The organism is Clostridium sp. JNZ X4-2, from assembly GCF_054889485.1.
On sequence record NZ_CM142685.1, the window covers coordinates 2,074,812 to 2,132,482 of the forward strand.

Sequence of the window (57,671 nt, forward strand, 5' to 3'; positions counted from 1 at the left end):
GAAACTCTATTGCCCTGGCATCCAGTCTGGCCAGTTTCAATATGCTTTTAATAAGCCAGTTCATCCTGTAGAGCTGGTTTTTACTATTTATCAAAAAGGTTCTGGATTGTTCTTTTGAGACCTGTTTATTCAGCAGAATATCATTGTAGACTATCATTGAGGAAAGAGGTGTTTTCAGTTGATGTGATATATCAGACAACAGCTCTACCAGAAACCCCTTTTCACTTTCCAGTTCATTTAAATTATTTCTTATTATCTCCTTCATTGAATTAAATGAAGCTGATAATTTTGAAAAATCCCCCTCTTTGTCCTCTCTTATGGATATATCATAATCACCCTCCACTATTTTTTTTGCACCAAAATTCAGCCTTCTTATCCTTTCATAAAAATATCCGTACTGAATATAGTTCATCAGGAAAAACAAGGCTGCCATACTGATAAATATTAGAATTACATTTAAATTTTCTTTCTGTGCAGATTTGTTTATGTATGGAAAAAGTTCATCTTCCAATTTTCCACTTAATCCATACTGCTTTAATATGTACTCTCCTTTTTCAGCCTCTTTCTCGTTTGCTTCAGCTGTAATGGCAGGTATTATTTCCCTGGCAGTTTCAGGATCATATCTGTATATTCTTTCAGTTACAGCTCCAAAAGTCCGCACATAATCCTGCTTTAAACTATCATGATACATTTTCAAAGTTAAAAGTGTACCCATCATAAATATAATATTTAGACATAAAAGAACTGCTGAACTTTTTTTAAGCTCTGGATTGATAAAATATCTTTTCATATTCACTTCTCCTTGTTCACATCTTTGTTCCACGTATATCCCAGTCCCCTCTGTGTCACTATATACTCTGGTTTTTTAGGATCATCCTCTATCTTTTCCCTCATTCTCCTAATATAAACGGACAGGGTATTTTCATCAAAAAATGATTTTTCACCTTCAATAAGCCTGTTTAATATCTCATCTCTCCTCATAAGAACCTTAGGGCTGCTTAAAAATATCAGCAGCAGTTTATACTCCTGTGCTGTAAGCGTCACTTTTTTATCACTCTTTTTCACCAGGGCACTGGAGGTATCCACCACTATATTCCCGCTCTGAAACCTGCCGCCTGCAGATTCCTTTTTATAATTTCTTCTTATTACAGCCTTTATCCTTGACAAAAATTCCCTCACCCCAAAAGGTTTGGTTATATAATCGTCTCCTCCTATTTCAAGGCCGAGCACAATATTTACCTCCTCATCCAGGGCAGTTAAAAACACTATGGGCACATCACTTTTGTCTCTTATATACCTGCACAGATCATAACCGTTTCCGTCAGGCAGATTTATATCCAGAATCACAAGATGAAAATTCCTGTTTTCCATTACTTTTTTTGTGTCCTTAACCGTTGAAACTGTAAAAACTTCATACCCTTCATCTTTTAAAGTAAACTCTATACCTGCCGCAAGGGCACTGTCATCTTCCACCAACAACAATTTGTACATTGATTCCACCTCACTGTAAATATGCTGCATCCATAAATTATAATGTACTTTTATAAGAAATTAAAAAGATAGGTTAAGTTAATTCCTCCTATCTCATGTTTCTATAATCTATAAAAATAAATTTCTTCCATTTTCCCAGTACATAAAATAAATATACTGCGTATTAAATTATATCTCTAATATTTGCTGTAAATTGGAACTTATAAAACCAATCTCATGTATATAACATCATCCATTGGATTATCGTAATATGCTGGTATTTCTTCAAAACCGTATTTCTTATATAAATGAATAGCACTCTTTAACGGCTTTATTGTATCTAACACCATTTCTTCAAAACCATCTTTTGATGCTAATTCAATTATATCTTTTATTAGTTTATAACCAATTTTTAATTTTCTATAATGTGGTTTTACATACAATCTTTTCATCTCACAGCGTTTATCAGTATGCTTATAAAAGGCAACACAACCAACTACATTTCCTTCATCAGAAATAGCTGCCAAAATTTCTCCATTAGGCTTTGTATATTTGGTTTCCAAATCATTTAATTCTTCTGTCAGATGCTGAAAAGTCAAATCTCGATTAAGTGATTTTGTATATTCAACAATTAAATCTTTGATTTCCGGCAAATATCTGCTTCCATTGACTATTTCCATATTCTTCTTCCTTTCAACTTCCTAATTAATATTTATTGATATTTTATACAAATAATTTTTCCTTAGCTTTAATTTACTTCTACCAATTTATTCTATGAAAATTATATCATATATTTACTATAGTCTCCAATACTTATACAGATGATTTCTTAATTTTACATATAATTTAAAAATACTGTCCCTGTTTTCTGTCACACTACACCCCTGTGCAATTCCACAATATTTTTAACTATGGCAAGTCCTAATCCTGAATTATTTTTTTAAAACATTGAAAAAGCTTCTTTAACAAAAACATCACTTCCTTCATCTACTTTAAGAATACAGAATGTTGACCTATTTAGAAGTTTGCCAAATACTAATTAATTATTTCTTACCGATATTATTAGTTCCCATTATTTTAATCAAATAATTTAGAATTAAATCTATTATAAATTTTAATTATTATCCATACAGACAAAAGAGTTCCTCCTATAATTATAAAATAAATTGAATTTTTATAATTGAAACTAGCAGTACTGTAATCCAAATTAGAATACACTATTCTACTGGAATAATTTTCAACATACCTATAAATCGACTTTTTGTATTCATATTGAACAATCCAATCTCCATTTGTTGCTACTACTGTTGAACGATCATAAGCATATGGTGAATTTGTTAATGGTTTTATATTACTAGGATATACTATCCTAGCACTTTTTATATTAAATGGATATCTATAAGTTCCATATATATTCATTCTGTCGTCTTTTTTTATTTCTTTCTTAAATTCAGAATTATCACTAACTTTAAATAAAGCAATGTAGTTGATATAATCATATTTTTTAACCAGATTTTGTATTTGAATTTTTATATTATTTGTAACATTATTTTCATTACCAATGCTATCTAGAACTCCCTCTGTTAATATCTTCTGTTCATTTTGAAATTTTAAATCTTTTTGAGACATAAACATATATGAAATAACTCCAATTGATAAAAACACTATAGCAGAAATTAAAATGATTCCAATAAATTTTTTTTGTCTGTTAAACAGTTTAAATAATCCGTTATTAATTATTTTTCTTTCTCCAAAACGCTCATATGCGATTTTAAGACTCTCTTCTTCTGTTTTACCTTCACTTTTTAATTCATTAACAGTTTCAACAAGGTGCGATTTCATTTCTTCTTTAAAATCTTTAATTTCTTTTTCGCTTCCACTAATCCCCTTATATAGTGAGTCAACAAATTCATCAATATTCATCATATTTCTAAATTCCCCCTAAAAATTTATTCATTATACTATTTAAAAATATCCATTCTTTTTTTTTCTTCTGTACATATCTCCTACCAATAGTCGTTATTTTATAATACTTACGCCTTCCACCACCACTTTTCCCTTTACCCCAATAAGATTCTATTATCTCATTTTTTTCAAGCCTTTTTAACGCTAAATATAAAGTACCCTCTTTTAATTCAAATGTTTCTTCACTAACCTCTCTTACTTTCTTTACCAATGCATACCCATACATATCATTATCATTAAGTAAACAAATTAACATGGTATCTATACAACCTTTTAACACTTCTTTATCAATATCCATAATTCCACCTCGCAATATACACTATAACATTAATTACTATATAATACAATGTAATTTTATGAAAAATTAAAGAGATAGGCTAAGTAAATTCCTCCTATCTCATATTTCTACAATCTGTAAGCCACCCCATTCACAAGGGTACTAGGTTTTACGGGCTAAATTATAAAACCAATCTCATTTCGCAGCGTTTATCAGTATGCTTGTAAAATGCAACACAATCAACTACATTTCCTTCATCAGAAATAGCTGCCAAAATTTCTCCATTAGGCTTTGTATATTTGGCTTCCAAATCATTTAATTCTTCTGTCAGATTTAGCTTTAATTTACTTCTACGAATTTATTCTTCTGAAAGTGGTTCACTTCTTCCTTGTGATTTTAACCATTCTTTAGCATTTAATTTTATTTCTGTTTCCAATCCTAAGTCACGCCCTGTATCTTTCATGGCTTCCGCTGCATATTTATTTGGAAACATCTTTTTTATAGATGGTCCGCATTCATCTCCATCTTTAGGTTGTTCAAATTTAACAACAGTAAATTTATCCTTGTCTTTTTTTAACACAATAAGTGCAGGATTTGATCCTCCACAGGAAAGTCCAAATTTTCCGTCAGCAAATGCATATCCTTCAAATAAGGTATAAATATAAACATTTATCAATCCATTTTTCTGTTCCATTGTATATACCTTATGGGCTTCAAAGACCTTATCGGCATTAGTTAATATATGCGAATAGTAATCAACGATATAATTTGATATTGCCTTATTTATTACCTTTTCAGATCCGGTTCCGATATTGCCATTATTAGCTACTTTTGCATTGCTGCACCCAACACCAATAATAAGTATTAAGGAAAAAATTATTAGAATAAAACTCTTAAAACATTTTTTCAATTTTATATCATCCTCCAATTTTCTGTGTAGTCAAAGTATAACTTAGTGGTACATTTGTCATTTTCATTAGGAAAAATTTATCTTTTTATTGATTGTGGATAATTTTATTGGCTTTTTCTATTTCTCTGGGCTGAATATATATTTCATAATATTCATTTCCACCTTTATTCATAGTTACAAAACTTCTGACTCCATTATGTCTTATTATTTTAGTTTTCACCTTAATTCCTCTACTGATAAGTTCATATTTTATCTTACAGTATTCCTCTACTTTCTCAGTGAAAAAGACCATTTCCCAATTGCTTTTTTTAAAACGTTGAAAAAGTTTCTTTAACAAAAACACCACTTCCTATATTTACTTTAAGAACCCATAATTTAGATCCAAATTATAAAATGCTTTGCGTGAACTTACTGCTGCATTGTACTTGAGGATTGAGAAACAGAATTAATCTGTGTTTTAAAACCTCATATATACCCATTAATTAATAGGCTCGGCTTTTAATCCCTGATGTAAATTAGGCAAATACCAAATATTATATCTTTTATTTTTTAAAATTCTATCATACTTATATGTAAAATCAATCTCTATAATGCTATTATCCTGCAAATTTCTAACAACAATGTATTGTGAATGATGGTCTGATCTTGAAGATGCTTTAGTGGACTTTTCAACTTCACAAGAGATTTTTATATAGTTCTTATTTATAATATTGGGCAAATCAAGTGATGAAATGTATAAGTCCTTAAATAATATACTGCCAAGACCTATTATTATTGCCACCGCTATTGACAGATAAATTATATACATAAACATAAATCCTCCGAGTTTTAATCTTAAAAGCTATGATACTATCAGCATTAAAATATTAATATAAATAGGCTCTGACATTTTATCTAATGATAGAAAGATAAAAATTCCACCACCTACTTTATACAATAAGCTAACCATCTAAAAAATCTTCCTACATTTTTAAAAGAAACTATACTGCACAATAATTCTGTCAGCTTTCCAAACTTCCTATATTAATGATGAGTATAACTTTGTACCAGGATATGGGGTAAGGATATGTGATGTTACCGTTTCTATCTTATTTTTAACTATCCACTCTAATGTATTCCTAAATACAGAGACATCATCTTCATCTAATCCGAAAACAAAACTTGCATTTATCATTATTCCCCTTTTATGAATTTCATCTACAAGTTTCTCATATCTCTTTACACTATTCTGCACCTTGTGGACACTATCTATTGACTTACTATTTATACTTTCAAAACCTATAAATAGACTTTGACAGCCAGCCGCCTCCATTTTATCTAATAATTCAGGCATATCCACTATATTGGAAGTAACCGCTGCATTCCACTTTAGTTTAAGAGGTTTTATTTTCTCTAATAATTTTTCTGTCCATTTGGGATTTCCAATAAAATTATCATCAATAAACATTATATGCCTTGTTTTTAATGCATTTATATCTTTAATCACGTCGTCTATGGATCTATAGCATCTTGTAAAAGCCTTTGAAGAACAGCAGAAAAGACTCCAACCACAAGAAGATGTTCTTACTGGCGGCAGCAGCATTCAGGAGTTGATAGAATAAATTATTATGCTGAAAAATCAGATTTTGAAGAAGTTAACCAGGCATTAAAAAATAACTCTGACAAAATGATGCATATAAGAAAGATATGAAGTATTATACCGGAATATCCTCTTCGAGAACATCAAGTATTCTATCTGCAGCCTTACGATATTTCTTTATTCTTTTATAGTCATTTTTCGAAGAATTTTTTAAGTAATCCAGTGAAATATCACCAATTGATGAGGTCGTGTTATTTTCCACAACACTTTTTATATTTTTTTCCGCTTCCACAAGGACATGGATCATTTCTGCCAATTTTAGGTTCTTTTCTTACATAAGGTTCCTGGTATTCATTATCATCGTACCAGTTTTCAAACTCTTCATATTCATCCTCATCCTCTTCAATATCAAAAATATCACCCATCACGTTTTTATATTTATTCAACTTTTTTCTATAATCCAATTTCAATTTTTTTCTTTCAGTGCTGCTTATTGCCTTATTAAAAAAATCTTCCCTAACAATATATAACTCAGGATAGTCCTTTTTTAGCTTTTGAATAGAGGATTCATAATTTGAATAGTTTTCCAATATTTCATATTCATAAAAATAAGTCATTACTTCCTTTCTATCATCTTCAATACCTAATATGATATTAGGCATAATTTTAAAAGCAACCAGTCCAGCGACTTGATCTTTTATCTTATCATCCATGTCTAGTTCACTGAATATATCTTTATATTTCTTAAAATTATCAATATCTATTTTTGTGCACTCTATATCTTTGTCCTTTGGTAAAATTTCTACAGCTCTGTCTATTATACTTTTTGCTTCTTCTAAATTGTCTACACACATTAAATACTTTGCTATATGAGATAACGACCATGCTACATTGTCCTTTATTTCATTATTATTTAGGGCAATTTCCGTAAGTTTATCTAAATATTTATACATTGAAGACATACTTTCGGATTCTATATCAAGCATTATTAATTTAAAATAAATTATAGTGTTATCACTTATATCTCCAACCACATCTAAAGCTTTTTCCAAAACACGCTTTGCTTCCAAATACTCCTCATTTTTTATATGTGCATCACCTAGCCCCATCCAAAGTGAAATATTGTCACTGTCAAGTTCTATTGCCCTATTATAGGCAACGATAGCTTTCTTTTGCCAGCCTCTCATAAGATATGCATTAGCGAGATAACCTGCAAAGGCTGCATTTTTCGGTTCTTCCGAGGTTAATTTTTTGTACATTTCAAGAGCTTTGCCACTGTTTCTGTTTTTTAAATAGGCTTCGGCTAAAAGTGACTTAACTATAAGAATACCTGGATCTGATTCTAATATTTTTTCAAGAATTCTTATTGCTCCAGTTAAATCTCCTTCTTTCAGAAGAGTACTTGCAGAATTATATTCATCTTTTATATCAGTAGATAGATAATTTACTAAATCGTACTGTTTACGGGTTTTTTCGTTGCTTAAAGTTTCATAGGCCTTTCTAATATCCATAAATTGTGTTTCATACCTATCTGGAGGATATTTCCTCACGAGCTTGAAATAGGCTTTCTTTATATCTTCCTTTGAAGCTTCTGTATTTAATCCTAATATCTCATAATAATCTTCCATAATATATCACCTTTTTTATATTTTACTCAGAATTTTTTAAAATTTTCCCTAAGATATTATAAAGAAACTTATATTTTCTTTTTTGATCACAGCTATTAATTATATAGTTCAATGTATCTTCATTTTCTTTGTTAATAAGCAAAGATTGTTTCCATAATATCATAGCTTTGTTTTTTTTATCTAATGCCAGATTACAGAGACCCTTGAAATTTATGAATGGGATTATTTTACAATTATTAAATTCAATTTTTTCCATGATTTCATCTGCCTTTTTAAAGTTCCCATTTCTGGCATACTTAAGAGATTTATCATACAAGTTACAAAGTACAATAAATTCATTTTCTTGAAGGCTCTTAATATAGTAATACGCCCTGTTATTTTCTTTGGAGTTTAAGCCAATACTATTTTTCCACAGTTTCCCGGCTTTTTCAAAGTGTCCTGAAGTATACAAACACAAACCATACAAATTTACAGCTTGCCAGTTTTTATTATCCATAACTATGGCTTTTTGGAAATTGTCTTCTGCTGTATTCAGCTTTTTCTGTTGTAAATTTCTAAATCCTTCCTCCATATATATTTTTGATAACTCTGAAATCACTATTCTTCCTCCAGTTCATACATCATATCTGTAATATTCTGGTCAAGTACTTCAGCTAATTCACTATCACCAGCAATTATAGCTTTTTTTAGATCTTTTAATAATGATTCCAGTTCATAACTGTCTGCATCGTGGTGTTCACTTATATATTTTTCAGCCTTTTTAATGAACCTGCGGTATTTTCTTGATCCTTTCACATTTTCCCAAGACTCAAGTTCAACCTCTTTATCCATTTCAACACCAGTTGTTTCGATTGTAATACCAGCATTTTTACCTGTACTTAATATAATTGCTTCCACCTGAAGAATACCATTGACATCATATGTGAATTTGACTTTTACCCTCTGTTCTCCAGCAGGTGCAGGTGGAATGTCGGAGAGTATAAACTTCCCGAGAAAGTTATTTGAAGATGCCTTTTTATAGTCCCCCTGATATATCTTTATTTCCACTTTTGTCTGTCTATCTGAGGCTGTATAATATACTCCTTCCTTTACAACCGGTATAGTCGTATTCCTATTTATAAGAACGCTGTAACCGTCCGGTATAGGTATTCCATTGAATACCTCCAGCACTTCAATTCCAAGTGTATACGGACAGACATCAGTAATAAGTATATCTGTTTCTGATGAAAGATCCTGGTTAAGTATAGCACTTTGAATGGCCGCGCCCATGACAACGGCAAGATCCGGATCCACAAAGGACTCGGGTTCCCTGTTAAAAATTCTTTGTAAAAAATTTTTAACAAGAGGTACTCTTGTAGATCCTCCAACTAACAGTATAGTATTAATTTTTTCTTTGGCAACCAATGAATCTGCTAATACAACATCGATTTGTGCTTTAGTAGATTCTACAAGATCCTCTATAAGTTCTTCAAAAATTTCTCTTGTTACAGTCATATCTATGGATAGAGGTTCATTGTCACTATAGGCTATAAATGGCAGTACTATTCTGTACTCTCCTAAACTGCTCAATTTTACTTTACAAGCCTCTGCAGCTTCTTTAATCCTTACCATTGCTTTTATATCATTTCTCAGATCAATTCCATATTTTTCATAAAAATTGTCAACCACGTAAGTTATTATTCTGTCGTCAAAATCTTTTCCTCCCAACTGATTGTTGCCGCTGCTGGCTTTTACTTCGAGCACTCCGTCAAACATCTCAAGTAGTGTTACATCCAATGTTCCTCCGCCAAGATCATAGACTAGTACGTATTCATTATTCTCCATGCGATCTATTCCATAAGTCAGTGCAGCAGCAGTAGGCTCATTTATTATTCTCTCAACCTTAAATCCCGCTAATTTACCTGCTTCTACTGTAGCCCTCCTCTGTTCATCAGTAAAATATGCAGGAACGGTTATTACCGCCCTCTCTACCTTTTCTTCTAAATATTCCTCTGCACACTCTTTCAAGTAACTTAGAATAAAGGAAGATATCTCCTCCGGTCTATATTGCTTATCACCCATTTGTACCTTTTTTTCTGAACCCATAAGTCTTTTGATTTCCATTACAGTTTTATCCGGTCTCAATATAAGCTGAGCCCTGGCATCATTACCTACAACCAGTTCATTATTTTCAGAAATTCCTACCACGGAAGGGGTTATGTATTCTTCATCCTTATTTTTTATTACTTTTGATTTTCCGTTTTCAAATACAGCAATTTCCGAAGTAGAAGTTCCCAAATCAATTCCTACTATTTTACTTTTCATTCTGAATTTCCTCCTTTAACTGATACTATACTTGTTTACTACAATATCTGCCTTACGCAGGATTTTTCCTTTGTACATATATCCTTTCCTTACAATTTGCAAAATCACCCCTTCTGGTTTTTCCCTGCAGCATTTTACAGCTACAGGGTTGTGTAATTTCACATCAAACTTTGTATTTTCCCTGTCTAAAATCGTAATTGAGCTTTGAGATAACTTCTCTGTCAATTGTTCTTTAACAAGTTCAAACTGATCTTGTAAATTTTTATCTCGGCCTTGCAAGGCGAAGGTATTTATATAATCAAATATATCCAGAATATTCATAATTAAGCTTAGAATTGTGCTTATTTCATTATTTCTGTCCTTTTCTCTTTCTTTCAATTCTTTAAAAACATCTTGTTTTTCTTCAAGAATATCCAATATTTCCTCTATTCCATTTGCTGCTTTGTATTGTTCTTTTCCTATCTTTTTATAATCTTTTGTAAATATATTTAAAATATTTTCCAATACTTCATAATTCTTTTCCTCTTCTTCCAATACATTTCCAAATTCTGTAAACTTATAATTTTTTAATTCTTCATTAATATCCAACATCTGTTTTTTACCTCTTAATCCAACTAAGTCATATTTTTTCTTATTATATCGATATTATACTTAGTACTATTTTACACGAAATTACTTATCTATACATAATTCTATCACATTTTATTTTACTAAACTTTAGTTTCGCAAAATAAAGTGGTACCAGAAGGAGATAATTGAATTCACCCACCTTATGTGTCAGGAATTCATGAAGGCAAGATTTTTGAGAGGTACGCTGGATGATAAAGGGCCAACAATTGCAGTTCTTTACAATCATGTTTTTCCATAAAACTGCACAATATGTTAGAAATAATACGGATGAAGTTTGCCCTGCCAAAATGACATGCCAGCTCTCAGATTTGAAAAGCTGCTATAACACATAATTGTGATGCAGCAGCTTTTCCTTACAGAATTTCCACATATCCTTCTTTCCCGTTTAGTCTTATTCTCTGTCCGTCTTTAATCAATTTTGTAGCATTTTCAACACTTACCACTGCAGGCAGGCCATATTCCCTTGCAACAACAGCCCCATGGGTCATCATTCCGCCTACCTCGGTAACCAAACCTTTAATTGATACAAACAGCGGAGTCCAGCTGGGATCAGTAAATGTTGTGACTAAAATATCCCCTTCTTCTATATTGGCATCCTCCATTTTTAAAACAACCCTCGCACGGCCCTCAACAACCCCTGATGAAACAGGTACTCCTGCCAGGGCACCTTCGGGTATTTTATCTGTATTGTACTCACCTGCTATAATCTCGCCCTGGGAGGTTATAACACGGGGAGGTGTAAGCTTTTCGAAAGTGTCGTAGTCCTCTTTTCTCTTAGTTATGATTTTGTAATCTATCACATTTGTCTTAATAACATTCCTAAGTTCATCAAAAGTCAGGTAATATATATCCTCCCTGTTTTGTATTATACTCTTATGGACCAAAGTATCTGCTTCTTTCATAAATGCCTGCTTGATGATCCAGTCATACCACACTAAAATGTACTTATTGAATTCACGATAACCGGCATAATTACGCAGAACACTGACTGCTTTCTCGGTTTTCCTGGCTTTTCTTTTTCCGCCAGGCAATTTTTCAAGACGGCTTATGAGTTCCTGCTTTTTTTGCTTTGCTTCCAGCAGCCCCTGTTCAAATTTCATACTGTGTGCATTTGGTCCGAAGGCCTTGATATTATTGAGAATAGCGGGAATAAGTATAGTAGGCCTTTCATTCCATCGAGTCCTGGTTATATCAATCTCGGCTGAGCAGCGCATTCCATATTTTTTGAGAAACTCTTTAATTGAATTGCTGACAGTTAACCCTCCCTTAAGTTTGAGCAAATCTTCAAAAAAAGTTTCTTCCCTAGGATGATGAAGATATTCAATTACATCTGGATACTGCCTTACTACATCAGCCACATCCAAAAGTTCAAACCCCATTTCAGATGTAATATTATTGGATACAGATTGAACAAGAGTATCAGCTGTATTTTTTTCACCCAGCCATTTCTCAATATTTTTATTTATCCAGTAAGAGGCATAGGCCCCTGCAAAAACCACTCCATAGCTGTTAAAAATGGTACTTTTTATCTGCCCCATACTCTCCATAATAAAGTCAAACAATTTTTCACCGGAAAATTTGATAATACTTTGCTCCAGTTCAACCATCAGAGCCTTATTATTGTTCATCAGCCTTTCTACTATACCCGGGTCGTTTGCTCTATAATCTTTTATGGTAAGGATTATCCATTTCAACCACATTGATTTTGAAGCCATGGCTGTCTTTTTTTTATATAGTGTTCTGATAAAATCTTTTCGTTTTGTAAGATTAATAAGGGCGTTCTTCATCAGTACATCAACTGTATCCATGCTTTTGATAAAAGACATCCTGCCAAAGGATGAAGAAAGTTCACGGGATACATCAATATACAACCTTCCACCCATCTCGCTCATGGGAGTCCCAACCATCTGTTTGAATAAGGTTTGAAAGAGTGACATTCCCAATGGCTTCATGGCTTCAGTCATCATCTGTCTGTGCCCGAATGAAATATACACATGATTCTTTCCATCCCTAGTTTCAGGTGGTACAGGATACAATGTAGTAATAGGTCTGCTTTGAACAATGTAGAACTTGCCTTCATAAAGACACCACTCTATGTCCTGTGGATAACCAAAATGAGCCTGGATCTTTCTGCCCATACCCCCCAGCTGTAAAATCTGATTGTCCGAAAGTGTCTGCGTATTCTGCTTTGCGGCCTCAATCTCTTGTTCTTTTGTGCCCCCCGACTCCAGTGCATAGATGGCCAGTTTCTTTGTGGATATTTTTTTGTCCAATATTTTTCCTTCCCGTACTTTATAGATATCTGGATTAACCAGACCGGATACAAGAGCTTCGCCAAGGCCAAAACTTGCATCGATGGATGTAACCTTTCTGTTGGAAGTGACAGGATCTGCAGTAAACATTATTCCCGAAGCCTGTGGAAAAACCATTTTTTGTATTACAACACACAAATAGACCTTGCGGTGATCAAAGTTATTTTGCATGCGGTAAATTACTGCTCTGTATGTATACAGTGATGCCCAGCACTTTTTAACATACTTCACTATGTTATCCTTTCCCCTGATGTTCAGATAGGTATCTTGCTGGCCTGCAAAGGAAGTCAGAGGCAAATCCTCTGCTGTGGCACTGGAACGTACCGCATAGGAATCTTTTTCACCAAGTTTTGAAACATATTGTGATACCTGTTCCACAATATCCCTTGAAATGGATATGCCTTCTATAACCCCACGAATTTTTTTGCTAAGCTGGCCGATTTTTCCCCTGTCATCTACCTTTAAAAGGGACAATTCATCAATCAGCACATTAAATTCCGGATTGTTATCAACAATTCTTCTATAAGCTTCAGTAGTTATACAAAAGCCCTCTGGAACGTGTATTTCCTTAATTTTAGACAGTTCTCCTAAATTAGCACCTTTACCACCTGCCATAGGCAGATTCGATTTATCAATATCTTGAAAACTCAGCACATAGGAATTCATACATATTCCTCCTTGTAAAAATTGTTCCTAAGTAAATCCATACACTCCTCAAATTCTTTGAAAAAAGCTTCGTAATCAACTCCTGTTTTACTTGATAATTGACTTATATACCCATCAGTAAGCCAGCCCAGCATTTTCATAACAAGCTTGGGATCAATATCTTCCTTAAATTTTGAACAGTCCATGCCATCAAAAGCAATTTTGTTTCTAAAGCCTTCACCTTTTGCTAAAATGGCTTTTATATCTTCTTTTACTTCCTCATCATTTTCAAAATACATGCTCGTTAAAAAGGACGGAATTGCAGGGTGTTTCTTCATAACCGAAATTTCAATACTAGATGAAAGTTTAATCCTGTCAAAGAAATCAGTAACCCTATAATCAAACTTTTCATCAACTTCTTTCACAATAATATTGCCGCATAGCTCAATTAAATAAAGGTATAAACTTTTTTTTGTACCAAAATAATGAAATACCATTGATTTTGAAATTCCTGCTGCGGCAGCAATGTCCCTTATGGATGTTTTCTTATAACCATTTTTATAAAAGGATTTAAGTGCAGCATCTATAATTATATTTTGCTTTTCTATGGGCAGATTAAAAAACTTTTTCAAAAACTCACCTCCAAAAATCTATAAACCGAATCGGTTTATAACAATATTATTATACTGCTATAAACCGATTCAGTCAAAAGTATCTTGAAAGAAAAAAACACTGCCATTTTCTACATCTTTAAATATTAATCGAAGCAAAATTATGGCAATATTGATGATACACATAAAAAGTTGCAAAAATAAATAGCCCCTCACAAGAGCTATTTATTAAAATATAATATACAGTAAAAATTATTGTTCATTTTTCAATTCAATTGTTTGTATTTTCCCGTCAAGATTTATAGTGACTTTTATCACTTCATCCTTATCCTCTATTACTCCATCTGTACTACTTGATGACATAGTATAAGTTTTTTCTTTTGGAGAAGCATCACTATAGTTTTCCGTTATTTTTTCACCTCCAGCACTGCTCTTATACGATATTTCCAGGTGTTTTACCGAAGATAATTCGGATATGTTTTTCTTACATGTTACTGTTAGTGTGCTGTTAGAATTACCTTCATAATGTAGTTTATCATTTTTCTTAGTGAATGTACCTGTAGCATTCACCTTATACTGGGCAGCCCAAAATTCATTTTCTCCTTTATAAGTATAGCTGTGCTTAATTACGTCGTTATTTGAACAACCCGTAATCATAAACAACATTATAGCAGCTAAAATGATAGTTACTTTTCTCATACCATACTCCCCCACTCTTTTTTATAATAATTTACAATACTTTATAATTACAGATTAAATAGTAAGCAAAATTTACGCAGTTCAAGATAAAATTTCACGTAAAACTAGAATAACTTTTTAATAGGTTTTACTAATATTCATACTTTTTCTATTATCATATACATTAATAACTGAAAGTTCATTTACAATTCTTTTACTATCCTCAGAATGAACTTCCATAGCTTCAAATAAAATCCACTTATTAGTATATACTTTTCTTGCTCCGTTCCATTTCACAAAAATTCCCCCTAATTATTAATGTTGCTTATCCTTTATTCCTTAATCTTAAATCATGTCAAACCCGAATTCTGTATCTCATATTTTTAATTCTACTTTATTATCACGATTATTTTCAGCTGCTTCAATCATTTTCGTATAATTTAAAATCTTTATTGCTGGATAACTTTACTAATATATTTCCTGTACCACACCGAATTTTGCACTTTCTTTTATCTAAAAAAGATACATATCATTGCAATGGCAATATATAGATGAAGTTCTGATTTAATAGCCAGGGTATCACTAGAACAAATGTGGACTACTGTTTTATTAGGAAGTTTATAGAAAACCTTTCTCACAATATTGAAAATTACCCAGCCGCAGATAGTCCCTACAACATTCATTATCAAATCATTGATATCAGTTTCACGCATTCTTACAAACAATTGGCTAATTTCAATGGTAAATGAGAAAAATAGTCCATAAAAAAAGGTTGACCATAGGTTGTTACGGTATTTTTCCCATAGAGTTGGCAGGAGAAATCCAAAAGGCATAAATAATATAATATTATATATATATGTAATATCAAATCCATCTTTAAAAAAAGGCACTAAATTTATATGAGGATTAAATATTGGTTCATTTAATTTTGAAAGCAGTTCCCATTCCCACAAGGAAGGAAACCCCACTAATTCTAAAGTAATTATAAGATACAATATGAAAAAATACCCGAATAAGTAATGCTGCCATAATATTTTCTTCCCAAGCTGCTTACTATTTTTCTTTAATATAATATTCAATATAGCTACTAAAAAAAATGATATTAGTAGCATTAGGAGACTTCTCATACTTTTCCCCCTCTTTTCTTTTTTAATCTTAATATTTTCACTTTTCTTTACATATTGAACTTGCAGCACAATTAATTAATTTTAAGCATAATTCTAAGTTATCTGCTTTTCCAGCGCCAAAACCACAAGCGGTGCACAATCCTCCATAAATTGTGGATTGTACACTGTAATTTGTGAACTGTGAATTGTGAATTGCTAATAGTCTTCCCTGATTACATCAATTAAATTTTCCCTGTTTATTCTGGAAAGGGGCGAAAGTACTGAAAAATATCCTATTGTAACAGCAGCAGCTGCTGCAATTAACATTCCACTCCAGGGAATCGGCCAGCTGAATTCCCTTACCCCGTTTATTCCTTTATACATCATATAAGATAATCCGCAGGATATTATGGAACCGTATATTGTTCCAACAACTGCATATAACAGACCTTCCAAAACTATCATTTTTTTCAGTCCCTTTTGAGTGAGGCCTACAGCCTTTAGGGTGGCAAATTCTTTTCTCCTCAGTATTATATTTGTGGTCAATGTATTTATAATATTGACACTTCCAATTAAGGACACCACTACTACAAATCCATATATCAGTATTTTTATCATCAAAATTGCTGATTTTGCTGTCCTGTTTTGATCAAGATGATTTATCATGCTGAGTGCAGGATCTGATTTTATAATACCTTCTATCTGATTTTTTACATTATTTTCGTTTTTGATATCTTTAATGGTAATATTCAATCCCACTGGTTTAATATCATTTATTCCCGTCAGTTTCTGTGCTACTTCCCTGCTGGTTATAAGCTTGGGTCCTGTCTGCAATGCAAAATTAAAAGGCTCATCCTTCAGTACTGCCATTACCTTTACCCTTTTAACAGTACCTTTATTTTCAGCCGGCTTTCTATTTACAACTGCATTTTCACTGTTTATTAAACTGGTGCCTGTTTCTCCGGCGTACTGCAGTTCTATTTCATCTCCTGCTTTTATATGAGCTGCAGGACCCACATAGCTTTTCTTGGCCTCTTTATTGTAAATTATATTTTTATTTATTAAAATAACACCATTTTCATCATTCAATTTATCTATATCTATATTGCCGGATTGTACATATTTCTTTGATACCTGCAGTGCATTTTTATCATATATGCCAATGGCTCCATCCATGGGTATTTTTTCTTTTCCATCAATAGCTGTACCTTTGCCATATATGCCCTTTATGTTCTTCACCTCTCCTATTTCCTTATTTTTATCTATAAATTGGGTAAAATTATACTCATTATATACTTTATACATTTTATCCACAGAATCTAATTCACCTATATCCTTTATAACCTGATCATCTACAAAACTATTTTCTCCATTGGATTGAACTGAAAAATGTATATTGTCGGATTCGCTAAGACCTTCTGATACATTCAAGGACATATCCATAAAGGATTTAAAGGTAATGAACAACACCACACTTATTACTATGGAAAAAACAGTTATCCTGTATCTTTTCCTGTTTCTCTTTATGTTTTTATAGGCTAACTCCCCTTCAAATTTAAATAACTTGCTTATAATTATATTTTTTCTCCGTTTTATTTTCTCCTTTGTTATAGACGTTCTTCCGCTTATAGCAGCAAGGGGGGATGTTCTTCCGGCAAACAGTGCAGGCAGCAGTGCAGATACATATATGGCCGCTATGGAAACTGCAGCACTTATAAGCATGACTTCAGGTGATATGGATACTTTCATTATGGAAACCATGTCCCCTCCAATTATTTTAAATCCAAGCCCTATAGCCCAAATTGCTATAATACCGCATATAAGTCCCAATGGTATACCTATAATCGAAAGAGCAGATGCTTCCCTAAGTACTATTTTTCTGATCTGCAGCGGTGTTGCTCCAATTGCCCTCAAAAGCCCAAACTGCTTCATCCGCTCCACTACACTGATTTGAAATGAATTATATATTACTGCAATGGCTGCAACCAGCACTATTCCTATTATAACTGCCACTGTACCATATAAGCTTGTCAATCCTGATTCATTACTTTTTCCCCCTCCTTCCATATCTATAAGAGGAGAATTATTTACAACAGAAGGCGTAATTTTACCATTGATTTTTATTGTTTTATACTTTGGCAGGCCATCCAGTTCCGAAACCGCCCTTCTCAAATTTGTCTTTGAACTTATCTCTGCAAGCAGTACGGATTTTTGTCTGTCAATACTGTTGTTTTTGGATAAAAAGATGCCTTTTTTTTCTATCTGACTGGATACACTATCCTGAAGTATTCCCGTAAGAGTGTATTCCCTGTTATTGAGCTTTATTTTATCTCCTAACTTGATATCCTTTTTCATATACCTGAGAACCCAATTTTCTACAGCTGCCTCATGGGCATTTTTAGGAAACCTTCCCGTCTTGATTTTATATGGCAGAAGTTCCAGTGCACTGTCTGTAGCAGTAATTGGACTTACACTCACATCTCCATTTATTTTTATATCCTTATCCATTTGATAAAGACCGCTTCTTAAAATCTTAGGATTGCCGGTTACCTTTGCAGTTAGATCCTTGTCTGGAGCAGAATACATCACATGCCAGGATCCATAATCACTTTTTACTCTTTCAATTTCAGCATCCTTCATTCCTATCATAAAAAATCCTATAGTTGTTATAAGTGCAACAGACAGCACTATTCCTATAATTGTGAGTATGCTTCTCTTTTTATTTGACTTGAGGTACCTTCCTGTAAGCTTTTTGTAACTTGTAATCATATTAAATCACCTCCTCTCTTTATCTAGTTGTTTTGAAGATACTTATCTGAAATTATCTGCCCGTCTTCAATTGTAATCACTCTGTCCGCCAAAGATGCTATATTTATATCATGGGTAATGAGTACAAGGGTCTGGCTGTATTTCTTAGCTGTAAATTTCAGAAGTTCAATAACTTCCTTTGAATTTTTACTGTCCAGATTTCCAGTAGGTTCATCTGCAAATATTATGGAGGGTTTATTTAAAAGTGCCCTTCCAATGGACACCCTCTGCTGCTGCCCTCCTGAAAGTTCTGAAGGAAGATGTTTTCTTCTATCCTCTAGGCCAAGCAATTTTATAATTTCATTCAAATATTTCCCATCCACCTTATCATTGTCCAAAAGAGCGGGAAGCGCTATATTCTCTTCCACATCCAAAACCGGTATCAGATTAAAAAACTGAAATACAAATCCTATTTTTCTCCTTCTGAATACAGCCAGCCTATCTTCTTTATAATCATAGATATTTTCTCCGTCTATTATCACCTTTCCCCCTGTAGGTCTGTCAAGGCCTCCCAAAAGATGCAAAAGTGTACTTTTACCGGAGCCGGATGCCCCTACGATTGCCGCAAATTCCCCTTTATTCAAGGATAAATTTATATTTTTTAATGCCTCTACCTTATTTTCTCCTTTTCCATATATCTTAGTTAAATTTTCAACTTTTAATATTTCCATTTTATTTTCCCTCCCATGTCTAAAGTATAACCAAAGTACTGTTTTCACTCCATATCTATTGGCTTACAAAGTTAAAGTGTTGTCTTACAATTTTGTAATTTTGGCAATAAAAAAGCTGCAGCAATTATTTTTTTCATTGGCTGCAGCTCCTATTACTAATCAGCTCTATTTATTCATAAAAGTGTAAGTTAAAATGGCATCTCTTAAAAATTCTGCCATACCAGGCTGATTTTTATCATAATAAGCTGTAAATCTCTTGTCCTCTACATACATCTGTGCAAGACCGGCATGTGCTTTTTTTGAATAACTGTCCCAGTAATAGCAAAGCCATTTCTTATGCATATCTGCTGCTTTTTGTGCCAGTTCTCCTGCAGGATCTCCTGTCTTAAAGGCAGCTGCCAGTGTTTCCATCATATGATTTTCAAGTTCTATAACCTCTTCATACTGCTTTTTAGTCATATCTTCAACTTTTTTATTGGACTTTTCAACAGTATAATTTCCATATTTTTCTCTAATCTCCCTGCCATATTTCTTCTCATTCTCATCTATGATTTTTTGCTTGAAGCCTTGAAATTTCTCACTATCTGTCATTGTAATCCTTCCTTCCGTTAATGCAATGGTTTTTTCAACATTTGCGATTAACAAATCCAATTTTTGTTTTTTCCCAAGAAGTTCTTGGCGGTGCTCTTTCAGTGCTTTTACAGCATCAAAATCAGTAGAGGTTATAATATTTTTTATACTCTCCAGACTAACGCCCAATTCTCTGTAAAAAAGAATTTGCTGGAGTCTATCCACTTCTTTTCGTCCATAAATACGATACCCTGATGAATTGATTCTGGCCGGCTTTAGTATTCCAATTTCATCATAGTAACGAATTGCCCTTTTGCTGATTCCCGATAACTCACTGAGTTTTTGCACTGTATATTCCATATTTTCATCTCCCTGCAAATTAAATATAAACCTTCACACAGCGTTAATGTCAATGGGAAAACTAAATATTTCACAAAAAGGGATTGGTAACACGGGAACGGTCAGCAGAAGATGGCAGAAGATGAATGAAAAAAATATATGATTTTTTACTTGCTATTGTTAAAGATTAGTGTTATAATTTTAAAAATTAATATTATAAAAACCATGAAAAGAAATAGTAGATATTTTGGATTTTCAGAGAAAAGTTGGTTGGTGTGAGACTTTAATGAAAAAATATTGAACCAGTCTTGGAGTTATGGATCGAACGATTATTCAAGTAGACTTCATCGGAAATTCCACCGCTATCAGGAAAACAGTATCAAGAATTATCTTCGTACTGATTGAGTGCAGTTCATACTGAATTTAGGTGGTAACACGGAAAGCATTTTCGCCCTGAGTTGATTTTAATCAACTTAGGGCTTTTTTATTATCTAAAACAAGTTCTTAAATTGAAAATAACTGCTTATTATAAAAACCACAATATAGAAAGGATTGAAGCATTATGGATCTTATTAAAAATCGTATAGTAATTAAAATCGGTACATCCTCCCTCACAAATGAAAAAGGCAAAATCAATTTACGTTCTATTGACAGACTGACACGGGTCCTGTCAGGTATTCAAAATTCAGGATATGAAATCATTCTTGTTTCATCAGGTGCCATTGCAGTGGGAACAAATAAAATGGGAATGTCCGAACGCCCCAAAGAGCTTAGAATAAAGCAGGCTGCAGCTGCTGTAGGCCAATGTGAACTCATGCATATCTATGATAAATTTTTCAGCGAGTATGATAAGATTGTCGCTCAGATACTTCTCAGCGGTGAAGACGTGGAGCAAGGCCGAAAAAAACGAAATCTAATAAACACATTTAACTCTCTTCTGGAGAGGGACATTATCCCCATCGTAAACGAAAATGATTCTGTGAGTTATACGAAAATTGAATCCGAGCAAAAAATATTTGGTGACAATGATACACTTTCAGCAGTAGTATCTGTGCTGTGCAGAGCAAAAAAACTGGTTCTTATGTCGGACATAGACGGTCTTTACGAAAGTGACCCAAGAGAAAATCCTAATGCACAGCTTATCCATCGTGTTGATGATATTGACAGAAATATCCGTACATTGGCAAAAGGTTCCGGTTCAAATCGCGGTACCGGCGGAATGATTACAAAACTTGATGCCGCCCAAATTGCCACTTCACATGGTATCGACATGGTTATAACCCATGGCCAAAGGCCAGAGGATTTATACAGTATTATAGATGGCAAACAGGTAGGCACGCTGTTCGTTGGTAAAAAATACAGCTGTTCTTTAGCATAAAATGCTTTAACAGCTTCAATCATAGAATTTAAGATCTTCATAATTTCAGGATAAGAATAAACAGCATAACAGTTGCAGCAAATATAAAATATATGCTGCAGCTGTTATGCCGCTATTATATCCAGATCTACAATTAAATCCACATAACTACTTCCTGGTCATATTCCTCTTCAATTCATTTAATGCCTCAAAATACCTGTTTGATTTAATATCAGGAAATGCCCTTATAATTCTTCTATGAAGATGGTTTCTCCTGCCTGTAAGTTTTTTATAGCTTTCCTTCAACTCGCTTATTTCCCTTTCATATCCCTTTCTGATTTCAGCCAGACCATTTTCATATTTTCTCTTAATTTCCATTAGATCATTTTTATATTTTTCCTTAAGCTCAATAGCATCTTCAGACAAATTATCATATTTTTTTCTAATCTCAACTGCCTGATATTCATACTCTCTTTTAAGTTCGATTGTATCTCTGGATATGCCTTCTCCAAGTATATTTGATTTTTCTTTGATTTTACCGGATATTTCATGAATTCTTTTCAATCTGAAGTTAAGTTTCATTACTGTATCAACTGTAGATACAAGGTCAATAATAAATACAACTGTCAATGATAATAATAGAATGTTGCCTAAAAACATTGGAATCAGTTTGACAAACTCCACAATTGCAGGATGTATAATCTTCATAATCAGGATACATCCTATACCCCATGCCAGTGAAAATTTAAGACAAATATAGCCCCTTATATTAAAAGGATATTGAGAATAATCCCACCACTTGTCATTGAAAAGTTTCTCAAGAGCTAAACCAGTAACATATTCAAGAAGAGAAGTAATGAAAACAGAAGTAATGAACAATAAAATCAAATTGTCCTTAAATGGCATGAGAAAGTCTATGACTATTACCCCCCCAACACCATATATAGGACACACAGGTCCATTTAAAAATCCCCTGTTCACAAAAGATCCCGTATTTACTGCAGCATAAACAACTTCAAGACACCAGCCTAAAAATGCATAGACAGCAAAATAAAATAATACTTCATATAATGAAAATCCTAAGATGCTTATATTTTCCATATGCCCTCCTTTATAGTATTTTTTTAAGTTTTACAAATGCACCTTTTCCTAACAATATATATCAATTTTTTCTTATAACTACCAAAGGCAGGCTTATCAAAAAAGTTATGAGAGAAAATATCACTGCCACAACTAAAAAACTTGTTATTAAAATATTATATTTTATCAAATTAAAAGCCTGTATATATTTTGACAATCCAAAAATATTCAATATAAACAATATGAAAAATATAACTGTAAGACCAATTGAAGCTCCCTTTATATCAGCCAAACTAAGTGATATATGGGAAGATATGCATATGGATATAAATAGGAATATATAAAAATGTGGATTTTCAAAGTTTCCAATTGAAAAAATACTTTTTACAAGTCCCAAATAAGAATACAGTATTCCCATAATTGTAGAATTATCTATTACTTCCACATGTATATTTTTCATTAAAATATCTGCAAAATTATTATAGGTTTCAGGAATAGTCACATGCATCAGTGCAACCATACAGGCAATACCCCCAAAAATAGGAGCTATACCTATAAAAAAATTTCCTACCTGCTGGTAAATACTGTTTTGATTATAGCTGTGTTCTACATATCCCATTACACCATTGGCATCCGGTTTTTGAAGCAGCTTCATGGCAGTAATTCTGTGTTTAAAAAGCAGTGCAGCAATAGCGTGACTGAGTTCATGTACCGGCACTCCTATAAATCCAGTTATCATCACTGCCCTACTACCAAAACTTCTCTGAAAATTTCTTACTGAATAATTTCTAAGCAGCCCCAGAAGGAAACCTATCAATATGAGCATACCTGTTAAATTAACCGTTTCTATACAGGCTTTAGTAAATACTTGTATTAAAAATTTCATGTATATCATCTTTTCCTCTATTTATTCATTCCAGTTTATTCATTCCAGTATAAATCAAAATAGCTTTTTTAAAAATTCTGCTGTGACCCTGGGTTCTTCTAGGATCAGCTTACTATTTTATCCAGCAGCTTTCTTAAAAGCGGTGTTTTTACTTCAATTGCTTCTTTAGGACACATTTCCTGACAACAATAACATCGAATACATTTATCATAATTATATTCAGGAGCAGTACCTTTATCTTTATCCAGTCTAATGGCCTTTCCTTCCACAGGACAACTGTTTACACATATACCGCAGCGAATACATTTCTCCTTTATTACATAAGGCCTTTGCCTTACAAGTTTCATCAACCATTCCACTCTATGAAACCCTGCTTTTTTTATATCACCCCGGTAAACATCAAAATTTTCATTGCCGTATTGTTGAACAATTTCATCTATGGATTTTTCACCCTGAGGAGTTAAAATTTCAATATGAGCATCATGCCAATTTCCAAGTCCCCAGGCTTCACCATTTACATTGGTAGGCACTGATGCCGGATCCAAATGAATGAGCCTGCAAAAAACGCTGTCAAGAGCCACAGGATCTTCTGACATCAGAATAACATTCATCTGTACAGGAGTTCCCGATGCAGGTCCGTTTCCCTCCATGGCAACAATTCCATCCATAATATGAAGTCTTGGTTTTATCATAACATGCAGGTCTGCCAGCATTTTTGCAAATCTATCTGAGCTTTGATATTTTGCATGACTCAACCCTTTGTTAAAGCCATAAATACATCCAAATATGTTTTTCATTGCTCCTGTAATCCGCTCCAGAGCATGAGTCTTCATTTTACAAATATTTATAATGCCATCAGCATCCAAAACTCCCTGGCTTATTACAAACTCTTTTGCAACTTTTCCCTGGGGAAACTCCACCATTTTACCCTGTCTGAAATTTGCCTCTTCAATTCCCAGTTCCTCTGCCACTTCCTTAATGCCGGCAGAACTTGATATCTTTGTAGGATTTCCATTGCCGGGAGAATCCCCATAGAAAACATGTGTATATCCTCTTTCCTTTAAAAGTTTTGCTACAGCCCGAAATACAGTTGGATGGGTTGTTATAGCCCTATCCGGTGTTGATTTTTTCAAAAGGTTTGGCTTTAAAAGCACCTTTTCTTCCCTGGTTACAAACTTTTCTATACCTCCCAGAAGTTCAAGTCCACTTTTAATGGCTTCATACACCTTATCTTCCAGGTATTCATTACATTCAATCAATACAACCTTGCTTTTCTTTGAATCATGTTTCTCCATTCTCTCACCTCAAAACAAATATATTGTAATTATACCATTATTCTTTATGAAGACTTGATAAAAATCTCCTAAAAAACAATGGCTATATAGATGGATGAATGTTCTATTATAGTTACCCATATTTATTATTTATCTCTATTTAAAAAATCTTCTAAATTAATTATATGCTGTTCATATGTTCCAAAGCCTACTTTACACTTTTTTTCATTGAAAGCTTCTACATCATAACGCAGTTTTGCACCCTCAATTGATATCACTTTTTACATTATCATTTGGCCAGTTTTTTATCTATAATACATTCTAACATATACTGTTATACATTTTCCAATATTTTTATTAGGGAATAACCTATTTATATGCCATTGTTTTCTGATTTCAAATTTCTTGACTTTTGTAAAATCAGATACTATAATTGTGACTAACAGGTCACATGACCTGCAGGTCACATGACGTAAAGGAGTGATTTAATGCCCAAAAAAACATTTTTTAATCTGGAAGAAAAAAAACAGGAAACTATAATGAGATCTGCTGTAAATGAATTTTTAAATCATGGTTTTGAAAAAGGCAATATAGCTAATATAGCTAAAAATGCCAGTGTATCAAAGGGCAGTATGTATCAGTATTTTGAAAACAAAAAAGAACTATTTCTCTTTTCAGTAAAATGGGCATCAGACTTTATCACTAAAAAGTACGGTGACTATTTTATCTCTGGCAATAAAGATGTAAATATTTTCGATTTATTTCATAAAAGTTCTAAATCTCTATGGATTCAGATGAAAGAGGAAAGAGAACTCATAATATTTATCCAGGATGTATTTCTTGGTAAATATAAGGATTTAACCGATGAGTCCATGTGTTATATGATGGATACTTTAAATGGATATACATTAAAACTAATTCGAAATGGTAAAAAAAATGGTTTTATAAGAAAAGATATGGATGATGACATGCTTTCCATATTTATTACAGGAGTATCAATAGAATTCAAAAAACACATGATGAATAAGTCAAGGAAAAATGGAAGTGATATTGTGGATGAAGACTTTGAAACAAATGAAAAAGAGATTGAATCCATGATAGAGCTTCTAAAAAATGGAATGGGGGAAAAATAAATGTTCATGCAGGTCAGTAATTTAAAGAAAAGCTATAAAACAGGTAATGTGGCTACTCCTGTTTTAAATAATGTAAATTTATCCCTTGACAGCGGAGAGATTGGTGTAATTCTCGGTCCCTCAGGTTCTGGTAAATCCACTCTGCTAAATATAATAGGCGGACTTGACCGCTGCGATTCCGGATCAGTTTTAGTAGACAGAACAGAAGTCACCAGACTTTCCGACAAAAAACTTACTGATTACAGGCGAAGGAAAATAGGTTTTATATTTCAGTTTTATAATCTGGTGCCCCACCTTACTGTAGGTGAAAATATTGAAGTTGTTTCAAATATCAGTAAATCCCCGCTGCCTACAGATGAGGTACTGAGAGATGTAGATATGCTTGATAAAAAATACAGGTTCCCCAATGAACTCAGCGGCGGTGAACAGCAGAGAGTTGCAATCGCAAGAGCCATAGTCAAAAATCCAATCCTGCTTTTATGTGACGAGCCTACAGGTGCGCTGGATTTTTTAACTTCAAGGGAAATATTGAAGCTTCTTCAGAAAATCAACAGGGATTTTAGTACAACCATACTTATGATAACTCATAATGAGGCCATAAGTTCCATGTCCAATAGAATCTTCAAAGTAAGGAGCGGAGAAATTATTGAAAATAAGATAAATAAAAATATTATTCCTGCAGAAAGGATTGAGTGGTAATGGTTATAAATAAAAAGATCAAAAGAACCATGCTGGAAAACAAGTCTCAATATATGGGTTCCCTATTGCTCATCATTTTAAGCTGTCTTCTTTTTACCATGTTCAATCTGCTTTCCAGTAATATATCAAATATATCATCTTCCTTTGAAAAGAACTACAATCAGGAAGACGCAAGTTTTACAATAAACAAAGATTTAAACAACATAAATTCTCTGGAAACAAAATTCAACATGAGCATTGAAGAAACCAGATCAGTTGATTACCCTGTATCCAGCGGCAATACTCTTAGAATATTCAGCCAGAATACAAAAATAAATATTCCTGCAATCATTGAAGGAAAAAATCTGAGTGGAGATGACATTCTAATTGATCCCGCTTATGCAAAAGCAAATAAACTCAAAGTCAATGACCATATAAAAATTTATGGAAAATCCTTTAGGGTATCGGGTTTTATGTCACTGCCAAATTATATATATCCACTTAAATCCGAATCAGATTTGATGAATGATCCAAATAGTTTTGGAATAGGGGTAATCGGCAGGAATGATTTTAACAGCTTTAAAAGGGGCAGCAGCTTTTACAGTATAAAATTCAATACTGATAAAGGCAGCATTGAATCTAGAATATCACAATTTAAAGACTATTTGAGAAGCAAAAATATAATCATACTAAACTGGACAAATATCAGTGAAAATCCAAGAGTAACCTATGTAAACGCAAAGCTCAGCAGCATAAATCGAATAAGCTCCTCCATGCCCGCTGTCATACTGCTTCTCACCTGCATACTTACAGGAACTGTCATGTGGAGAATGTTAAAAAGAGAATCTATAATTATAGGAACCCTTTATGCTCTTGGATATAATAAAGCGGAAATTATGAAGCACTACCTTATATATCCTCTGTCCATTGCATTTACAGGTGGACTAGTGGGTACTGCCCTTGGAATTTTATCCTCAAAACCCATGATCAATTTAATGCTGGACTATTTTAATATGCCCATGAATTCCATGGATTTTACTATAAAATATATTGCAATAAGTATTATTCTGCCTGTAATTTTTCTTAGTATTTGCAGCTATTTTGTAATAGGAAATACCCTTAAATATTCTCCCATACAATTGATGAGGGGCAGTTACGGAGGAAATAAAGTCAATTTTATAGAAAAGAATTTAAAACTTGACAGATTAAAATTTTCCACCAAGTTTAAAATTCGGGAACAGCTTAGAAATATACCAAGAAGCGCCTTTCTCCTTCTGGGAGTTATACTTGCATCAATGTTACTGCTTTTCGGATTTGCTGCCAAAAGTTCTATAGATTACCTTATGAAGGATTCATTCAATCAGGCATTTAAATATAATTATACTTATATATTTAATTCCATTCAAAATGGAAAACCTGCAGCAGGTGAAGCTTTTTGTGAAGTACCTTTCAATCTGAAATCCAACAGCAAAACAGATTTTACTATATATGGGATAGCTCCCAATTCAAAATATATTTTATTAAAAGACAGTTCAGGGAAAAAATTAGATACTGATAAAGTCATTATTACAAGGCCTCTTGCGGACAAACTTGGATTAAAGCCAGATGATACCATACGGGTTGTGAACAAACTTGATTCAAAAGAATACAGCATAAAAATAAATGGCATTGCAGAAACTTATCTAGGCCAATATGTATATATTCCCATTGAAAAGCTTGACCATATGCTTGGCTATCCATCCCACAGCTACATGGGTCTGTGGAGCAAAAATAAGCTGAAAATTCCAGAAGACAAGCTGTTGACTACTGCTACATCTGATGATATAAAAAAATCCTTTGATGCAATTATACAGCCGCTTAAAGTAACCATAGGATCCATATCGGTTATATCCTTTATAATCGGGCTTATAGTCATATACGTAGTAACTTCTTTAATCATAGAAGAGAATAAAAAAAATATTGGACTGCTTAGAATATTGGGCTACAGAAAAAAAGAGATTTACTCTCTCATATTAAACAGTTCTTCACTCACAGTTATTGCGGGTTATATTCTGGGTATACCATTGATCCTTGCATTTCTGCACTCGTTATTTAATTCTGTAACCAAAGACATGAGTATTTCATTTCCTATGACCATAAATTATATATACATCATTTCAGGGTTTATTGTAATATATATGACCTATGAGTTGTCCAAAGCTCTAAGCAAGAAAAAGATCAATAGGATTTCCATGATTGATTCTTTAAAATCAGAAAATGAATAAAAAATTTAAAAAGGCTGTTTAAAAATATTTTAGACAGCCTTTTTATCTACTCTTTTGTATTTTTGTCTAAATTCTTATGATTCTCTGTCAGTTCTTTGGAAAACTCTGTGTATAGCCCCATATTATTTCTTTTTACATTTTCATGCCTGAATTTTTTTGTATTTTCATAATATTTTACTCCTGCATAAGTTAATGAATAAAATGCAATAATTGTTATTCCTGCTATAAGTCCAGGGGATTGCCCTGGGATAAAAGGCATACTGAAAATAACGATAATAAGGCTTATTAAAGTAAACCAGGAAGCATATTCATGTCTTTTTTTATCTCTTTTAGAAAGATGAATTCGTGAAGCTACAATCATTGCATATGTAAAAAGCAGTGCAAATCCTCCTGCGCTTACCAAAAACAAATAAACCCTTGGAAATAAAAGTCCAGACATCAATCCCAAGAGCATTGCAGCACCTGAAAAAATCATTCCTCTATAAGGAACATCTTCCCCATCTTTTAAAAATTTTGGAGCAAAACCTTCATCTGCAAGAGAACGAATCATTCTTCCAAGACCAAACATAGCTGCAAGCATAGTTGAAAGCATGGCAGTAAACATCACTATATTTATTGCATTTCCCACCCAGTTTATTCCCCACCTATCAAGAGCCGCCACCATTGGACTTACATTTTCACTAACCATTCCGGTGGGAATCAAAGGAAGAAGAACAGCAACAGAAATTATATAGAGAACCACAAGGCTTAAAACAGTATAGGTAATTGCTTTAGGAATCACTTTTTGGGGATTATCGGTGTCAGCAGCTGCCAAACCTATGGTTTCAAATCCTGCATAAGCAAACATAACTGTAAGCATGCTTCCGGCAATACCTTTTATTCCACCTGAAAGTAGCGGTTCATGTCTCAACTCACCCATACCTACTGCTGGATTTTTACCTATTAGGCCCATGATTAAAAGCAGTCCAATAATTATAAAGGATACTATTGCCAGCAATTTAAAAGCAACCAGACCACTTTCAAATTTACTCAATTTATCAGCCCCTAATAAATTAAGCAATGTAACTCCAATAATTGTTATACTCCCAAATAGTGAAATGGACACACCTGGAAACCAATTCCGAATCAAAATAGACAAAGCAGCTGCTTCACTGGACATAGCTAAAATCATACCAGTCCAGTAAACCCACCCGACGATAAATCCAGTGCCTGGGCCAAAAGCTTTTGCGGAAAATGTCCTAAAGGATCCTGGAGAGGGATCTTTTTCTGTCATTTCTGAAAGTGCAGAAAGGATAAAATAGACTAAAATTCCACCTAGTATGTAGGATACTATAATAGCAGGACCTACAGCACGAATAGCTACAGCTGAGCCAATAAAAAAAGAACCCCCAATTATACTACCCAATGCCATCATTGTAATCTGCCATGCAGATAAACCTTTATGTTTATTCTCCATTTTATACCACCTCAAGTTCATATAATCTTAAGGATAGTATGTTTCAAAAATAAGAAAAACATTCTCTCTTGTTTTATGTATCTAACTAAATACTTGTATATTACTATTCCTCTCAGCACATAAAAATCAAATAGAAAATATTACTTCACCATTTTAATAATATAATTTCAGCTTTAGTTAATATTTATGGTACAATCTTAGATATCATATATTTTTTGGAGGACAAATTATGTACCTAAAGGATAAAGTCAAAAAACTTCCCTCTTCACCAGGAGTATACCTTATGAAGGATTCTCTTGGCAATGTGATTTATGTAGGTAAATCTAAAAATTTAAAAAACAGAGTCAGGTCATATTTTCAAAATTTAAAATCACATTCTTCCAAAATTATAAGATTGATGAAAAATATAGAGGATTTTGACTACATACTCACCGATACAGAATTCGAGGCCTTTATTCTGGAGTGTAAATTAATAAAAAAAATTAAGCCCATGTATAACAAGCAGATGAAAAACCCCAAATCCTATTCTTATATAAAAATAAGCATCAATGAAAGATATCCTGGTATTGAGGTTTCCGATGAATTAGTTGAAAATGATGGGAATGTCTATTTTGGACCTTATAAGAGCAGAAACACAGTGGAAAAAGGGCTTCAGGGAATAAAAGAATGTTGTAAAATACTGTGCAGCACTAAATCGCCAAAAATTTCATCCTGCTTGAATTATTCTTTAGGATTATGCATCGGTATATGCTTAGATAGCACTCCAAAAGAACAATATCTTACTATATTAAATAAAATAATAAAACTGCTCAATGGCACTGATAAAAGTATTCTTGAAAAAATGAAATATAAAATGAGTATTTTTTCGGAAAAACTTGATTTTAAAAATGCTGTCAAGTATAGAGATTATATAATTGCAGCAAATTACCTTCTACATAATGGCAAGGTCATAAAATTCACAGAAAAAAATAGGAATATTGCTTTACTTGAATATTTAAATGATAATAAAGTTAAATTTTTCCTCATTAAGGGAAACAAACTACTTTTTGATAAAAAATATATAATAAAAGATTGTGGCTTTGAAAATTTAAAATCTATTTTTAGAGCTAATATTTTATTTTACTTTAGTGATAAAAGTGCAGGAAATTCAATAAAAATTGGGAAGGAAGGAATCGATGAATCTCAAATAGTTTATACTTATTTAAAAAATAAATCTAATAACTGCAAATATGTAATAATCCTAAAGAAATGGATTAATGCTTCAGATAGTCAAAATATTGACAATGAACTTGACAAACTGTTTTAGAATATATTTAAATAAATGCGACATAATATATCTGACTAATAAGAGGGAGATGAAATTATGAAACTAATTGCTATAGGAGATCCTGCACCAAACTTTTCATTAGAAGATAATCACGATCAATTTATAAACTTATCAAATTATAGAGGTAAAAATGTATTGCTTTCCTGGCATCCTCTTGCATGGACACCAGTTTGTACAGATCAGATGAGAGCACTGGAAAATAATTGGGATAACTTTCAAAAACTAAATACAGTACCACTTGGTATGAGCGTTGATGCCCAGCCTTCCAAAAAAGTATGGGCATCTGCACTTGTTCTTGAAAATTTAAGTATTCTTGCTGACTTCTGGCCTCATGGTAAAGTTACCCAGGATTATGGGCTATTTATTGAGAAAGATGGTACATCCAAGAGAGCAAATGTAATAATAGACGGAAAAGGAATTGTAAAATGGGTTAAAGTATATCCTCCTGCTCAATTGCCCAATATAAATGAAGTTCTTCAAGTTTTATCAAATATGTGACCTGCTGAAAAATAAATCTTTATAAGTTATTCTAATATTCAGGTGGAGAAAAGCATTCTCTATGAGTAAACTCCATCTGAACCTAAGAATCACTTGATATTTTCAATAAAAGAACTTTTCTCTCCAGTATAATAAATACTTAACTGGTGAAGTGCCCTTGTACATGCTACATATAAAAGTCTTCTGTCAAATTCATTTTTATAATTATCTTTAGAAACATTGTATACAAGTACAACATCAAATTCTAAACCTTTTGCCATATAAGATGGAATGACCAATAGACCTTTCTCAATTTCATCATTATTAATATCTAACAACCTAGTTTTAATTAAAGGTTTTAACTTTTCTTGAACACAATCTGCCTCCTTCTGAGTCCTGCAAATTAATGCAATGGAACCATAGCCCTCATTACAAAAATAATTAATATCGTGAGAAATGGCATGATAAAGTAACTTCTCATTATCCTTAAATATAATTTTTGGTTTTTCTGTATGTCTGTCAAAGGGAATAAAGTTCTCTTTATTGTTTAGTATCTGCTTTGCAAAGTAAATTATTTCCGAAGAAGATCTATAACTTTTATTAAGAAAAAGCTTTGTAGACTTTTTCTTATGGAGTATTTCTTCTATATCATCATATATATTTTTATTTTTAGCCCTTTCCAAGGATTGATTGAAGTCTCCCAGTATGGTATATCTGGATTTACCAAACAAAAGCTTAAGGACTTCATATTGAAGTGGATAATAATCCTGGGCTTCATCAACAACCACCTGTTTAATATTCTGAAAATCCTTATTTCCTTCTAATCTGAGTTTAATATATAAAAGCGGGGCACAATCCTCATAATTAATAGAGTTTTTATTGAGATTTTTTTTAGTCCTGTATATGATCTCTTTAATATTTGGAGGAAGTTTCATTCCATGTGATAGTTTAAGTAAGAGACAGCTTTTTTCAAATAACAATTTATATAAGTTCATATAGTCAACTTCTGTAAATTCATGAATATGTTTCATAAATGCTTTTGTTTCTTTAATTGAAAGTAATCTACTGAAAGATTTGATCTCCAATTCATGGCCATCGGAATTTTTAACAATTTCCATAATCTTTTTCAGCCTTATCTTTCTAAGTGGATGAATTTTATCAAGTATTATATTCTCTATTCTTTTAAGCCTTGTGGATATAGGTATGTTTATTTTGTTATTAAGAAATTCATTTTTTATTTCCTGTTTTGTTTTTAACATTTTACCATCATAATATACATCTTGAAATGGAATCAATCTGTATTCAAAATGATGAATTAATCTATTTAAAATTTCTATAAATATTTTAGAACCTTTAAATTCAATAGTGTCTACATTCAAATTAAAATCCTGTTCATCTTGACAATTTATTAAACCTTCAAGTTGGTGGCTCCGGTTCCCAATTGTAAATCTATTTTCAAGGACTTTATTTGCAATATGATGAAAGGTTATCTCGGTTACATTCTCCTCACCTAGTTCAGGTAAAACTCCAGAAATATATTTACTAAAAACAGAATTAGGTGAAATTATAATTACATTATTGGAATTCAATTTTGAACTTACTCCAATATACAGCAAAAAAGCAATCCTATGCAGTGCTATGGAAGTTTTACCACTTCCAGCTACGCCTTGTACCATTAAAAGTTCATTATCATTATCTCTTATGATTATATCCTGTTCTTTTTGAATTGTTTTAACAATGTTTTTCATTTTGGAAGATGCATTGCGACTTAGCACTTCCTGAAGGATTTCATCATTAATTTGTATACTACTGTCAAAAAAATATTTAAGCTTACCGTTTTTAATTTTATATTGTCTTTTTAACAGGATATCGCCGGAAATTATTCCTGAAGGTGAATTATAGGAGCATCTGCCCATTTCATATTGGTAGAATATACTTGAAATAGGAGAACGCCAATCATACACTAAAATTGAATTTGTACTGTCATCTATTAAGTTGTATAAACCAATATAAATTTTTTCTACTTCATCAAAGTCATCTTCTTTAAAATCAAATCTTCCCAAGTAAGGTGAATCCAACATTTGTTCATACTTTTTTATTTTTTTAAGAGTATCTTCATAGCTTCTTGCCTGGTTATTAACTTCAAATAAATACTGGTTCATTTCAGGAATTCTATCGAAATCATCTGAAAAATGAACAGAGTTTTTCCACATTTCTCTTCTGGAATCAATAAGCTCTTTTTGCCTGTTATTTAAGCTATAATTTTCACTGTCCAATTCTTTTTTTATAAAACTCAATGTACCCTCAAGGTATTTACATTCTTCATCTCTGTCCTGCACATAAGTACTCATTTTATCACGCTCCTATAATTTAAAAAAATAATCATTGACAATCATAAGTGTTTTATGCTATAGTTATTATAATATTTAATGTATAATTGTTTTATTTGTAACTATTTTATTATATACAAAAATTATACTTAAGTAAAGTCTATACATTTTTATTTACAGGAACATTTCTATCTTTTCTAAAACCCAATGATGATTCCAGTTTCATAGATTTTTCATTGTCTTCTCCAAGGAATTCCTATTCTTTAATTACAATTCCCATTAATGTTGAAAGTGCTAGCGCCTGCATGGATGTAACTATAACACCATTTATATCTTGAAGTCTTACCCCCAACCCATCAATATCACATTCAGAGAGATCCATTCCACTAAGACTAGTACCAAACAACTGGCATTGACTCATATCTGTATTTTTAAATTCCACCTTAGAAAATTTACTTTCCTGAAAATCAGAAAGACCCAATTGGCAATTATCAAATAATATCTGCACACAATCTGTGAATCTAAAAAATGCATACTTTCCATTACACTTATTAAATCGGACATTTCTAAGGGTTGATTCACTTAAATTGGTTCCAACAAGCTTGCAATTTATAAATTCCACCCTATATATAGAGGATTCCCTAAAATCCACATTGGATAAGTCACAATTTTCAAATCTTACATCTGTAAAGTCGCTATATTGCAATAAAACATCTGTAAATATTACATTATCAAATATAATTTGTTTAAAGGAAACCCGTTTTGCTTGGCAATTTTCTATATGACAATGACTAAAAATTACTTCTGAAAATGAAGTTTCATCTAATATATCCTTTTTTAGTAATGGCAATGCAGATAAATCATTTGAAATTTTCGGTTTTAGTATTTTTGTATTGTTCTTATAATCAGCCATATAATTTTCTCCCATTTACTCAACTACTACTGCTGTTCCCGAGGCAGTTACCATAAGCATATTTCCAGCTTGCCCAAGTACTTCATAGTCGATATCCACACCGATAACTGCATTTGCTCCAACAGCAGATGCCCTATCCTCCAATTCCTTTAATGCCTCTTCTCTTGCCTGTATAAGTTCACCCTCATAGGATTTTGAACGTCCCCCGAAAAAGTTGGTAAGCCCTGCTGCAATATCTTTGATAACATCTACACCAGAAATCACTTCACCAAAAATAATTCCCTTGTATTCTAAAACTTTCTTTCCCTCTACGCTATTTGTGGTTGTCACAATCATCATTATACCTCCATTTTTAACTTTACATTTTCTTTATTCAAATATTCCCAGCTTCGTAAAGTGGGTGATAAGCACTGCTACACCCCTAAATAAGTTCTTCCAAAGTTCAGATACGAAAGACATTCCCTACGGTCAAACTCCACCCGAACCCAAGAATCACTTCATAAATATTGTTTATATTAAATTCTAGATATTTAACTATTTAATCCACGTATTAGTATCATAACATATCCTTTCCCTAAAATCCACATGCCTTTTGAATGCTTTAATTTGCAGTATAAAAAAACTCAAGGCTGTTTACCTTGAGTTGTATATTTTATATGATCATGTTGTTAGCATGAACTTCCACATGTAGCTATTGCTCCCAGTGTTGCATTGTTGATAGCAAGTGTACCAACAGTAACTGCACTAGTAACAGTGGCAACTACAGTATAGGTACAGCAGTCACTAAAGCAGCTGCAATCACAGTCACAAACGAAAAATGAGAATGTTTGGCTAGAAAGTAATGCTACTAGTGAAAAAGTCCATACAGGTCCGATAGGAGTAGGGGTAAGTTGATTTCCACATTGTTTAAATACTTGAAAATTTACAGTACCGGTAAAAGCAACAGCCGCAACAAGATTACTTGCAAATTCAAGTTTAATACATGGATCTTTTAATCCACGAGTATTTAATGTTAGTGAAGCAAGCGGAAAAGTAGTTCCCGCAACCGTAGCAGCAGGCAGTGTAGTTGAACTAGGACAACCACATTTTACAATAGCAGTACAATCTTTTTCCTTTTTTATATTATTACATGGATCACAGTTGTCTTTATTAGATCTTGACATATAATTCATAAACAAAATCCTCCTTTTTATATTACGCCTAAAATAAAGCAAAAAATATTTATAAATGTAATTGACAATTTTGTCATTGGCTTCTACTATAATATATGATGTGGTGAAAAAAAGGTGATGATAGTTAAAATTATTTCTTTATTTTCAATCACTGATTATTGGATGTTTTTTAGAATGAATTGCAGCAAAAATAAAAAAGAATTGATAACAAGCTATCAACTCTTTTTTATATGATATATTTACCCTATGGACAAATCCACCTGAACTCAAGAATCACTTGATTAAAGTTTATTTATAATTCTTTCTGTTATTTATCCTTTAGCAATTTGGCAGCAAATTTTTTTGCTGCCGTCATATCACTTTCATTTGGCCTTCCCTTAGCTATTCCACCAAAAATTTTAAATGGTCCATAGGTATCAAACCCCTTGCAGGCGAAGCTTCCAATTATATCAAATCCTTTACTTTCCAGCTTATTCTTAAGTGAATTGTTATAGTCTGCCTTTCCCTGTCCACTGGTTGAAAAAACAAATCCTCTTTTACTCTGAAAATTTCCAAGGTTATCTACCAAATTTACCATGTTCTTATGAAACTTGCCATAAAATATTCCGGATCCAAACCCTATCAAATCATATTTGTCAAGTTCATTTACATTTACTTCTTCCGGATTCATTATATCGCCTTTCAAAACCTGATTAATTTGATTGGCTATTCTTTCTGTATTTTTATGTTCTATGGACTTGTAAATTATTAAACTATTCATGGCATATCAACTCCTTCCTATTACTGTATATATTTAGTATATATTAGCATACTTTATTGATCAACAAAAACAGATAGGCAATCAACATTATACTAACTTTATCTCAATATAAATACATTTTGAAAATACACTTGGACAATCACTTCTAAGTTCGCTATAATATAGAAAAGCAATTTACAATAATTTAAAATATGGAGAATTAAGATATGGAAATTAAAATCAATACCAATTAGGAGTGTTTATTGATTTAATCCAAAAATTGAATATTTTTAAACATCCAGCTGGTCTTGTAGGAGAGATCTCCATGTTGTTTTTGGGAATTTTCATTATGGGTTGGGCCACCTATTTTTATTTAAGAGTAAATTTAGGGGCTGGACCAAGAGATGGTTTAATGGAAGTGTTAGTAAAAAAATACAATATGCCTGTATGGCTTATACGAAGTATAATTGAAGGCAGTGTATTGATTATTGGATATTTTTTAGGGGGACCCGTGGGTTTTGGTACCCTATTAACTGCCTGCAGCATAGGCTTATTCGTACAATTGGCATTTAGAATAGGAAACTACAGTTCTAAAGATGCTAAACACGTTAACTTAATTGAGTTATATAAAAGTCTAAGGACAGCTTATGTTAATAATTAAGGAGTTATTCCCTTTTTACTAAGGAAATATTTAAGCAGATTTTTTGCAATTATCCTTATAAGGTATAAAGTGCAACCCGAAATCAAGCTCCATAAATATTAAGGAAAGAAGAGAAAAAATTTGAAAAACATGGCTAAATATAAAAAAATAACAATATTCATAACATTTATTTTATTGTTCATAAGGATATTTCTGGAGTACGCGGAAAAAAGCAGGGGATTATACCTAGTACATGATTATATGTATAATGTGATAAATTATTTGATAATACTATCGGCATTATCAATATACTTTGAAAACAGGAAAACAAGATTGACATATTTTTGGGTGCTCTTGATATTGGCATCAATAAATACAGTAGGAATTTATAAAAGTATAGATAATATACAATTCCAATCTAATTTTTCCAAGGGGAAAAATATGTTTATAGTTAAGGAAACAAAAAATGAAACAGATTATAGCTTGGTATATACTAAAAGTCATAAAATATTTATAAGGCTTGTTGAAAAATTAAGGTTAGGAAATGGATATAAGCCATTTTCCAATATGTCTTATGAGGTGACATGGATAAATAATGAAAAAGCTATTATTAAATTTTCAAATGGTCAAAGCCATGAAGTAAGAGGTAAAATTTTAAATTTTACAGAAACCAATGGACAATATCTAAATGTTTTAGCCAGTTTGAATGGAAGTTGGACCGATAAAAATAATAAGAATAATTCTATAACCTTTGACAGAGGTGAAATCACTTATAAGATTGGCAATAAAACTTACTGGTATTCATCAAGCATGGCAGATGAGCAGGGAAATTACGGTTCCATTTTATATGGCTCCAATAATACTCCCGGTATATACATATTGAAAAATGATGACAATACCATAACAGTGGGATATATACAACTTAAAAACAACAGAAAATATATCTATAGCAGATAATTTATTTTTAAGAATTTCTAATAATTATCTTTAATAAATTCCTAACTTTTTCATCCACTCAGATCTTTAATTAAACATACTAAATAGATAAATGAAATATATGCAGAACCTTTCTATTAATTACTCATATTATATAGGGTATAGTAATTGATAAAGTAGTGATAAATTTGTATTTATGTCCAAAAGTAATAGGGCTTACTAATGTTTGCCCGCTTCAATACCGTAGATATGAATATTCTCAAAGTAACTGTCCGACTCCTTATGGAATCACCAAATCAGAATTGGCTTTAATGAATAAATTTCGTATGTTGTGGGAGCAGCATGTTCTCTGGACAAGAATAGTCATAATCGGTATAGTATTTGATTTACCGGGTACGGATTCGGCCACCCGCCGCCTTCTCCAAAATCCCCTGGATTTTGAAGCAGTTTTAAAAAAATTTTATGGTGATGAAATTGCCTCTAAATTCAGCAATCTTTTTACGGATCATCTTTTAATCGCAGCAAATCTTGTAAACGCAGCAAAAGCAGGAAACAGCAGTGCAGCAGCAGATGCTGAAAAAGAATGGTATGCCAATGCTGATGAAATTGCAGCTTTTTTGGGCAGCATCAACCCCTATTGGTCCGAGGATCAATGGAAGGATATGCTCCATAGACATTTAGAGCTTACTAAATCTGAAGCAGTTTGATTTACTTACCAAAAATTATGAGGCAAGTATCACAACATATGATGAAATTGAAAGACAAGCTTTAGAAATGGCAGACATGATGGCAAAAGGAATTATTAAGCAATTTCCAGAGAAATTTACCAGATAACCTTAACTATCTTTAATATAGAGCTCCATGGCGCTTTATGGAGTTCTCCTTTCACTTACGATTTAAATCTATACCCCCCCTGTGTGGGAAGCCTTATTGATTTCAATCCCTCTCACATATAAAGATGCTAATATATTTTTTATCGGATTATGCCATGAATGTACTTAGAATATGAAATTTGATGAATAATTTTTGTACAGAAATGAAAAAATAATCTAGAGGTGAACTAGTGTGAATAACCTCATTAAAAAAATTTTTTCATCTAAAAAGATAATTAATAAGAATATACCTGACAAGCAATCCCCTAAAGAAAATCCTGTTGATATCGACAGCAGCATAGAAAAAAATAAAAGTTATATAGAATCATGTTTTTCAAACTGTTTTGATTTAGTTATACGTGAAATTTCCCTTTTCAATATCAAGGAGAAAAAAGCTCTTATAGTTTATTTAGAAGGATTTTCGAAGAAATCACTGATAGAAAATTTTCTCATAGCAAAATTAACTTCAGATAATTATTCAAAAAGCAGTTATACCGATGAAATCCAATTTATTAAATCTACTTTTGGAATAAAAGATGAAAATATACATACAGATATCAACAAATCCATAAAATCCATTGTAACAGGCAATCCTGTAGTATTTATAGATGGATTAGAAAAATCTTTTGAAATTGATTTAAACAATCCTCCAAAAAGAAATATAAATGAACCACCTACGGATTCAGTGCTCAGGGGACCACGGGAAGGGTTTACTGAATCCCTTATAGAAAATATCAATTTAATAAGAAAAAAAATCAAAAATCCAAATTTAAAAATGGAAAAATTTATACTTGGAAAAGAAACACATACAGATATCATAATAAGTTACATTTCTGGTGTAACTGACAACAAAATAGTAGAAGAAGTTAAAAAGAGGCTAAAAAAAATAGATGTAGAATCCGTATTGGATTCCAACTATATAGAGGAATATATATCTGATGAACCTCTCAGCATCTATCCCTTGGTATTCAAGACAGAAAAACCCGATATTGCAGCATCTAAACTTCTGGAGGGAAAAATTATAATTATTGTGGACGGCTCCCCTGTAGCACTTTCCGTTCCAACTTTATTCGTTGAATTTTTTCAATCTGGTGAAGACTACTATATTAAATATTCTTCTGCCACTTTAAACAGGATTATACGATGTATATCATTGATTACAACTATTGCACTTCCTGCAATATACGTAGCTCTTAATAATTTTCATCAGGAGCTCATACCAACTAAACTTATAATAAGCATAGTTGATTCCAGATCAAGCGTACCCCTGCCTGCATTATGGGAAAGTTTTTTTATGCTGGTTGCTTTTGAAATCATGAGAGAAGCCGGGATGAGAATGCCAAAAACTCTAGGTCCTGCCATAAGCATCGTAGGCGGATTAGTCCTGGGTGATGCTGCAGTAAATGCGGGAATAGTAGGCAGTCCCATTGTAGTAATAGTTTCATTAACTGCCATTACAAAATTTACAGTACCTTCAATAGAGTTCGAACTGCCTATTGTATATATTAGATTTTTTTTCTTATTTTTAAGTGGATATTTAGGACTTATTGGGCTTACCTGCGGGATCTTATTAATCAGTACCAGACTTTCTTCCATTCGATGCTTTGGAATTCCCTATATGTTTCCCATTTTTCCTTTTAATATAGATCCTCAAGAAGATCAAATTATGAGATCACCCATATGGAAATTAAACCGTACTCAAAAGTCAAATAAGTTAAAGAATAACTTTATCAGTAATAGAATTCATAAGCATACAAGTTGATGAGGTGGCTATTATGATTAATTTCAAAAAAAGCTTAAAGAAGCTTAACTTAATGCTTTTAGCTATATCATTAGTTATATCCGGCTTTTGTATAACCGGCTGTACAGATAAGAATGAAATTGAGACACTTGCATTTCCTGTAGCCTTAGGTGTGGACCTTGACAAGGATAATAATTTCATTGTAAGCATACAAATACTTAAAGGTATGAACTCTCTAAAAACTCAAGGTACAAAACAAATACTTAAAACAGATGTCTATGTATGCTCTGGATCCACTATTCACAATGCCCTGAACAATCTTTCAAAAAAGTTGAGTATGCCAATTAAATTTTCTAACGAAAAATTCATAGTTGTTGGGCAGAATCTGGCAGAATATAGTATAAAACCTATTATAGATTTTTCCTTAAGATTCAGTGAAATAAGGCCCACCACCCCCATACTGGTTACTCACGGCAAAGCTGAAGATATACTTAAAACACAGGTTACGGAAAACCCCATTTCAGCATATGCAATCAATTATTTAATTGCAAGGCAAAAATATTTAGGCTTTTCCCCCACCACAACAAATTTGGAATTTGAAAACAGTATGAACAGTCAGAATCCTATAAGTACATGTGGAGTTATAGATATGTGTACAAAAAATGAAAATACTTCAAACAGCAGTTTTCTTGTGGCAGGCAGTGCAGTATTCAGAGAGGATAAACTTATTGGGTATATGAATACTGATGAAACAAGAGGAATGCAGTGGATAAAAGGTAAAATCAAGTTGGGAAACATAGTAATTTATCCACACAATAAAAGTAAAATAAGCCTGGATATCATAAAATCCAGCAGCAGATTAAAACCGTCTATCAATAACAATAGAGCAAATATTGAAGTTTACATAAAGGCTCAATCAAATATTTCTGAAATATCAAACAGTACATATAAATATATGGATTTTAATAGGGATCCTATTATTTTAGATGAATTATCCGAGGAACAAAATAAAGCCATCCACAGTGAAGTATCTGCAGCTATAAATGCATCGCAAAATAGACTTTCAGCAGATATATTTGATTTTGGAAATTTATTATACAGGGAATATCCTGATGAATGGAAAGGCATAAAAAATAACTGGGACAAATCATTTCCCAATATAAATATCAAAGTAAATATTTCATCTAAAATAAACCAGACAGGTACCATATCAAAATCCATAGATGCTGGAAAGGGAAAATAACTATGAAAGAAAAAATATCAATATATCAATTTTTCATACTAATGACTATGATTCCCTATGGAACCGCCTCCCTATTTTTTTTAGCTCCTGAAGCAAAACAAGATGTCTGGATAGCTTTATTATTATATGCATTACCCGGTATACTGCTTCAAATTGTATACATAACATTGTACAACAAGTATCCTAAAGATACTCTTGTAACATACATGCCTAAAATATACGGTAAATTTATAGGTACTATTCTAAGTATTATTTATATTACATTTTTTAGTTATATAGCATTACGTATACTTAGAGATCTTTTGGAGTTAACAGCTTCTTTTGCATTACAGCATACATCAAAAACAATTTTTGGTCTGATTTTCATAATAACCATAGTTTATGCAGTATATACCGGAATAGAAAATATATCAAGTTTAATTCAATTTTATTTCATAATACTGCTTACCATAAAATTAGGAAGTTTTTTTCTCATATTATTATCAACAGATGATATGTTTAAACTACAAAACCTAAAACCTATATTGGATGATGGTATTTTAAATGTTTTGAAAAATTCCTGGCAGCTCATTACTTTTCCCTATGGAGAAACTATAGTCTTTACTATGTTATACCCATTTGTCCTTCAAAAAAATAAGATAAAAAAAACAGCTATATTATCGATTATAGTAGATGCTTTATTATTATCATTTAACAGCATTGTATTCATATGTACACTGGGAGTTGATTTTGCCACTCTATCCAATTTTCCCTTATTTGAAACATACAGACTCATGCATATAGGTGATTTTTTGAGCAGACTTGATATACTTTTCATGATTCTATTTTTAGTGGAAGGTTTTTTCAAATTGAGCATTTTTTTATATACAGCTGTTCTAGGTGCCTCTCAAGTATTCAATTTAAAACAAAATAGATTCTTATTTATACCCTTTATTGTTCTTATTCTCTCGCTGCTGCTTGAGAAAAATTATCCACAACACATCAATATTGGATTTAATTATGTGCCAAAGTATATATCCCTGCCTTTAGAAATAGTACTTCCCACTTTAACTTTAATAATCTTCTATACTAAAAATTCAATATTGAAAAAATAACTGTTGTTATGTATCTTCTGCAGTAGATATTCAAAAAATTGTCTTTTGTAATATTCTAACACATTTAGGACTTACTGCATAATATGTATTAGTATATTATTTTAGAGGTGATCTAATGAGCAATATAAAGCCCGAAACTTTTAATTTCAAATCGGTTAAAGGCATTTCAACAAAACAGCTGGATGAACATTATAAATTATATGTAGGCTATGTAAACGCATTAAATAAAATATGGAACACTCCTTATATACCTGACAGCTATACAGACAGCAATCCCACTTATTCAGCAATGCGAAGCTTAAAACTTGGTGAAACATATTCGTTAAATGGAGTAAAACTTCACGAACTCTATTTTCAAAATATGACCGGAGGCAATAACACTCCTCAAGGCCCTCTACTTAATGCCATAAAAAATCAATTTTCCTCTTACAATAATTTTATCTCTTATCTTACAAATGTAGGGTTGTCTATGAGCGGTTGGGCAATATTATCCATTGATTCAATGGATAATAAACTCCATATAATAGGAAGTGATTTACACGATACTGGTGCGGTATGGATTTCCTGCCCCATATTAGTTATGGATGTTTATGAGCATGCATATTTCATGGATTTTGGAACGGACCGGAGGAAATATATTTCTACATTTATTCAAAATATAAACTGGGACATTTTAAATAACAGATTTAAAAAATATATTTCCTCAATGCAATCCATGAATATAAAACCATACAGGTACTGCCCATTGGGATATTTTCAATAAATGATTTTCTACATTTTAAAAGAGTAAACTCAGTGTTTACTCTTTATCTCTTTTATCTTTAATAATTTTTCCTTAACTTTTTTTTCAAGACCTTCGTCTGAAGGAATATAATACTGCCTATCCTTTAAATTATCTGGCAGGCACTGCATATCCACAGTCCTTTCCTTAAAATCATGGGCATATTTATAATCTTTCCCATAACCCAAGTCATGCATCAATTTAGTAGGTGCATTTCTAAGATGAAGAGGAACTCCCTGTGAAATAGTGTCAAGAGCATCCTTTTTTGCACTATTATATGCCAGGTACAGGGAATTGGACTTCGGAGCAGATGCCATATAAACCACTGCCTCAGTAAGATTCACACTACATTCAGGCATTCCTATAAAGTGAACTGCATTGTATGCAGAAACCGCCACTTCCAAAGCTCTTGGATCTGCCATTCCTATATCTTCCGATGAAAAACGTATTATCCTCCTTGCCACATATAGAGGATCCTCTCCTGATTCTAAAATTCTTGCCAGCCAGTAAATTGCTGCATCTGGATCACTGTTTCTCATTGACTTGTGAAGAGCAGAAATTAAATTATAATGTTCTTCTCCATTTTTATCATATAGCAGGTTTTTTTTATTAATACACTGCTCCACTGCTTCTTTTGTCACATTGGAAGTACTGATATTGTCAATACAGCTCATTATGGCAATTTCCAGTACATTGAGAGCAGATCTTGCATCTCCGTTGGAGTATATGGCTATCATCTGCAATATCTCATCTGTAATGTTTACTTTTAAATATCCAAATCCCCTCTTATCCTTTATTGCTCTTTTCAATAAACTGACAATATCTCCCGTATCCAAAGAGTGAAGGACAAAAACTCTGCACCTTGATAATAAAGCCGAGTTTATTTCAAAAGAAGGATTTTCAGTAGTGGCACCTATGAGTATGATATTTCCCTTTTCCACATGGGGAAGAAAAGCATCCTGCTGAGCTTTATTAAATCTATGAATTTCATCTATAAAAAGAATCGTCCTGATGCCAATTCTCCTATTCTTTTCTGCCATTGCCATGACTTCTTTTATTTCCTTGATGCCGGAAGTGGCAGCACTAAAATTTATAAATTTAGCTTTAGTGATAGAGGCAATTATCATGGCCAGAGTAGTTTTCCCAACTCCAGGCGGTCCCCAAAATATCATAGAACTTATATTATCCGTATATATTAAATTTCTGAGTATTTTTCCCTTTCCCAATATATGACGCTGTCCAATATAATCTTCCAGATTCACCGGCCTGATCCTCTCCGCCAGTGGAGAAGATAATTTTTTATCAAACATTGAGTTTTGCATATAATCCATATTAAACACCTGCGTTTTTAATTTAAAAAACAAATAATTGTCCTTATATATATAATATTATACTTTAAATTTAATCTGCCCTTCTAGTAATATAAACTGCATAAATCACCATAGCTGCTCCAAGGATCTGAATCAGGGTCATAGATTCCCCTAATATGAAAAATGAAAGCAGCATGGCTGTAGGTATTTCCAAATTTCCTATTATTGAAACTTTTAAAGAACCAATATCTTTAATTGCCGCATACAGCAAAGTTAGTGGTATTATTTCACAGACCACAGCCAGCACCACAATACAGATAATGAGCTTGATGCTCAAGTCTTTACTTAATACTGAAACTGGAAATCTAAAAATTATCAAAGACAATAATGAAAAAATAATTGAATAGAAATTCATGGTAAGCGGATTCAATTTTTTCATGTTTTTCTCCGAATATATGTTCATAAAGGTATAAAACAATGCTGCCAAAAATCCAAATATACATCCTTTCACAGAAAGAACATCCACCTGCCTTGCTATTCCCAGTGTTAGGAAACATCCTATAAAAGCTGTAATAACAGCAAGAATCTTATTGAAATCCAGAATCATTTTTTCAAATATCATGGAATAGATAAAGACCATTATAGGATAGGTATATAACAATATGGTTACTATGGAAACATTCAAGTAATTAAATGCCTTATAATAAAAAACCGTCATAAATGTATTGCCTATTATCCCCAGAACAGCTGTATGGTAAAGATCCCGCCTATCTATTTTCAAAGCATTTTTATCTATCAAAAGCATGGCAAAAAACATAATTGGAATTGATATTATGTACTGCATAATCAATATATTTATGGAATCTGCCCCTTCTGAAAAGGCAATTTTTATTATAATGCCACAAGTTCCAAATAATACGGCAGATAGTGCAGAATAAAAATACCCTTTTCGCATATAATGGCTCAGATTTTTATATAGGATACTTTATTTTTAGTCCATTTTAAAAATTTTTGAAAATCTCTGGAGGAAATAACCAGTGTTGCTGTATTTACATTGGGGTGAAATCCCACCTTTTCTGCCTTGAGTATGTCACTGTCAATTATTGCCCTAACACATTTGTCACTATCATTGATTAACCCAAAAGGGCTCACTGAACCGGATTTTAACCCTAAATGCTTTTCCAGTCTTTCCTCTGAAGCAAAAGACAGAGGCGTACTTCCCAGCTGTTTGGATAATTTTTTTAAATCCGCCTGCTTTGAATCTTCTAAAACCACCAGGTAATGAACATTTCCCTTTCTATTTCTGAGAAAAAGATTTTTGGTGTGATCACCTGGAATATCTATATCCAATTCATTGACATCTTCTATAGTATAAACCGGTTTATGATCATATTTCTCATATTCAATGCCTATTTCCTTTAAAGTATCGTATACTCTCTGTTCACCTTCACTAATCATATAATACCTAATTACATTTAATCAATATAATTAAGCTTTTCACCTTCCCTTCTTTATTTTCAGACATATATTAATATTACTTATATTCTATATGATATCATAACAAACATATTATGCAAATATATATGGATATTTCCACCTTCAATGTGACTGGGAACCGCGTCATCATTATATTTTTTACATATTTCTACAACGTGATCAAATGTTTTAAATATCCAGAAATACAACATGGCAATTCCAGTATCAAGTGATTCTTGAATTCAATGGAGGCCGCTTCTGCTTAGATTATTTCTTATTGTACCTATTACATATCCTTTAAATATTAGCAGCTATTTATAGGATTTTTAATATAATTAAGTTTTAAGCCTTATTTCATATTTTGTATTTACAACAATTTTAAGTTATAATACATGTTATATTTAGGTGAAGATGGAAACAAGTAATCAAGTCTATCACAAAGAGAAACAGTGGCTGGTGTAAACTGTCTGATATACTTTATGAAATACATTCCTGAACCGCAGGCTGAAAATTTTTAAGTAGGCCGAGCCGTTTAACTCCCGTTACGAGTAAGAGATAAGCAATATATTTGTTTCTGAAATAGGGTGGTACCACGATTAAGTTTCGTCCCTTAAGCGTAGGTGCTTTTTTTATTACTCTTTTAAAAATTTCAGAAAGCCGATATTGTCCAATTAGGGTGGTACCACGATTGATTCGTCCCTTGGCCAGGGGCGTTTTTTTTATCCAAATTTTGCAGCTGAACATTCAACTATTGCCTGTACTAACATCAAACAAAAAGGGGGCCGTAAAAATGAATATATCATTAATAATTATAATCCTTTATATATCAATGTTATTTGTAATAAGTTTTTTTGCAAGAAAAAAAGCTTTAAAGGGTGGAGAAAGCTATACCCTGGCAGGGAGACAGCTGACAACTCCTCTTGTAACCTGTTCTTTAATAGGTCTTGCCATAGGCGGAGCCTCCACCATAGGTGTTGCTGAACAAGCTTATGACATAGGTCTGTCAGCAGGCTGGTACAATGTAGCCTGGGGTGCGGGGGCTATTCTCATGGGAATTTTAATAGCTGGTAAGTATAGAGATTTTAATGTATCAACTGTGCCGGAGTTATTCGGAAAATTTTATGATGAGAAGGGAAGAATTATCTGTGTCATATGCCAGATCATTATTCTTGTAGTAATTGTATCACTCCAATACATTGCAGGAGGATCCATTTTATCTTCACTTCTGCCTGAAGTATTTACATTAAAAACAGGTATGATAGTCAGTGCCTGTGTATTTATAAGTATAACTTTTATAGGCGGAATGTGGTCTGCAGGATTATGTAATATGTTCAACGTTCCAATAAAATATACGGGAATTATATTATGCACCATACTGGCAGCAGCTTCAAGGGGCGGATTGGGTAATATAAAACTACAGCTTCCTGAAAATATACATTATTTCAGTCCTGTACAAGGTACCGGCATATGGATAATTTTAAGCTGGTTTCTCATTATGATTACACAGGTCATGTCCATGCAGGGACCCGTGCAATTAGCTTTTGCAGCTAAAGATTCCAAAACCGCAAGAAAAGGATTTATAATAGCCGGACTGCTTATGATTCCCATAGGCTTCCTATGTGCCATAATAGGCATGGCGGCTAAAACCGCTTTTCCTGATGTAAGCGGAACTCTGGCATTACCCAAAATGATATTGTCACTAAACCCTATAGCAGCAGGTCTGACTCTAGCTGCTCTGTGGGCTGCTGATGTATCCACAGCTTGTAATCTGCTTTTAGGTGCATCTACATTATTTACTCAGGACATATATAAATCATTTATAAATCCAAAGATAGAGGACAGAAAACTTATTATTATGAATAAGATGTTTGTAGTTTTAATAGGAATATCAACTTTTATATTAGCTCTATCCATGTCAGGCATATTAAAAACCATATCAATAGGTTTAAGCCTTTGTACAGCTTTTACCATAGTATTTTTATTTACTGTATTTATTCCCGGGTTATGCAGAAGGAGCTCTGCTTTTTATACCACTTTAACAGGGATAATAGTACTGCTTTTATGGGAAATGGTACCTTCATTCAGGATCTTTCCCCATGTAATATTCATGGAATGGCTAACATGCCTTGCCACTTTTCTATTGATATCAGTAGTGGACAAAAGGGCTATATCCATAGCTTCCAAATCCAAGCCGGCTAAAAGTATTATCTGATTTAAATTATTTTAATATATATGTAAAAAGCTGAAGTAAAATCCACTTCAGCTTTTTTATTAAAAATATCAGATCAGTCAATTATAGTTCCTGGATTGAGAATTTCGTTTGGATCAAATACCTTTTTAATACCCTTCATAATTTGAATTTCCCTTTCTGTAAATTGAAGAGACATATGTTTTCTTCTTGTTTTTCCCGTTCCATGTTCAGCGGTTATTGTCCCACCATATTTTATTGCGGTTTTATACATTTCCTCTTTTAATTCTTCATAATAAGAAGGCAGTTTACCATTGTCCCCCATAATAAAATTATGAATATTTCCATCAGCAATGTGCCCAAGAGATACAATATTATTATTATATTTTTCAGCTAATTCTGTTATGTCATCAAAGAAATCAGGTACAGCTGATGGAGGAACCGCTATATCAAGCGCATCTGATATATTGTCTTTATAAGGACCATAGGCGTTGCTTCTTATTTCCAGAATATTTCTCTGTTCTTTTGCAGTTTCTGCTATAATGCTGTCCACTGAATTGTATTTTTCACATATTTCTACGATTTTTTCACTATTTGAGTACAATTCATCTTCAGTGGGTTCATCCAGCATGAAGATGAGATCTACAGAGCCTTTATTGTCCGGAGGCCATTTACTTCCCAGCTGCTCTGCAGCCTTTTCTGCAACAATTCTATCCATATATTCCACAGCCAATGGAGTAATCCCTTCCTGTAATATTTTTGGGACTGAATCACATGCTTCTCTTCTTGTATTAAATGAAACCAAAAGTGTACCTGTATATTTATTTTTTGCATAGAGTTTTAAAGTTGCTTTTGTAATGATTCCCAGTGTTCCTTCATTTCCAATCATCATATGAAGCAAGTCATAGCCCATATTGTTTTTTATAAGTTTTCCACCAAGAGTAACTATTTCTCCCGTTGGGAGAACCACTTCCAGTGCCTTTACATGATTTCTCATGATTCCATGCTTTACAGCCTTTGTACCTCCTGCATTTGTTGCAACCATTCCGCCTATTTGTGCTCCTTCATCTCCCGGATGTATAGGGAAAAACAGCTTACTTTCATTTCCCAGCACTTCTAATAAATCTGCTAAAGTGGCCCCTGCTTCAACAGTTATCATCAAGTTCTTTTCATCCAGTTCAACAACTTTGTTAAGTCTTTCAAGAGATAAAACTATACCTGGCTTTACCGGTATTGCTCCACCCACAACTCCAGTGCCGCCGCCTCTGGCAACTACGGGCATCAGAATTTTATTGGCATACTTTAATATATCTGATATTTCCTGGGGTGAACCAGGTTTAACCACCACACAATCCTCTGATGCTTCAGGTCTTAATAAAGGCTCAGTTTCATCATAAAGGTAACTTTGCATCTTTGATAGATCATTTACAACCCAATCCTTTCCTACAATTTGTTTTAATGTTTCGATTACTTCATTTTTCAAAATTATTGCCCCCTTTTTATAAATTATATATTACATTCTGCTCCTGATATTATTAACCAATTCCGGTATTACTTTATACATATCATCCACTATGCCATAATCAGCTATGTTGAATATGGGAGCTGAAGGGTCCGTATTAATTGCCACAATAAATTCCGACTCTTTCATACCGGCCAGATGCTGTGGTGCACCTGAAATCCCGCAGGCTATATATATTTTAGGTTTTACCCTGTTCCCACTGTATCCTACCTGAAAGTCTTTGGAAATAAATCCATCATCTACAATGCTTCTAGTAGCCCCAACTAAACCTCCAAGTAAATCCGCCAGTTCTTTAATCATTGCAAAATCTTCAGCCTTTTTAAGTCCCCTGCCTGCTGCCACTACTACACTGGCATCTGAAATATTTACTTCCTGTTCCTTTAATTCCTTTATAACTTTCACCAGCTCATTTTCCGGTTTTACTGCATCTTCCCTGATAATTTCCCCATTATTTTTATCATTTCTCCTGCCCTCATTAAATTCCTTATATCTCACTGTAGCCATTTGAGGATAAGTATCTGTCTTTATATGGGCCAGTATATTTTCACTAAAAGCCGGTCTTATTTGAATCAATTTTCCATCTTCATCTATTTCAAGGCCTGTACAATCTGCTGTGAGACCTGTATTTAATGCTGCTGCCAGTCTGGGTGCCAGGGATCTTCCAAGACTAGTGGCTCCTATAAGGAAAATTTCTGGTTTTATTTTATGGATAAGCTGTACTAAATTCATCTTATAAACTAATTCTTCAGGTTCATTAAATACATCATTTTCTATATAAAAGACTTTATCTGCGCCTCTGTATATCAACTCTTCAGCTTTTATTCCCTTTGGTGCCAGAAGTACACTGTACACAGGAGCATTTAACTTGTCAGCAAGTTCTCTAGCTTTTCCAAGAAGTTCATAGCTGACTTTATGAATTTGTCCTTTTTTTTGTTCTGCAAATACCAGTATGCCATTATATTCCTTTTCCATTTTATCAGTCCACCACCTTTTTTTCTTTAAATATGCTGATAAGATCTCCCACTGCCTGTGAAGTATTTTGTCTGTATATTTTTCCCTGTCTTTTTGTCATTTGGGGTATTTCTATTTTTTTTACCTTTGTTGGTGATCCTTTGAATCCCACTTTATCTATATTTAAATTTTCTTCTAAATCCTCAAACTTTATAATTTTTATTTCTGCTTTTCTGGCTTTCATTTTATTCTTGAAAGAAGGAAGCCTTGGAGTATTTATATCTTTTGTAACTGTAATAAGTGCAGGTAATTTTATACTTTTTAAATAAGTTCCCTCCCATATTTCGGAGCAGACTTTAATTTCATTTTCATCTATATCCTGTATTTTGCTTACATAACTTCCATGAGGTATATTCAAAAATTCTGCAACTTCAGGTCCGATTTGGCCTGTATCACCATCTACAGTTTTTTCTCCTGCAATAACTAAATCATAATTGCCTATTTTTTTAATTGCACTGGACAATATGGTAGAGGTGGCCTTAGTATCTGAACCTCCAAATTTTGCATCACTGACAAGTATACCCTGTGCTGCCCCTCTTGCAATGCATTCTTTCAAAGCCTCCTTTGCACTTGGCGGTCCCATGCTCACAGCTGTAACAGTTGAATCAATTTTCTCACTTATCTGCACCGCTGCTTCCAGTGCATTTAAATCAAAAGGATTGATTTCTGTACCAGCAGATTTGCGATCCACCACTCCCTTTTCACTATCAAATTTTACTTTTTCCATATCAGGAACCTGTTTAATTAGGACTATGATATTCATACAATAAACCTCCATCTCTCCATAGATATAATAATGTTGTGGCTGATATATTATCATATCTGCATAAATTACAAAATTGATGTACAAATTAATAAATTTTCTAAATCAGAGTATAAAAAAAACAGCTCTTTTTCGCTGGGGCGAAAAAGTCTGTCGCGGTACCACCCAATTTTATACTCAATTCATATAACGGTTTGTGCAAAAACCGGCTAAGCTTACTAAGATTTTCAGCCTGCAGCTCCTGGGTGAGTTTCAATATGCTAATTTATGGGCTTTCACCTAATCCCACTCTCTCTAAAATGTACACATATTTACTAAGTCCAATCACAGCTTTTATTCATTAGTTGGTAGTGTACTATAGATTTTTGACAATGTCAATAAATTTTTTCAAGTTTTTATAATTAATTTTTTCAAGTTTTATAATTACAAAGAATTTTTTTTCTTAGCACATTGATCTTATGAATCCGTTAAATCCTTCTTTTACTAATTCACAAAGTCTATAATAAAGGTTCTGCCTGAATTTCCCACATTCAGTCAAAGACCTTAAACCCTCATTTGCTTCAGATATTATTCTATAGTATAATAGTTCTTATATCCAGATTATCCATATTATTGTAGTTAGCTCTATAAAAACTTGAGTTTTAGCATAGATTAATGGTATAATAAAAAACATTAGTAAGTTTTGAATTAAATTTCAAAGCTTAATAACCATTTAAGGGGGAAAATAAATTGAATAAAAAAACCTTATCTGTTATTATGACTTTTGTATTAATCATAATGACATGCGGAAATGTTTTTGCTGCATCCTCTGCAGATACGTCAAATGAATTAAAACAAACTCAGGATAACAAAAGGCAATTGGAAGCAAAAGTGGGGAATTTAAATGATCAAATCAATGGGGTAATACAAAAAATTGATAAAAATAAAGCAGATATGAATAAGATTGCTAAAAACATCAAAAATACACAAGTCAAATTGGAAACTGCAAAAAATAATTCCCTGTCCCAGAATAACCTTTTCAAAAAAAGGATACGAGCTATGTATGTAAATGGCACCGATGGATACCTCGAAATAGTGTTGTCTTCCAAGGATTTAAGTGATTTTTTATCCAGAATTGATACTATTACAAGAGTTATAAAATTTGATAACGGCATTATTGCCAAACTAAAGCAAAATGAACTGGCTATAGAAACAGAAAAGAAAACTTTGAATGATGAAAATAACAGGTTACAATCTTTAAGAACAGGTAATGAAGTTATTCTAACCAAATTGAATAATGATATAAAACAGCAAAATGAACTTCTTTCTAAAGAAACATCAAAGGAACAACAATTAATAGCTGCGCAAAATTCTCAAATTAAACAAGCTTCTCATTCTACTATCGTTGCTGCGGCTAGTACTACCGGCAGTAATCAAACTCTATCCCGTGGAGGTTCAGGCACTGTTTCTTCTTCCAGAGTTCTCAGCATGCAGGCAACTGCATATACCGGTGATGGTATTACGGCATCAGGTTCTCCTACTAAAAGAGATCCAAACAGCTACAGTACTATAGCTGTAGATCCCAGAGTCATACCTATTGGTACCAGAGTTTATGTAGAGGGATATGGTTATGCCATTGCAGCAGATATCGGCGGTGCCATAAAGGGAAATAGAATAGACTTATTCGTACCTTCCCAGTCTGAAGCCCAAAGCTGGGGTATAAGATCTGTCAATGTATATGTACTTAATTAAAATTTGAAGCAGCAGATTATAGAGTATACGTATACAGGGGCACTTTTCTCAATTATGCCCGCAGTATAAAATACCAGTAAAATAAACCTTTGAATTGCATTACAAGAAAGAATCCATCCAGAATTAAATTCTGGATGGATTCTTTTAATTTATCAACATTATTTGGAACAGACAGTATTTTTACTGCATTTTTTCTCATATCTGCTGTACATTGCAAGTGCCACCAGTGTAAAGAATAGCGGTCCTGCTATCATCCAAACAGTGTCTCCTAAATTTCCCACAGTAGCCGGTTCAATTATTGTGAAGAAATTAGCAAATCCTACTGTAAATGTAACTAATATAGTGCAAACCCAGGTTAAAGATTTACTCTTATAAATTTCAAAAGGTTTTACTATTTCTTTTTTATTCTTAAAAGCTATGAATGCACCGGACAGGAACATATAAGGCAAAGTCATTGCCACATTAGTCATCAATACAAGTCTTGAGAAAAATTTAGCAGCAGCATCTCCGCCAAATGATACTAATGCTACAAATACTATTACTGTTACACATTGTACCCACATAGCATTTACAGGCATTCCATTCTTGACTTCTGCCATTTTTCCCGGCCATAATTCCTTAGGTGTACCTTCAATAATCTGTTTTAATGGTGAATAGCACAGAGTAAAGAAAGCTCCTGTTAAGGCCAAAAACATGGACAATCCTACAAATCTAGCTACCCAAGCTCCAATAGTAAGAGAAACAGCTTGGCTCATATTTAAGCTTTGTCCAAATTGATATCCTAGGTTTTGCATAACTACATAGGCAGCATTAGCCATGTGAACTCCTTTTTGTGATAATACATCATTCCAATTAGTAAATATACCGCATAAAAATATGCCTAACGAATACCCTACTGCAATAATTAAGGCCGCTATAGTAACCCCCTTTGGAAAAGTCACTTCAGCTTTCTCAGTCTGATCCACCAATCCACCGGTTACCTCAATGCCGCCATAGGCAAATATTGCAAAAACTAAAAAAGATAACATTCCAATTGGTGATTGATATTCCGGATTAGGAGATTTTACAAAAGATTGGGACGAAGCAACTGCCTCTGCCAGATGACCTCCATTTGCTATGAGTATAATTAATGCTCCAATTAATAATACCACATTTAGAAGTACAACTGCCGTGCCCCCTACTGAAGTCACCTTTGTTATCTTGTCCAGTCCTTTTGATGCTGTAAACGTTACAAATAATATCCAAATTATTCCCAATATTCCTATTGTCTGAGTGGAATTCAACCCCAGAATCCCCCATGTAGAAGTTACATCTTTTCCAAATATGGCATTTGAAAATGGGATCCATATTGTAGAGCATATATTCACCATCCATACTATATAAGAAGCAAACCACATAAATGTTCCTATAAAAGCATATTTAGGACCTACGGATTTTTCCATCCATGAATAGATTCCACCTCTCTCATTTTTAAATGCAGCACCATACTCAGACATCATAAAAGCAAATGGTATAAAAAATGTAATTGCAGATAAAATATACCATGGAATTGCTCCATATCCCATTAAATAAAATGATCTAGGCATATTGGCAAATCCAAATACAGAAGTAAAGATCATTAATATTAGGGAAATAAGCGTCAATTTCTTGGTTTCACTTACATCTGATGTCATTTCTTATCCTCCTTTTTAAGATACTATAATAAATTTTATATTATTTCTATTCCAATATTATTATATCTTCTAATATTTTTTTTGCAATACTTAATTTAAATTAAGTATTGCAAAAAATTTTCCCATGGATTCTTATTCCTAAAAAGGGTCTTTTGATATTTATAATCAATTATATATCTTTATTTCGAATATTCGAATTAATCCGTAAATTTAAAATACGGTATAATATTAATCTTATTTGTATTATTTTAGTATATTTGAAATTATATATTCATAAAGTTTTGGAACTACATTAAATGAATAAGGCAAATTTAGCCTCTCAGTATATTTATGCAGATCCTTTCCTGAACCTCCAAAAACTATTACAGGGATATCAATCTTTTTTAATTCATCTATAGGAAGTTTGTAGATTATATCATAGCCGACTATATTTGAAATAAGACCGTTTACTGAACTATCTGCACTTACACCTGTGTAGCTTGCATCAGATATACCCATAAAAAAATTAGTTTTTATGATTTCTTCATGTAGTTCTCTTTCCGCATATTCAATAGCTCTATCCACTATATTTATAAACTTGCCGCTTCTACTGTCTTCACTTTTTAGGTATTTATGCGGATAATAAGGTGGAATGATAGCAATTATTATCATGGGCTTTTTTTCTTTATATAGCTCATAGGTCTCTCTCACTATATTTATAGCTATAGTCTGATTATCTTTTTTTTCATCTCTCCACAAACTAATTTTTTTTCTTATATAACTGTCAAAATCCTTATAGCTGCTTTTAACTTCATAAAAAATATCACTGTAAGTCATAACACAGGGATAAACAGATTGAAATTTTAATTGTCTGGAGGATTTTTCTGCAAATTTCTCTCTTTTTTTTGAAAGGTTATCCAATACATTTAAAAAAGCTTCATTGGCCAGACTTTTCAGATCTCCAATAAATTTTTCATATCCCATTTTAAGGGTCAGTACATTATAATAAGCTGCAGCATAAAGAGGGCTCTGAACTGAATAGAGATCTTTTAAATCCATCTGTTTTAAGCACATGGGCGGGGGAGTCACAGCATCATAGGCATTATCTGAAAAATCTTCATT

General features: G+C 32.8%; 52 protein-coding genes, 3 pseudogenes and 3 other annotated features (2 of these 58 cut by a window edge). Of the genes and pseudogenes, 15 read left to right on the plus strand and 40 right to left on the minus strand.

Annotation, left to right across the window (positions count from 1 at the left end):
• The 23 genes and pseudogenes from ACYUJ6_RS10000 to ACYUJ6_RS10110 all read right to left on the minus strand — a co-directional run.
• On the minus strand, nucleotides 1-790 hold the 5' portion of the coding sequence (locus ACYUJ6_RS10000; RefSeq protein ID WP_461842645.1) for a sensor histidine kinase. Its footprint begins 452 nt before the window's first position; only the first 790 of its 1,242 coding nucleotides appear in the window; its start codon is at nucleotides 788-790; the stop codon falls past the left edge of the window.
• A gap of 2 nt (nucleotides 791-792) precedes the next feature.
• On the minus strand, nucleotides 793-1,491 hold the full coding sequence (locus ACYUJ6_RS10005; protein WP_461842646.1) for a response regulator transcription factor: 699 nt from the start codon (nucleotides 1,489-1,491) through the stop codon (nucleotides 793-795).
• 200 nt (nucleotides 1,492-1,691) lie between these two features.
• Nucleotides 1,692-2,150: a GNAT family N-acetyltransferase gene (locus ACYUJ6_RS10010; protein ID WP_461842647.1), complete on the minus strand. Its 459-nt coding sequence runs from the start codon at nucleotides 2,148-2,150 to the stop codon at nucleotides 1,692-1,694.
• Nucleotides 2,151-2,547: 397 nt separating this feature from the next.
• Entirely contained in the window at nucleotides 2,548-3,396 is an 849-nt protein-coding gene (locus ACYUJ6_RS10015; protein WP_461842648.1) for a permease prefix domain 1-containing protein, read from the minus strand.
• Nucleotides 3,397-3,400: 4 nt separating this feature from the next.
• Nucleotides 3,401-3,733, minus strand: a complete 333-nt coding sequence (locus tag ACYUJ6_RS10020) for a PadR family transcriptional regulator (protein WP_461842649.1) — start codon at nucleotides 3,731-3,733, stop codon at nucleotides 3,401-3,403.
• Between the two features lie 160 nt (nucleotides 3,734-3,893).
• Nucleotides 3,894-4,022 carry a hypothetical protein gene (locus ACYUJ6_RS10025; RefSeq protein WP_461842650.1) on the minus strand — a complete coding sequence of 43 codons (129 nt, stop codon included), beginning with the start codon at nucleotides 4,020-4,022 and terminating at the stop codon, nucleotides 3,894-3,896.
• Nucleotides 4,023-4,070: 48 nt separating this feature from the next.
• Nucleotides 4,071-4,622 carry a hypothetical protein gene (locus tag ACYUJ6_RS10030; protein WP_461842651.1) on the minus strand — a complete coding sequence of 184 codons (552 nt, stop codon included), beginning with the start codon at nucleotides 4,620-4,622 and terminating at the stop codon, nucleotides 4,071-4,073.
• Nucleotides 4,623-4,707: 85 nt separating this feature from the next.
• Nucleotides 4,708-4,959, minus strand: a complete 252-nt coding sequence (locus tag ACYUJ6_RS10035) for a hypothetical protein (RefSeq protein ID WP_461842652.1) — start codon at nucleotides 4,957-4,959, stop codon at nucleotides 4,708-4,710.
• Nucleotides 4,960-5,100: 141 nt separating this feature from the next.
• Nucleotides 5,101-5,430: a hypothetical protein gene (locus ACYUJ6_RS10040; RefSeq protein ID WP_461842653.1), complete on the minus strand. Its 330-nt coding sequence runs from the start codon at nucleotides 5,428-5,430 to the stop codon at nucleotides 5,101-5,103.
• Nucleotides 5,431-5,546: 116 nt separating this feature from the next.
• Nucleotides 5,547-6,174 (minus strand): annotated as a pseudogene (locus ACYUJ6_RS10045) (B12-binding domain-containing radical SAM protein); the annotation flags it as partial.
• A 278-nt stretch (nucleotides 6,175-6,452) separates the two neighbouring features.
• A pseudogene (locus tag ACYUJ6_RS10050) lies at nucleotides 6,453-6,536 on the minus strand (SEC-C metal-binding domain-containing protein); the annotation flags it as partial.
• A 756-nt stretch (nucleotides 6,537-7,292) separates the two neighbouring features.
• Nucleotides 7,293-7,829: pseudogene (locus tag ACYUJ6_RS10055) on the minus strand (J domain-containing protein); the annotation flags it as partial.
• A gap of 22 nt (nucleotides 7,830-7,851) precedes the next feature.
• On the minus strand, nucleotides 7,852-8,427 hold the full coding sequence (locus ACYUJ6_RS10060; RefSeq protein WP_461842654.1) for a hypothetical protein: 576 nt from the start codon (nucleotides 8,425-8,427) through the stop codon (nucleotides 7,852-7,854).
• Nucleotides 8,427-10,133 carry an Hsp70 family protein gene (locus ACYUJ6_RS10065; protein WP_461842655.1) on the minus strand — a complete coding sequence of 569 codons (1,707 nt, stop codon included), beginning with the start codon at nucleotides 10,131-10,133 and terminating at the stop codon, nucleotides 8,427-8,429. Before ACYUJ6_RS10065 ends, ACYUJ6_RS10060 begins: the two co-directional genes overlap by 1 nt.
• 15 nt (nucleotides 10,134-10,148) lie before the next feature.
• The gene (gene grpE, locus ACYUJ6_RS10070) at nucleotides 10,149-10,724 is read right to left on the minus strand and encodes a nucleotide exchange factor GrpE (protein WP_461842656.1); all 576 of its coding nucleotides are present in this window, start codon (nucleotides 10,722-10,724) and stop codon (nucleotides 10,149-10,151) included.
• 392 nt (nucleotides 10,725-11,116) lie between these two features.
• Nucleotides 11,117-13,741 carry a phosphoenolpyruvate synthase gene (gene ppsA, locus ACYUJ6_RS10075; RefSeq protein WP_461842657.1) on the minus strand — a complete coding sequence of 875 codons (2,625 nt, stop codon included), beginning with the start codon at nucleotides 13,739-13,741 and terminating at the stop codon, nucleotides 11,117-11,119.
• Complete coding sequence (locus tag ACYUJ6_RS10080) at nucleotides 13,738-14,352, minus strand: TetR/AcrR family transcriptional regulator (protein WP_461842658.1); 615 nt, start codon at nucleotides 14,350-14,352, stop codon at nucleotides 13,738-13,740. The genes ppsA and ACYUJ6_RS10080 overlap by 4 nt, the downstream gene beginning before the upstream one ends.
• Before the next feature lie 231 nt (nucleotides 14,353-14,583).
• On the minus strand, nucleotides 14,584-15,030 hold the full coding sequence (locus ACYUJ6_RS10085; protein ID WP_461842659.1) for a hypothetical protein: 447 nt from the start codon (nucleotides 15,028-15,030) through the stop codon (nucleotides 14,584-14,586).
• A gap of 117 nt (nucleotides 15,031-15,147) precedes the next feature.
• Entirely contained in the window at nucleotides 15,148-15,306 is a 159-nt protein-coding gene (locus ACYUJ6_RS10090) for a hypothetical protein (protein ID WP_461842660.1), read from the minus strand.
• A gap of 212 nt (nucleotides 15,307-15,518) precedes the next feature.
• Nucleotides 15,519-16,136, minus strand: a complete 618-nt coding sequence (locus ACYUJ6_RS10095; RefSeq protein ID WP_461842661.1) for a VanZ family protein — start codon at nucleotides 16,134-16,136, stop codon at nucleotides 15,519-15,521.
• A gap of 195 nt (nucleotides 16,137-16,331) precedes the next feature.
• Nucleotides 16,332-18,884, minus strand: coding sequence for an ABC transporter permease (locus ACYUJ6_RS10100; protein ID WP_461842662.1), 2,553 nt, complete (start codon nucleotides 18,882-18,884; stop codon nucleotides 16,332-16,334).
• A 23-nt stretch (nucleotides 18,885-18,907) separates the two neighbouring features.
• The gene (locus ACYUJ6_RS10105; RefSeq protein ID WP_461842663.1) at nucleotides 18,908-19,594 is read right to left on the minus strand and encodes an ABC transporter ATP-binding protein; all 687 of its coding nucleotides are present in this window, start codon (nucleotides 19,592-19,594) and stop codon (nucleotides 18,908-18,910) included.
• Between the two features lie 165 nt (nucleotides 19,595-19,759).
• Complete coding sequence (locus ACYUJ6_RS10110; protein WP_461842664.1) at nucleotides 19,760-20,524, minus strand: MerR family transcriptional regulator; 765 nt, start codon at nucleotides 20,522-20,524, stop codon at nucleotides 19,760-19,762.
• A 195-nt stretch (nucleotides 20,525-20,719) separates the two neighbouring features.
• Nucleotides 20,720-20,962 (plus strand) — a binding site (T-box leader).
• Nucleotides 20,963-21,065: 103 nt separating this feature from the next.
• On the opposite strand from ACYUJ6_RS10110, the gene proB reads away from it, so the two are divergent.
• Nucleotides 21,066-21,881, plus strand: coding sequence for a glutamate 5-kinase (proB, locus tag ACYUJ6_RS10115; protein WP_461842665.1), 816 nt, complete (start codon nucleotides 21,066-21,068; stop codon nucleotides 21,879-21,881).
• A gap of 147 nt (nucleotides 21,882-22,028) precedes the next feature.
• On the opposite strand, the gene ACYUJ6_RS10120 is transcribed toward proB, so the two are convergent.
• The 3 genes from ACYUJ6_RS10120 to ACYUJ6_RS10130 all read right to left on the minus strand — a co-directional run bounded on the left by ACYUJ6_RS10120 (nucleotide 22,029) and on the right by ACYUJ6_RS10130 (nucleotide 25,121).
• A complete protein-coding gene (locus ACYUJ6_RS10120) occupies nucleotides 22,029-22,961 on the minus strand; it encodes a putative ABC transporter permease (RefSeq protein WP_461842666.1) in 933 nt (310 codons plus the stop codon).
• Nucleotides 22,962-23,022: 61 nt separating this feature from the next.
• Nucleotides 23,023-23,826 carry a hypothetical protein gene (locus ACYUJ6_RS10125; RefSeq protein ID WP_461845485.1) on the minus strand — a complete coding sequence of 268 codons (804 nt, stop codon included), beginning with the start codon at nucleotides 23,824-23,826 and terminating at the stop codon, nucleotides 23,023-23,025.
• A gap of 104 nt (nucleotides 23,827-23,930) precedes the next feature.
• Nucleotides 23,931-25,121 (minus strand): DUF362 domain-containing protein, encoded by a 1,191-nt coding sequence (locus ACYUJ6_RS10130; protein WP_461842667.1) that lies wholly within the window; start codon nucleotides 25,119-25,121, stop codon nucleotides 23,931-23,933.
• 467 nt (nucleotides 25,122-25,588) lie between these two features.
• Between ACYUJ6_RS10130 and ACYUJ6_RS10135 the strand changes: the two genes are divergently transcribed.
• From ACYUJ6_RS10135 to ACYUJ6_RS10145, 3 genes are read left to right on the plus strand one after another with little or no spacing between them, the layout of a single operon-like run.
• Nucleotides 25,589-26,233 carry a TetR/AcrR family transcriptional regulator gene (locus tag ACYUJ6_RS10135; protein WP_461842668.1) on the plus strand — a complete coding sequence of 215 codons (645 nt, stop codon included), beginning with the start codon at nucleotides 25,589-25,591 and terminating at the stop codon, nucleotides 26,231-26,233.
• On the plus strand, nucleotides 26,234-26,932 hold the full coding sequence (locus tag ACYUJ6_RS10140; protein ID WP_461842669.1) for an ABC transporter ATP-binding protein: 699 nt from the start codon (nucleotides 26,234-26,236) through the stop codon (nucleotides 26,930-26,932).
• Entirely contained in the window at nucleotides 26,932-29,175 is a 2,244-nt protein-coding gene (locus ACYUJ6_RS10145) for an ABC transporter permease (RefSeq protein WP_461842670.1), read from the plus strand. Before ACYUJ6_RS10140 ends, ACYUJ6_RS10145 begins: the two co-directional genes overlap by 1 nt.
• 46 nt (nucleotides 29,176-29,221) lie before the next feature.
• Here the strand turns inward: ACYUJ6_RS10145 and ACYUJ6_RS10150 are convergent, their stop codons facing one another.
• A complete protein-coding gene (locus tag ACYUJ6_RS10150) occupies nucleotides 29,222-30,631 on the minus strand; it encodes an amino acid permease (protein WP_461842671.1) in 1,410 nt (469 codons plus the stop codon).
• Between the two features lie 229 nt (nucleotides 30,632-30,860).
• Between ACYUJ6_RS10150 and ACYUJ6_RS10155 the strand changes: the two genes are divergently transcribed.
• Together ACYUJ6_RS10155 and ACYUJ6_RS10160 are read left to right on the plus strand one after the other, a co-directional pair.
• Nucleotides 30,861-31,937, plus strand: coding sequence for a GIY-YIG nuclease family protein (locus tag ACYUJ6_RS10155; protein ID WP_461842672.1), 1,077 nt, complete (start codon nucleotides 30,861-30,863; stop codon nucleotides 31,935-31,937).
• A gap of 57 nt (nucleotides 31,938-31,994) precedes the next feature.
• Complete coding sequence (locus tag ACYUJ6_RS10160) at nucleotides 31,995-32,456, plus strand: redoxin domain-containing protein (protein WP_461842673.1); 462 nt, start codon at nucleotides 31,995-31,997, stop codon at nucleotides 32,454-32,456.
• Nucleotides 32,457-32,545: 89 nt separating this feature from the next.
• On the opposite strand, the gene ACYUJ6_RS10165 is transcribed toward ACYUJ6_RS10160, so the two are convergent.
• The 5 genes from ACYUJ6_RS10165 to ACYUJ6_RS10185 all read right to left on the minus strand — a co-directional run bounded on the left by ACYUJ6_RS10165 (nucleotide 32,546) and on the right by ACYUJ6_RS10185 (nucleotide 37,610).
• Nucleotides 32,546-34,786 carry a HelD family protein gene (locus ACYUJ6_RS10165; protein ID WP_461842674.1) on the minus strand — a complete coding sequence of 747 codons (2,241 nt, stop codon included), beginning with the start codon at nucleotides 34,784-34,786 and terminating at the stop codon, nucleotides 32,546-32,548.
• A 235-nt stretch (nucleotides 34,787-35,021) separates the two neighbouring features.
• Nucleotides 35,022-35,678 carry a pentapeptide repeat-containing protein gene (locus ACYUJ6_RS10170; protein ID WP_461842675.1) on the minus strand — a complete coding sequence of 219 codons (657 nt, stop codon included), beginning with the start codon at nucleotides 35,676-35,678 and terminating at the stop codon, nucleotides 35,022-35,024.
• Between the two features lie 15 nt (nucleotides 35,679-35,693).
• A complete protein-coding gene (locus tag ACYUJ6_RS10175) occupies nucleotides 35,694-36,014 on the minus strand; it encodes a putative heavy metal-binding protein (protein ID WP_369704115.1) in 321 nt (106 codons plus the stop codon).
• A 332-nt stretch (nucleotides 36,015-36,346) separates the two neighbouring features.
• Nucleotides 36,347-36,850, minus strand: a complete 504-nt coding sequence (locus ACYUJ6_RS10180; protein WP_369703997.1) for a DUF4489 domain-containing protein — start codon at nucleotides 36,848-36,850, stop codon at nucleotides 36,347-36,349.
• Nucleotides 36,851-37,157: 307 nt separating this feature from the next.
• Entirely contained in the window at nucleotides 37,158-37,610 is a 453-nt protein-coding gene (locus ACYUJ6_RS10185; protein WP_461842676.1) for a flavodoxin family protein, read from the minus strand.
• 304 nt (nucleotides 37,611-37,914) lie between these two features.
• On the opposite strand from ACYUJ6_RS10185, the gene ACYUJ6_RS10190 reads away from it, so the two are divergent.
• The 7 genes from ACYUJ6_RS10190 to ACYUJ6_RS10220 all read left to right on the plus strand — a co-directional run bounded on the left by ACYUJ6_RS10190 (nucleotide 37,915) and on the right by ACYUJ6_RS10220 (nucleotide 44,878).
• A complete protein-coding gene (locus ACYUJ6_RS10190; RefSeq protein WP_461842677.1) occupies nucleotides 37,915-38,250 on the plus strand; it encodes a YczE/YyaS/YitT family protein in 336 nt (111 codons plus the stop codon).
• Between the two features lie 420 nt (nucleotides 38,251-38,670).
• Entirely contained in the window at nucleotides 38,671-39,186 is a 516-nt protein-coding gene (locus ACYUJ6_RS10195; RefSeq protein ID WP_461842678.1) for a hypothetical protein, read from the plus strand.
• Between the two features lie 290 nt (nucleotides 39,187-39,476).
• A complete protein-coding gene (locus tag ACYUJ6_RS10200; RefSeq protein ID WP_461842679.1) occupies nucleotides 39,477-39,872 on the plus strand; it encodes an acetylglutamate kinase in 396 nt (131 codons plus the stop codon).
• A gap of 358 nt (nucleotides 39,873-40,230) precedes the next feature.
• Nucleotides 40,231-41,799, plus strand: coding sequence for a spore germination protein (locus ACYUJ6_RS10205; protein WP_461842680.1), 1,569 nt, complete (start codon nucleotides 40,231-40,233; stop codon nucleotides 41,797-41,799).
• Between the two features lie 13 nt (nucleotides 41,800-41,812).
• A complete protein-coding gene (locus ACYUJ6_RS10210) occupies nucleotides 41,813-43,021 on the plus strand; it encodes a Ger(x)C family spore germination protein (RefSeq protein WP_461842681.1) in 1,209 nt (402 codons plus the stop codon).
• A gap of 2 nt (nucleotides 43,022-43,023) precedes the next feature.
• Nucleotides 43,024-44,115, plus strand: a complete 1,092-nt coding sequence (locus ACYUJ6_RS10215; protein WP_461842682.1) for a GerAB/ArcD/ProY family transporter — start codon at nucleotides 43,024-43,026, stop codon at nucleotides 44,113-44,115.
• A 115-nt stretch (nucleotides 44,116-44,230) separates the two neighbouring features.
• Complete coding sequence (locus ACYUJ6_RS10220; protein WP_461842683.1) at nucleotides 44,231-44,878, plus strand: superoxide dismutase; 648 nt, start codon at nucleotides 44,231-44,233, stop codon at nucleotides 44,876-44,878.
• 29 nt (nucleotides 44,879-44,907) lie between these two features.
• Here ACYUJ6_RS10220 and ACYUJ6_RS10225 read toward each other — a convergent pair whose 3' ends face one another.
• The 3 genes from ACYUJ6_RS10225 to ACYUJ6_RS10235 form a co-directional block, all read right to left on the minus strand.
• On the minus strand, nucleotides 44,908-46,227 hold the full coding sequence (locus tag ACYUJ6_RS10225; protein ID WP_461842684.1) for a replication-associated recombination protein A: 1,320 nt from the start codon (nucleotides 46,225-46,227) through the stop codon (nucleotides 44,908-44,910).
• A 70-nt stretch (nucleotides 46,228-46,297) separates the two neighbouring features.
• Nucleotides 46,298-47,161: a DMT family transporter gene (locus tag ACYUJ6_RS10230; protein WP_461842685.1), complete on the minus strand. Its 864-nt coding sequence runs from the start codon at nucleotides 47,159-47,161 to the stop codon at nucleotides 46,298-46,300.
• Nucleotides 47,162-47,169: 8 nt separating this feature from the next.
• Nucleotides 47,170-47,661, minus strand: coding sequence for a prolyl-tRNA synthetase associated domain-containing protein (locus ACYUJ6_RS10235; protein WP_461845486.1), 492 nt, complete (start codon nucleotides 47,659-47,661; stop codon nucleotides 47,170-47,172).
• A 420-nt stretch (nucleotides 47,662-48,081) separates the two neighbouring features.
• Nucleotides 48,082-48,296 (plus strand) — a binding site (T-box leader).
• 176 nt (nucleotides 48,297-48,472) lie between these two features.
• Between ACYUJ6_RS10235 and ACYUJ6_RS10240 the strand changes: the two genes are divergently transcribed.
• Nucleotides 48,473-49,894 (plus strand): sodium:solute symporter family protein, encoded by a 1,422-nt coding sequence (locus tag ACYUJ6_RS10240; protein WP_461842686.1) that lies wholly within the window; start codon nucleotides 48,473-48,475, stop codon nucleotides 49,892-49,894.
• Between the two features lie 73 nt (nucleotides 49,895-49,967).
• Here the strand turns inward: ACYUJ6_RS10240 and ACYUJ6_RS10245 are convergent, their stop codons facing one another.
• The 3 genes from ACYUJ6_RS10245 to ACYUJ6_RS10255 are packed head-to-tail and all read right to left on the minus strand — an operon-like array spanning nucleotide 49,968 to nucleotide 53,166.
• Nucleotides 49,968-51,353: an FAD-binding oxidoreductase gene (locus ACYUJ6_RS10245; RefSeq protein WP_461842687.1), complete on the minus strand. Its 1,386-nt coding sequence runs from the start codon at nucleotides 51,351-51,353 to the stop codon at nucleotides 49,968-49,970.
• A 30-nt stretch (nucleotides 51,354-51,383) separates the two neighbouring features.
• Nucleotides 51,384-52,364: an electron transfer flavoprotein subunit alpha/FixB family protein gene (locus ACYUJ6_RS10250; protein ID WP_461842688.1), complete on the minus strand. Its 981-nt coding sequence runs from the start codon at nucleotides 52,362-52,364 to the stop codon at nucleotides 51,384-51,386.
• A gap of 4 nt (nucleotides 52,365-52,368) precedes the next feature.
• Nucleotides 52,369-53,166, minus strand: coding sequence for an electron transfer flavoprotein subunit beta/FixA family protein (locus tag ACYUJ6_RS10255; protein ID WP_461842689.1), 798 nt, complete (start codon nucleotides 53,164-53,166; stop codon nucleotides 52,369-52,371).
• Between the two features lie 133 nt (nucleotides 53,167-53,299).
• Nucleotides 53,300-53,503 (minus strand) — a binding site (T-box leader).
• 392 nt (nucleotides 53,504-53,895) lie between these two features.
• On the opposite strand from ACYUJ6_RS10255, the gene ACYUJ6_RS10260 reads away from it, so the two are divergent.
• Complete coding sequence (locus ACYUJ6_RS10260) at nucleotides 53,896-54,897, plus strand: 3D domain-containing protein (protein WP_461842690.1); 1,002 nt, start codon at nucleotides 53,896-53,898, stop codon at nucleotides 54,895-54,897.
• 158 nt (nucleotides 54,898-55,055) lie between these two features.
• On the opposite strand, the gene yjeM is transcribed toward ACYUJ6_RS10260, so the two are convergent.
• Nucleotides 55,056-56,570, minus strand: coding sequence for a glutamate/gamma-aminobutyrate family transporter YjeM (gene yjeM, locus ACYUJ6_RS10265; protein ID WP_461842691.1), 1,515 nt, complete (start codon nucleotides 56,568-56,570; stop codon nucleotides 55,056-55,058).
• A gap of 243 nt (nucleotides 56,571-56,813) precedes the next feature.
• Nucleotides 56,814-57,671, minus strand: partial view of a M20/M25/M40 family metallo-hydrolase gene (locus tag ACYUJ6_RS10270; protein WP_461842692.1) — the 3' portion only. 774 nt of this gene lie beyond the right edge of the window; the window shows 858 of its 1,632 coding nt (coding positions 775-1,632); its start codon lies off the right edge, out of view; its stop codon occupies nucleotides 56,814-56,816.

What these genes read in the sequence shown, in the direction of transcription:
- ACYUJ6_RS10210 (WP_461842681.1), top strand. Translation starts at nt 41,813, where the DNA reads ATGATTAATTTCAAAAAAAGCTTAAAGAAGCTTAACTTAATGCTTTTA.
- ACYUJ6_RS10135 (WP_461842668.1), top strand. Translation starts at nt 25,589, where the DNA reads ATGCCCAAAAAAACATTTTTTAATCTGGAAGAAAAAAAACAGGAAACT.
- ACYUJ6_RS10225 (WP_461842684.1), bottom strand. Translation starts at nt 46,227, where the DNA reads ATGGATTATATGCAAAACTCAATGTTTGATAAAAAATTATCTTCTCCA.
- ACYUJ6_RS10170 (WP_461842675.1), bottom strand. Translation starts at nt 35,678, where the DNA reads ATGGCTGATTATAAGAACAATACAAAAATACTAAAACCGAAAATTTCA.
- ACYUJ6_RS10165 (WP_461842674.1), bottom strand. Translation starts at nt 34,786, where the DNA reads ATGAGTACTTATGTGCAGGACAGAGATGAAGAATGTAAATACCTTGAG.
- ACYUJ6_RS10175 (WP_369704115.1), bottom strand. Translation starts at nt 36,014, where the DNA reads ATGATTGTGACAACCACAAATAGCGTAGAGGGAAAGAAAGTTTTAGAA.
- ACYUJ6_RS10220 (WP_461842683.1), top strand. Translation starts at nt 44,231, where the DNA reads ATGAGCAATATAAAGCCCGAAACTTTTAATTTCAAATCGGTTAAAGGC.
- ACYUJ6_RS10125 (WP_461845485.1), bottom strand. Translation starts at nt 23,826, where the DNA reads ATGAAATTTTTAATACAAGTATTTACTAAAGCCTGTATAGAAACGGTT.
- ACYUJ6_RS10040 (WP_461842653.1), bottom strand. Translation starts at nt 5,430, where the DNA reads ATGTATATAATTTATCTGTCAATAGCGGTGGCAATAATAATAGGTCTT.
- ACYUJ6_RS10190 (WP_461842677.1), top strand. Translation starts at nt 37,915, where the DNA reads ATGTTGTTTTTGGGAATTTTCATTATGGGTTGGGCCACCTATTTTTAT.
- grpE (WP_461842656.1), bottom strand. Translation starts at nt 10,724, where the DNA reads ATGTTGGATATTAATGAAGAATTAAAAAATTATAAGTTTACAGAATTT.
- ACYUJ6_RS10215 (WP_461842682.1), top strand. Translation starts at nt 43,024, where the DNA reads ATGAAAGAAAAAATATCAATATATCAATTTTTCATACTAATGACTATG.
- ACYUJ6_RS10065 (WP_461842655.1), bottom strand. Translation starts at nt 10,133, where the DNA reads ATGAAAAGTAAAATAGTAGGAATTGATTTGGGAACTTCTACTTCGGAA.
- ppsA (WP_461842657.1), bottom strand. Translation starts at nt 13,741, where the DNA reads ATGAATTCCTATGTGCTGAGTTTTCAAGATATTGATAAATCGAATCTG.
- ACYUJ6_RS10180 (WP_369703997.1), bottom strand. Translation starts at nt 36,850, where the DNA reads ATGAATTATATGTCAAGATCTAATAAAGACAACTGTGATCCATGTAAT.
- ACYUJ6_RS10145 (WP_461842670.1), top strand. Translation starts at nt 26,932, where the DNA reads ATGGTTATAAATAAAAAGATCAAAAGAACCATGCTGGAAAACAAGTCT.
- ACYUJ6_RS10005 (WP_461842646.1), bottom strand. Translation starts at nt 1,491, where the DNA reads ATGTACAAATTGTTGTTGGTGGAAGATGACAGTGCCCTTGCGGCAGGT.
- ACYUJ6_RS10200 (WP_461842679.1), top strand. Translation starts at nt 39,477, where the DNA reads ATGAATAAATTTCGTATGTTGTGGGAGCAGCATGTTCTCTGGACAAGA.
- ACYUJ6_RS10150 (WP_461842671.1), bottom strand. Translation starts at nt 30,631, where the DNA reads ATGGAGAATAAACATAAAGGTTTATCTGCATGGCAGATTACAATGATG.
- ACYUJ6_RS10095 (WP_461842661.1), bottom strand. Translation starts at nt 16,136, where the DNA reads ATGAGAAGTCTCCTAATGCTACTAATATCATTTTTTTTAGTAGCTATA.
- ACYUJ6_RS10120 (WP_461842666.1), bottom strand. Translation starts at nt 22,961, where the DNA reads ATGGAAAATATAAGCATCTTAGGATTTTCATTATATGAAGTATTATTT.
- ACYUJ6_RS10185 (WP_461842676.1), bottom strand. Translation starts at nt 37,610, where the DNA reads ATGAATAGTTTAATAATTTACAAGTCCATAGAACATAAAAATACAGAA.
- ACYUJ6_RS10010 (WP_461842647.1), bottom strand. Translation starts at nt 2,150, where the DNA reads ATGGAAATAGTCAATGGAAGCAGATATTTGCCGGAAATCAAAGATTTA.
- proB (WP_461842665.1), top strand. Translation starts at nt 21,066, where the DNA reads ATGGATCTTATTAAAAATCGTATAGTAATTAAAATCGGTACATCCTCC.
- ACYUJ6_RS10155 (WP_461842672.1), top strand. Translation starts at nt 30,861, where the DNA reads ATGTACCTAAAGGATAAAGTCAAAAAACTTCCCTCTTCACCAGGAGTA.
- ACYUJ6_RS10140 (WP_461842669.1), top strand. Translation starts at nt 26,234, where the DNA reads ATGTTCATGCAGGTCAGTAATTTAAAGAAAAGCTATAAAACAGGTAAT.
- ACYUJ6_RS10105 (WP_461842663.1), bottom strand. Translation starts at nt 19,594, where the DNA reads ATGGAAATATTAAAAGTTGAAAATTTAACTAAGATATATGGAAAAGGA.
- ACYUJ6_RS10130 (WP_461842667.1), bottom strand. Translation starts at nt 25,121, where the DNA reads ATGGAGAAACATGATTCAAAGAAAAGCAAGGTTGTATTGATTGAATGT.
- ACYUJ6_RS10160 (WP_461842673.1), top strand. Translation starts at nt 31,995, where the DNA reads ATGAAACTAATTGCTATAGGAGATCCTGCACCAAACTTTTCATTAGAA.
- ACYUJ6_RS10100 (WP_461842662.1), bottom strand. Translation starts at nt 18,884, where the DNA reads ATGATTACAAGTTACAAAAAGCTTACAGGAAGGTACCTCAAGTCAAAT.
- ACYUJ6_RS10085 (WP_461842659.1), bottom strand. Translation starts at nt 15,030, where the DNA reads ATGAGAAAAGTAACTATCATTTTAGCTGCTATAATGTTGTTTATGATT.
- yjeM (WP_461842691.1), bottom strand. Translation starts at nt 56,570, where the DNA reads ATGACATCAGATGTAAGTGAAACCAAGAAATTGACGCTTATTTCCCTA.
- ACYUJ6_RS10195 (WP_461842678.1), top strand. Translation starts at nt 38,671, where the DNA reads ATGTTTATAGTTAAGGAAACAAAAAATGAAACAGATTATAGCTTGGTA.
- ACYUJ6_RS10015 (WP_461842648.1), bottom strand. Translation starts at nt 3,396, where the DNA reads ATGATGAATATTGATGAATTTGTTGACTCACTATATAAGGGGATTAGT.
- ACYUJ6_RS10230 (WP_461842685.1), bottom strand. Translation starts at nt 47,161, where the DNA reads ATGCGAAAAGGGTATTTTTATTCTGCACTATCTGCCGTATTATTTGGA.
- ACYUJ6_RS10240 (WP_461842686.1), top strand. Translation starts at nt 48,473, where the DNA reads ATGAATATATCATTAATAATTATAATCCTTTATATATCAATGTTATTT.
- ACYUJ6_RS10110 (WP_461842664.1), bottom strand. Translation starts at nt 20,524, where the DNA reads ATGGAATATACAGTGCAAAAACTCAGTGAGTTATCGGGAATCAGCAAA.
- ACYUJ6_RS10020 (WP_461842649.1), bottom strand. Translation starts at nt 3,733, where the DNA reads ATGGATATTGATAAAGAAGTGTTAAAAGGTTGTATAGATACCATGTTA.
- ACYUJ6_RS10255 (WP_461842689.1), bottom strand. Translation starts at nt 53,166, where the DNA reads ATGAATATCATAGTCCTAATTAAACAGGTTCCTGATATGGAAAAAGTA.
- ACYUJ6_RS10250 (WP_461842688.1), bottom strand. Translation starts at nt 52,364, where the DNA reads ATGGAAAAGGAATATAATGGCATACTGGTATTTGCAGAACAAAAAAAA.